The sequence below is a fragment of the Pseudomonas sp. ES1 genome (assembly GCF_050586605.1).
Taxonomy (GTDB): domain Bacteria; phylum Pseudomonadota; class Gammaproteobacteria; order Pseudomonadales; family Pseudomonadaceae; genus Aquipseudomonas; species Aquipseudomonas sichuanensis.
Window position 1 is genome coordinate 55445 of the sequence record NZ_JBOBDM010000011.1, and the last position, 52076, is coordinate 107520.

Genomic DNA, 52076 nt, shown 5'->3' on the forward strand with positions numbered 1-52076 from the left:
TCTCAATGACAACGACATGTCGATCTCGCGCAACGTCGGCGGGCTGTCCAACTACCTGGCCAAGATTCTCTCCAGCCGCACCTACGCCAGCATGCGCGAAGGCAGCAAGAAAGTGCTGTCACGCCTGCCTGGCGCCTGGGAAATCGCCCGCCGCACCGAGGAATACGCCAAGGGCATGCTGGTGCCCGGCACCCTGTTCGAAGAGCTGGGCTGGAACTACATCGGCCCGATCGACGGCCACGACCTGCCGACCATGATCGCCACCCTGCGCAACATGCGTGACCTCAAGGGCCCGCAGTTCCTGCACGTGGTGACCAAAAAGGGCAAGGGCTTCGCCCCGGCCGAGGTCGACCCGATCGGCTACCACGCCATCACCAAGCTGGAGCCGGCCAACAAGCCGGTCGCGCCGAAAAAGCCGAGCGGGCCGAAGTACTCCGCCGTGTTCGGCCAGTGGCTGTGCGACATGGCCGCCGCCGACAACCGCCTGGTGGGCATCACCCCGGCGATGAAGGAAGGCTCGGACCTGGTCGACTTCAGCGAACGCTTCCCCGAGCGCTACTTCGACGTGGCGATTGCCGAACAGCACGCGGTCACCCTGGCCGCCGGCATGGCCTGCGAAGGCGCAAAGCCAGTGGTGGCGATCTACTCCACCTTCCTGCAGCGCGGCTATGACCAGCTGATCCACGACGTGGCGGTGCAGGACCTCGACGTGCTGTTCGCCATCGACCGCGCCGGCCTGGTAGGCGAGGACGGCCCGACCCACGCCGGGGCCTACGACCTGTCGTACCTGCGTTGCATCCCCGGCATGCTGGTAATGACCCCGAGCGACGAGAACGAGCTGCGCAAGATGCTCAGCACCGGCCACCACTACAAGGGCCCGGCGGCCGTGCGCTACCCGCGTGGCACCGGCCCGAACGCGCCGATCAGCGGCGACCTCGAGCCACTGGAGATCGGCAAGGGCGTGGTCCGCCGCCGGGGCAGCAAGGTCGCCCTGCTGGTGTTCGGCGTGCAACTGAGCGAAGCCCTGCAGGTCGCCGAAGAGATCGACGCCACCGTGGTCGACATGCGCTTCGTCAAACCGCTGGACGAAGCCCTGGTGCTGGAAATGGCCGCTGGCCATGAGCTGCTGGTGACCGTCGAAGAAAACGCCATCATGGGCGGTGCCGGCGCTGCCGTGGGTGAGTTCCTCGCCCGCGAGGCGGTGGTCAAACCGCTGCTGCACCTGGGCCTGCCGGACATCTATGTCGAGCATGCCAAGCCGGCGCAAATGCTCGCCGAGTGCGGGCTGGATGCGGCGGGGATCGAGGCTGCGGTCAAGGCTCGAATAGCCAAGCTCGGCCTGTAATCCCTGGGGCCGCCTTGCGGCCCATCGCTGGCAAGCCAGCTCCCACAAGGATCGCCTGATTCCTGTGGGAGTTGGCTTGCCAGCGATTGTTTTTGGAAGCCCATGAAAATCTCAAGCTTTGCCACCCTGCTCTGCCTCCCTCTCCCGCTATTGGCCGCCGAACGCGACGACGCCCTCAAGCTCCCCGACGTACTGATCAGCGCCAGCCGCCAGGTCGAATCGCGCAGCGCCACCAGCGCCGCCAACACGGTGTTCACCCGCAGCGACATCGACCGCCTGCAACCCAGCAGCGTCAGCGACCTGCTCACCCGCGTGCCCGGCGTGCAAGTGGCGCCGACCGGCGGCCGTGGCAGCCTGCCCGGCATCTTCATCCGCGGCACCAAGGCCGCGCAGACGCTGGTGCTGGTCGATGGCGTGCGCATCGCCAATGCCACCTCCGGCGACAGCGGCCTGCAGTTTCTCGACGTCGAGCAGATCGAGCGGGTGGAAGTGCTGCGCGGCTCGCGTTCGGCGGTGTACGGCAGCGACGCCATCGGCGGGGTGATCCAGATCTTCACCCGCCGTGGCGACGGCCAGGGCCTGCAGCCCCGCCTGCGCCTGGCGGCCGGCAGCAACCAGGCCTGGCAACGCAGCCTGGGCCTGTCCGGCGGCGATGGCGACACCCGTTTCAACCTGGGCGCCAGCCTGGACGAGACCGCCGGGATCGATTCGACCGGCCCGTCATTCGCCAGCGACGGCGACCATGATGCCTACCGCGACCGCTCGCTGAACCTGAGCCTGAGCCACGTGTTCAACGAACGCTTCGAGGCCGGGCTGAACCTGCTCGACAGCCGTGGGCGCAGCGAATACGACAACCCGTTCGGCCTGTTCGGCCAGAAGCCCTATACCGACTTCACCGTCAGCAGCCTCGGCACCTACCTGGACGCCCAGCTCAACGACGCCTGGCATTCACGCCTGGAGCTGGGCCATAGCGAGAACCGTGACGACAAGCGCGACAAGCTCAGCGACCAACGCCAGGTGTTCAACACCTACCGCGACCAGGCCACCTGGCAGAACGATTTCACCCTGGATGCGCGCAACAACCTGCTGCTCGGCGGCGACTGGTACCAGGACCGGGTGCATGCCAGCACCGACTTCGACGAGGACAGCCGCTGGAACCGTGCGATCTTCGCCCAGCATCGCTTCGCCGGTGAGTGGTTCTCCACCGAGCTGGGGCTGCGCCGCGACCAGAACCAGCAGTTCGGCGGCCAGACCACCTGGAGCGCCAGCCTCACTCTGCCCGTCAACGCCAGCAACGACCTGCTGCTGTCCTACAGCGAGGGGTTCCGCGCGCCGACCTTCAACGACCTGTACTACCCGCAGTACAGCAACCCGAACCTGGACCCTGAGCGCTCGAAGAGCTACGAGCTGCAATGGCGTAGCCAGCTGACCGCCGACAGCCGCCTGGAAGCCTCGCTGTACCGCACCGACCTGCGCGACGCGATCATCTTCGGCGCCGACTCGATCCCACGCAACGTGGCCTCGGCGCGCATCAATGGCTTCGAGCTGGGGCTGCAGCAGCAATGGGGCGAATGGCACAGTCAGCTTGGCCTGGCACTGATCGACCCGCGCGACCGTGACAGCGGCCACACCCTGGCCCGCCGCGCCCGGCGCACGCTGAGCCTGGACCTTGATCGGCAGTTCGAGCGTTTCAGCCTGGGCGGCAGCTGGCAGGCCGTCAGCAGCAGCTACGACGATGAAGCCAACCGCAATAGCCTGGGTGGCTACGGCCTGCTCGGCTTGCGCGGCGGCTGGTCGGCGACGGATGAGGTGAAGCTGGAGCTCAAGCTCGACAATCTGCTGGACAAACAGTACAGCCGCGCCCTGTACAGCTTCGATGGCAGCCAGTACGGCTATCGCGAAGAGGGTCGCACCTGGCTGCTCAGCGTCACCTGGACACCGGCGCTGTAGCGTCGAGCAAGGCACACAGCCGCGCGGTGGCCTCGATCATCTGCCCGCTGGGCCGCTCCAGGCCCTTGTCCGGCACCACCAGCAGGTGGCCAGCGGCCACGGCGCTCAGCTTCGGCCAGCTACGCCAGCTGGCCAGTTGCGCCGGGTCGCCAGCGAGGATCACCTGCGGGTCACGCAGCAGCACCGACTCCACGCTGACCTGTGGCGCCGGTTGCGGCAGGTCATCGAACACATTGCGCGCCCCGCAGACCCGCAACGCATCGCTGACCACCTGCCGCCCGCCCAAGGTGTACAGGGGCTTGTCCCACACCTGGTAGAACACCCGCAGCGGCGTCTCGCGCCGGTAGCGCTCGCGCAGGCCGTGCAGCCGTTCACGCAGGCTGGCCGCATACACGCGCCCCTGCTCGTCACGCCCCAGGCGCTGGGCGATGGCTTCGATCTGGGTGATCAACTGGTCGAGGTCGCCGGGCTCGGCGCTGAAGGTGGCAATGCCCAGGCGCCGCAACTGGTCACGCTGCGCAGGCGCCACGCTGCCGGGCCAGAGCAGCAGCAGGTCGGGCTTGAGGCTGAGCAGCCGCTCCATGTCCAGTTGCCCATGGCGCCCCACCGAGGGCAGATCCTGCAGCGATGCCGGGCGCTCACCGCCATCGAGCAGGCCGACCAGCAGGTCCTGTGCCTGCAACTCGACGACGATCTCGGTCATGGACGGCGCCAGGCTGACCACCCGCGGCGCAGCCTCGGCCTGGGCGCCGAAGCTCAGCAGTGCACACAGAACGAGCAGCGCCCGCATCAGCCGAGCTGGCGCGGAATGCGGTAGAGGTACAACAGCACCACGGTGGAAATCGCCAGGAGAATCTGCGGCACCGCCTCCAGCCCGACCAGCACCGACAAGGCGGCGACCCAGGCCGGGAAACAGGCATACAGCATGGCCAGGCGCCGCACCCGCGCCAGCTCGATCCAGGCGGCCGGCTCCTCGGCACTGCCGAGGAGCTTGTCGGTGGCGATCAGCGTGCGCTTGTAGGCGCCAAAGCGCGGCAGGCTGAGGAACATGGTGGCTGCACCGGCGATGAACAGCGGCATGGCCAGCACCGGGATCAGCGGCTCGCCGCCACCGAAAGCCCAGGCCATCACCGGCAACGGCACCAGGCCGACCGCCAGGTACTGCCACCAGGCCAGCGCCAGGCGCCGCTTCACCTCGCCACGGGTCACGCCTGCGGCACCTCGCCCTGGTGCTTGTTGCCCATCATGTGGCCCAGCTTGTCGGCCTTGGTGGCCAGGTACAGGCGGTTGTGCGGGTTGTGGCCCGTGTGCAGCGGCACGCGCTCGGCGACCTTGATGTGCATGTCGGTCAGGGCTTTGACCTTGCGCGGGTTGTTGGTCATCAAGCGCAGCGCGCTGACGCCCAGATGCTCGAGCATCGGCAGGCACATGGCGTAGTCACGCTGGTCGGCGGCGAAGCCCAGGCGCTCGTTGGCCTCGACAGTGTCGGCGCCGCCGTCCTGCAGCTCGTAGGCGCGGATCTTGTTCAACAGGCCAATGCCACGGCCTTCCTGGCGCAGGTACAGCAGCACGCCACGGCCTTCGCGGGCGATGGCCTGCAGCGCGGCGTCCAGCTGTGAACCGCAGTCGCAACGCTGGCTGAACAGCGCATCGCCGGTCAGGCACTCGGAGTGCAGCCGCCCCAACACCGGCTCGCCGTCGGCGATATCACCCAGGCTGAGCACCACATGCTCACGGCCAGTGGCTTCGTCGAGGAAACCATGCATGGTGAAAATCGCGTAGGGGGTCGGGAGTTTGCAAGCGGCGACAAAGACGACGGGCACGTTGTGCTCCTGGGAAGTAGGAAATTTCAGTTGGGCCGATTGTATCAGCAGCCCGGCGCAGGTGCGCAGGCTGAATATCGCCGCTTAAGATCGAAAAGTTCGATGCTTATGGGGAGCGCGCGCTGCATGCACCTGGGAACAACTGCCCTGCTGATTATCAGGACGCTGGCGCGAACCCTGTGGGAGCGGCTTTAGCCGCGAAGCAGGCAACCCAGTGGATGGCACCGGCTTCGCCGGTGTTCGCGGCTAAAGCCGCTCCCACAGGGCCCGCGCCAACGGTGGAAACTACCAGCCGCCCTTAATGGGGCTGGCTGTCGGCGCTGAACGGATACGGCTGCTTCCAGCGCTCGAAGATCGGCCTCAACTCACCGCTGCGCACCAGCTCGGCCATGCGCTTGTCGAACAGCGCACTCAGGGCCTTGCCCTGCTCGCTACGGGTAAAGGCCAGGTACAGCGGCAGCTCGGCGACGTGGGTGCTGCGAAAACGCTCGGGGTGTGGCGACTGCCCAAGCACGTAGTCGACTTCGGTCTGCGCATCGATGTAGAAGTCCACCCGGTCATGCTCGAGCATCGGCAGGATGCCCTCGCGGCGCTGGACCTCACGGAAGTTGTGCACGTTGGGCAGGTAGCTGGCGTAGTCATAGCCGCGCACCCATGCCAGGCGATACTGGCCGACGTTTTCGGGCGTGGGCTGTGCCTTGCCGGCCAGGCCCAGGGCGTAGATGTGGTCCATGTCGAAGTGCCAGCGCGGGTAGAGGTTGTCGTCGTTCTCTTCCTTGTACGAGCCGACCCAGGCATCGGCCTCGCCACGCCTGACCAGGCCGACTGCACGGCTGTACGGCGCGCTTTGGGTGACGACCTTGACCCCTGCCGGCTCGAACACCTTGCGCAGCACGTCCCAGGCTACCCCGCTGCCGTCGGCGTTGGTGTAGTCGAGCCATTCCTCGCTGACCAGGCGCACCTGCGCGGGCGTCTCGCGGGCCATGGCGGCCGGGGCGACGAGCAGCATCAATGCCAGTACAACAGTCCTCACGCCCATCACAACACTCCTGTGTTTCAGGCCACCGCCCACACCAGAACCTGCATGCCCAGCCAGGCAAACACGCCGGCCAGGATATCGTCGAGCATGATCCCGAACCCGCCATGCACATGCCGGTCGACCCAGCGGATCGGCCACGGCTTGAGGATGTCGAAGAAGCGGAACATCAGGAACCCTGCGAGCAGCCACTGCCAGCCTTCCGGCACCAGCCACAGGGTGATCCACATGCCGACGATTTCGTCCCAGACAATGCCTTCATGATCGTGGACGCGCAAGTCATTGGCCACTTTGCCGCACAACCACACACCGAACAGCATGCTGATGCCCAGCAGCAGCCAGTAGCCCCAGTCGGGCAGCATCTGCCACAGCGGAATGAACGGCAGTGCCACCAGCGAGCCCCAGGTCCCGGGGGCCTTGGGCAAGGTGCCGGAGCCGAAGCCGAAGGCGATGAAGTGCCACGGGTTGCGCCAGACCGAAGGCGGAACGAACTCCGCAGGCACCTGGTTCGGGTGGTCGGTCACGGTGTCTCCCTGAAATGTTGATAGCCCCGCTGTTGCGGGGTGATGTCCCGGCCCTGCGGGTCGCGCAGCGTCACGCCCTGGCCTTGCAGCACATGGCCGATCACCTGCACGCCAGCGCCCAGGGTCGCCAGGGCCGCCTCGGGTACGGTGAACGCCAGCACGTAGTCGTCGCCACCGGTGAGCGCCGCGTGCAACGCCCCCTCATGGCCGAGCAAGGCCTGCAAAGCGCCAGACACTGGCACCTGCGCCAGGTTCACCTGCAATGCCACGCCGGACGCCTTGGCGATGTGCCCGCAATCGGCCAGCAGGCCGTCGGAGATATCCAGCGCCGCCGTGGCCAGGCCACGCAGCCGCTCGCCAAGCTGCAGTTGCGGCAGCGGCGACCAATAGTGCTCAAGCAGCGGCCCAGCCACCTCGTCGATGGCCTCGCGTTCGCCCAGCACCAACGGCAGCGCCCCGGCCGCATTGCCCAGATCACCGCCGACACACAGCAGGTCGCCCGGGCGGGCGCCACTGCGGCGCAGCGCCTGGCCGGCCGGCACCCGGCCGAACACGGTCACGGTGATGCTCAGCGGGCCACGGGTGGTGTCGCCGCCGATCAGGCTGATGCCGCAGCGCCGGGCCATGCGCCCGAGGCCGTCGGCGAAGCCTTCGAGCCAGTCGGGGCCGACCTGGGGCAAGGTGAGCGCGAGGGTGAAACCGATCGCCGTGGCGCCCATGGCCGCTAGGTCGCTGACCGCCACGGCCAGCGCACGCTGGCCGAGCAGCAAGGGGTCGCAGACTGCGGGGAAATGCACACCGGCCACGAGGGTGTCGGTGGAGATCGCCAACTGCTCGCCGGCGGGAATGTCCAGCAGGGCGCAATCGTCGCCGATGCCCAGGGCCACGCCTTCGCCGCCCTGCGCACAGGGCGCGGCGGCGAAGTAATGGCTGATCAGCTCGAACTCACCCATGGCTGGCAGGCGCGCACTCAGCGCTTGTTCGCCTTGACTTCCGCCTCACGCAGACGCGGAGCCAGCTTGTCCAGCACGCCGTTGACGAACTTGTGGCCGTCGGTGGCGCCGAACACTTTCGCCAGTTCCACGCCTTCGTTGATCACTACGCGGTACGGTACGTCGGCGCGCATGATCAGCTCCCAGGTGGACAGGCGCAGAACCGCCAGTTCGACCGGGTCGAGCTCTTCGAGCGGGGTGTCCAGGCAAGGCTTGAGTGCTTCGTCGATTTCGCTCTTCTTCGCCGGAACCCCGTGCAGGATCTCGCGGAAGTAGGCGCCGTCGATATCGGTGAAATCGTTGTCGACCCGGAACTGCGCTTCGACCTCGTTCAGCGAATGCTTGGCCATGTGCCACTGGTAGAGGGCCTGGGTGGCGAGCTTGCGGGCTTCGCGACGCTTGGCGCTCTTCGAGGGCTTGCCGGCATCCGCAGGTTTCGGATCGCGCGGGTTGAAACGATCGCTTTCGTCGCTAATCACTTGGCCTCCAACTGCGCCAGCAGGCTGACCATTTCCAGAGCGGACAGGGCAGCTTCAGCACCTTTGTTGCCGGCCTTGGTGCCGGAACGCTCGATGGCCTGTTCGATGGAGTCGACGGTCAGCACGCCGAAGGCCACCGGAACACCGAACTCCATGGACACCTGGGCCAGGCCCTTGGTGCACTCGCCCGCCACGTATTCGAAGTGCGGGGTACCGCCACGGATCACGGCGCCCAGGGCGATGATCGCGTCGTAGTTGCCTTGCTGGGCGACTTTCTGTGCCACCAGCGGGATTTCAAACGCGCCCGGGGCACGGATGATGGTGATGTCGCTTTCGCTGACGCCGTGGCGTACCAGGGCATCGACTGCACCGCTTACCAGGCTTTCGACGACGAAGCTGTTGAAGCGGCCAACCACCAAAGCATAGCGACCTTTGGGGGCGATGAAGGTACCTTCGATGGTCTTCAGGGTCATTCTTGAGTTCTCATCTTCAAGAGCGAGGCCGCGCTGTGGCGGCCTCGGGAGGGTTTTGACTCGAGTTGCAAGGCGATCAAGCCGCCTCAAGTCACTCGGAGGGCACGTATTCTACAACTTCCAGATCGAATCCGGATATCGCATTGAACTTCATTGGCGAACTCATCAGGCGCATCTTGCGCACACCGAGGTCGCGCAGGATCTGCGAGCCGGCGCCAACGGTGCTGTAGGTGGTCGGTGCCTTGGGTTGCGCATCGCCCGCGCTTTCGCGGATGTGCGCCAGCAGCACGTCGCCGTCCAGCGGGTGGCCCAGCAGCAGCACCACGCCGCTGCCGGCTTCGGCCACGGCAGCCATGGCCGCGCGCAGGCTCCAGCGGCCCGGCTGCTTGACCATCAGCAGGTCGCGCAGCGGGTCCATGTTGTGCACCCGCACCAGGGTCGGCTCTTCGGCGCAGATCTTGCCGAGGGTGAGGGCCATGTGCACGTCGCCTTCCACCGCGTCACGGTAGGTGACCAGGTTGAACTCACCCAGTTCGCTCTCGATCGGCTGCTCGGAAACCCGCTGAACGGTACGCTCGTGGATCATGCGGTAGTGGATCAGGTCGGCGATGGTGCCGATCTTCAGGCCGTGCTCGGCGGCGAACACTTCCAGCTCGGCGCGGCGCGACATGGTGCCGTCGTCGTTCATCACTTCGCAAATCACCCCGCTCGGCTCGAAACCGGCCATGCGCGCCAGGTCGCAGGCGGCTTCGGTGTGGCCGGCGCGGGCCAGGGTGCCACCGGGCTGGGCCATCAGCGGGAAGATGTGGCCAGGGCTGACGATGTCTTCGGCCTTGGCGTCCTTGGCAGCGGCGGCCTGCACGGTGCGCGCGCGGTCGGCGGCGGAGATGCCGGTGGTGACACCCTCGGCGGCCTCGATCGACACGGTGAACTTGGTGCCGAAACCGGAACCGTTGCGCGGCGCCATCAGCGGCAGCTTCAGGGTTTCGCAGCGCTCGCGGGTCATCGGCATGCAGATCAGGCCACGGGCGTGCTTGGCCATGAAGTTGATGTGCTCAGGCAGGCAGCATTCGGCCGCCATGATGATGTCGCCTTCGTTCTCGCGGTCTTCGTCATCCATGAGGATGACCATTTTGCCCTGGCGGATGTCTTCAACCAGTTCTTCGATGCTGTTGAGCGCCACGCGGCACCCCCTTCTCAATCAGGATTTCAAGAAGCCGTTGGCGGCCAGGAAGCTTTCGGTAATGCCACTGCCCTTGCTCGGCTCGGCGGCCTTGTCACCCAGCAGCAGACGCTCCAGGTAACGGGCCAGCAGGTCGACCTCAAGGTTCACCCGACGCCCTGCGCGGTAGTCGGCCATGATGGTTTCGGACAGGGTATGCGGGACGATGGTCAGCTCGAACTCGGCGCCATCGACTTCGTTGACCGTCAGGCTGGTGCCGTCGACGGTGATCGAGCCCTTGTGGGCGATGTACTTGGCCAGCTCTTTGGGTGCGCGTACGCGGAACTGGATGGCGCGGGCGTTATCGGCGCGCGAGACGATCTCGCCGACGCCGTCGACGTGGCCGCTGACCAGGTGGCCGCCCAGGCGGGTGGTGGGCGTGAGGGCCTTTTCCAGGTTGACCCGGCTGCCGGTTTTCAAGTCGACCATGGCGGTGCGCTTGAGGGTCTCGACGCTGACGTCGGCCCAGAAGCCGTCGCCGGGCAGTTCGACGGCGGTCAGGCACACGCCGTTGACGGCGATGCTGTCGCCAAGCTTGACGTCGCCCAGGTCGAGCTTGCCGGTTTCTACATAAACGCGCACGTCACCGCCCTTGGGGGTCATGCTGCGGATGGTGCCGATGGATTCGATGATGCCGGTGAACATGCTGTTCTCCTCAAAGACAGGCTGCGCGGGGCAAGCCCGGCATTATACGCCGGGGGCCGGCAGGGGGATGGCAGTGACTCGCCAGTCATCGCCGACTGCGCGCATTTCGGTGATCTTCAGCCGCGGCGCCTCGCTCATCTGCGCCAGTGGCCAGTCCAGCAGCGGGCGGGCAGCGGAGCCGAGGAAGGTGCCGGCGACGAACAGCTGGAACTCGTCGACCAGGCCCTGGCGGGCGAAGGCACCGACCAGGCCGGCACCGGCCTCCAGCAGGATTTCGTTGACGCCGCGCCCGGCCAGGGTGCGCAGCAGCGCCGGCAGGTCGATCTGGCCGTCGCTGCCGGGCAGGTTGATCAGTTCGTGGCCAGCGGCGGCATAGCGCGGATCTTCACCGGCGGCGGTGATCACCAGCGCCGGGCCGGCCTGGAAGAATGGCGCGTCCAGTGGCAGGCGCAGGCGGCCGTCGATCAACACCCGCAACGGCGGGCGCGACAAGGCCAGGGCCGTGAGCTCGGCGTCCAGGCCCAACTGCTCAGCGCGTACGGTCATCCGCGCCTGGTCCTGCAGCACACTGGCGGCGCTGGTCAGTACCACGCTGGAACGCGCGCGCAGGCGCTGCACCGCCGAGCGGGCGGCGGGGCCGGTGATCCACTGGCTTTCGCCGCTGGCCATGGCGGTGCGGCCGTCCAGGCTCATCGCCAGCTTGGCGCGAACGAACGGCAGGCCGTGCTCCATGCGTTTGAGGAAACCGGGGTTGAGGGCACGCGCTTCGGCTTCGAGCACGCCACTGGCCACTTCGATCCCGGCCTCCTGCAGGCGGCGCAGGCCATTGCCGGCCACTTGCGGGTTGGGGTCCTGCATGGCCGCCACCACCCGCGCCACGCCGGCCTTGACCAGCGCCTCGGCGCACGGCGGCGTGCGGCCATGGTGGCTGCAAGGCTCGAGGGTGACGTAGGCACAGGCGCCACGGGCGCGCTCGCCGGCCTGGCGCAGGGCGTGGACTTCGGCATGGGGCTCGCCAGCGCGCACGTGCCAGCCTTCGCCGACCACCTCGCCATCGCGCACGATCACGCAGCCTACGCGTGGGTTGGGGTGGGTGGTGTAGAGGCCCTTGCGGGCCAGTTCCACGGCCCGGGCCATGTAGTGGGCGTCGAGAATGGCGGCTTGGCTGGTCATGCTTACTCTTTGGCTGGCTCGCGGGCCAGGCGGTCGATTTCTTCGCGGAACTCGTCGAGGTCCTGGAAACGCCGGTAGACCGAGGCAAAACGGATATAGGCGACTTCGTCGAGCTTGCGCAGCTCGGCCATCACCAGCTCACCGACCACCAGTGACTTCACTTCACGCTCGCCGGTGGCGCGCAGGCGGCTCTTGATATGCGCCAGCGCCGCTTCCAGGCGCTCGACGCTGACCGGCCGCTTCTCCAGCGCGCGCTGCATGCCGGCGCGCAGCTTGTCTTCATCGAAGGGCTGGCGCGTGCCGTCCTGCTTGATCAGCCGTGGCAGGACCAGCTCGGCGGTTTCGAAGGTGGTGAAACGCTCGCCGCAGGCGACGCATTCGCGACGGCGACGAACCTGTTCGCCCTCGGCGACCAGGCGCGAGTCGATGACCTTGGTGTCGTTGGCACCGCAAAACGGACAGTGCATGGTGGCAGGCAACAAAAAAAGGGAGGGCCATGGTAGCGCATTGCACTGGCAAGACAAGCTACCATCCATGCAATTCTGCCCGCCAAGGACTACACCATGCACTATCGAGCGCTCGTCGTGCTGTGCGCCGCCGCCCTGCTCGCCGCTTGCGGCAGCGACCGACCAAAGCCTGAGCAGGCCCCCGCGCCCGTGCCGGCCAAGGTGGCGAAGAAAGCCCAGCCTCTCGGCCCGCTGCCGGCCTACCAGCGCGAGTTGAGCGGCACGCTGATGGAGATCCCCGCCGGCGCCAACGTCGAACTGGCACTGCTGGTCATCGACGAGCGGGGCCGCCCGCAACAGCTGCTGGCCAGCAGCACCCTGACCGGCACCGGCCAGGCCCTGCCCTACCAACTGCGCTTCAACCCCGAGGCCTTCCCCGCCGGGGCCCGCGTGGAGCTGCGTGGCCGTGCCAGCCAGTCCGGCCAGTTGATCATGCACCTGCCACCGGTGCGCATCGCCCAGGCCGAAACCCAGGCCACTGGCCCGCTGCGCTTCGAAAAGGCTCCGTAAATGGCACCGCACGCCCTGCAACAGGCCCTGAGCGGCCTGATCGGCGAAGCGCGCCTGGTGGTCAGCGAGCTGCCCGGGTGCGCACTGAAGCTCTGGCTGATCGACGACCAGAACATGGACCGTGAATTCAGCAGCGAGGAAACCCGGCGCATCCTCGAAGAACCGCCCTACTGGAGCTTCTGCTGGGCCAGCGGCCTGGCCATGGCGCGCTACCTGGCCGAGCGCCCGGAGTGGGTGCGCGGCAAGCGCGTGCTGGACTTCGGCGCCGGCTCCGGCATTGCCGGTATCGCTGCGGCCCGCGCGGGCGCGCTTGAGGTGGTGGCCTGCGACCTCGACCCGCTGGCCCTCGACGCCTGCCGCGCCAACGCCGCGCTCAATGGCGTGGCGCTGAACTACAGCAGCGACTTCTTCGCCGAGGCCGACCGCTTCGACCTGATCCTGGTCGCCGATGTGCTGTACGACCGCGCCAACCTGCCGTTGCTGGATGAATTTCTCAGCCGTGGCCGCCAGGCGCTGGTGGCGGATTCGCGCGTGCGCGACTTCAGCCACCCGCAATACCGCCCGCTGGGCGTGCTCGAGGCCCTGACCCTGCCGGACCTGGCCGAGCCGCACGAATTCCGCCGGGTCAGCCTGTACCACGCCAGCCGCGAGCCTTTATAGTGGGGCATTCACGTTTGCGAGAGTCACGATGAGCCAGGAAACGCAGTACATCTTCGATGCCACCGATGCCACCTTCCAGCAACTGGTCATCGAGAACTCCTTCCACAAACCCGTCCTGGTCGACTTCTGGGCCGAGTGGTGCGCGCCGTGCAAGGCGCTGATGCCGCTGCTGGCGAAGATCACCGAGGGCTACCAGGGCGAGCTGCTGCTGGCCAAGATCAACTGCGACGTCGAGCAGCAGGTGGTGGCCCAGTTCGGCATCCGCAGCCTGCCGACCGTGGTGCTGTTCAAGGACGGCCAGCCGGTCGACGGTTTTGCCGGTGCCCAGCCCGAGTCGGCCATCCGCACCATGCTCGAGCCCCATGTGCAGATGCCCGCGCCGCCAACCGCCGCGCCGCTGGAGCAGGCCAAGGCGCTGTTCGCCGAGAGCCGTTTCAGCGAGGCCGAAGCGCTGCTGCAGGTGCTGCTGGGTGAAGACAACAGCAACGCCGAGGCGCTGATCCTGTACGCCCGCTGCCTGGCCGAACGCGGAGAGCTGGGCGAGGCGCAAGTGGTGCTGGACGCAGTGAAGACCGATGAACACAAAGCAGCCCTGGCCGGCGCCAAGGCCCAGCTGACCTTCCTGCGCCAGGCCGCCAGCCTGCCGGAAGCCGCCGAGCTGAAAAGCCGCCTGGCGCAGAACCCGCAAGATGACGAGGCCAGCTACCAGCTGTGCATCCAGCAACTGGCGCGCCAGCAGTACGAAGCGGCGCTGGACGGGTTGCTCAAGCTGTTCCAGCGTAACCGTGGTTACGAGAACGGCTTGCCGCAGAAGGCGCTGCTGCAGGTGTTCGAGCTGCTGGGCAGCGATCATCCGCTGGTGGGGGTGTACCGCCGTAAACTGTCGGCGGCGATGTTCTGACCCAATAATTGGCGAGGGCTTCGACCTCGTTCGCGGGTAAACCCGCTCCCACAGGATTCAAGAACAGCGCGATCCCTGTGGGAGCGGGTTTACCCGCGAAAATGCCAGCACAGAACCTGCTGGTTCACCCCACCCAGTGATACACCGGCGCATCCACGCCGCTTTCCACCTTCACCTCACTGCTGTGCCGCAGCCGCACCAGCAGGCGCTTGCCCGCCGCCGTGCTGCCGGCGAGCCCTTCCAGGCGATCGAGCAACTCGGGCCCGCTCATCTGCCCGGCTTGGCGCAACACATCACGCGCGGCCATCCACTGCCCGTCATCCTGGCGCGGCACGGGGCTGGCACTCACCGGGGCGTTTTCGACCAGCGCAGGCTGCTCCAGCCGACGCCCCAACTGCGCCCACTCTTCCGGCGCCAGCTCGATGGTCAAATCCACCGGCCATTCACCGATCTGTCCACGAATTCTCACGCTGCCTTCCTCGTACCAGGGCTGAATGCCGTCATGCTCCCACGAACATGAAACCTGTGCCAGGCAGGCTGGCGAGGCGCAGAAAAATTGTTATAACATTACCAAATCATTCCAAACCGCCCCTGGAGCCGTTCATGCGTCGTCTGCTGCTCGCCCTGCCCTTTGCCCTGCTGCCCCTGGCCGTGGTCCATGCCCACGACGAGCATGATCATGATCACGGCACCCTCGCCGCCCACGAGCATGGCGTGGCCAAGCTCAACGTGGTGCTCGACGGCAACACCCTGGAGCTGGAACTGGACAGCCCGGCCATGAACCTGGTCGGCTTCGAGCACGCCGCCAGCACCGATGCCGACAAGGCCAAGGTCGCCGCCGCGCGCCAGCAGCTGGAACAACCGCTGAAGCTGTTCGGCCTGGCCCAGGCCGCCGGCTGCAAGGATGAAGCGCAAGAGCTGCAAAGCCCGCTGTTCGGCGACGCCGCCCATGCCGACGACGATGGCGACGCGCACGAACACGAGCACGGCCACCAGCACGCCGATGTCAACGCCCACTACCAGTTCACCTGCGCCACCCCGGCCAAGCTCGCCCAGCTCGACCTTGACCCGCTGTTCAAGACCTTCCCGCAAACCCAGAAGATCAACGTGCAACTGATCGGCCCCAACGGCCAGAAAGGCGTCGAGGCCACCGCGGCCAAGGCCGTGGTCGCGTTCTGAATGAGCCAGGCGCTGATCGAGCTGCATGACCTGGTGTTCGCCTGGCCCGGCCAGGCGCCGCTGCTGGATATCCGCGAGTTCCGCCTGGAAGCCGGCGAGGCGCTGTTCCTCAAGGGCCCCAGCGGCAGCGGCAAGACCACCCTGCTCGGCCTGCTGGGCGGGGTGAACCGCCCGGGCCAGGGGCGCATCCGGTTGCTGGGCCAGGACCTTGCCAGCTTGAGCCAGGGCGCCCGCGACCGTTTTCGGGTCGACCACACCGGGTACATCTTCCAGCAGTTCAACCTGCTGCCGTTCCTGTCGGTGCGCGAGAACGTCGAGTTGCCCTGCCGCTTCTCGAAGTCCCGTGCCGAACGCGCCAGCCAGCGCCATGGCAGCGTCGACCAGGCCGCCGCGCACCTGCTGGCGCACCTGGGTTTGCATGACGCCGGCCTGCTCGCCCGCCGTGCCGGCAGCCTGTCGATCGGCCAGCAGCAACGCGTCGCCGCCGCCCGGGCGCTGATCGGCCAGCCCGAACTGGTGATCGCCGACGAACCCACCTCGGCGCTCGATGCCGACACCCGTGAAGCCTTCATCCGCCTGCTGTTCGACGAATGCCGCGCGGCCGGCTCCAGCCTGCTGTTCGTCAGCCATGACCAGAGCCTGGCGCCGCTGTTCGACCGTCACCTGTCCCTGGCCGAACTCAACCGCGCCGCCACGCCCCGGGAGGCCTGATGTACCTGCTCCGCCTTGCCCTGGCCAGCCTGGCCAACCGCCGCTTCACCGCCCTGCTCACCGCCTTCGCCATCGCCCTGTCGGTGTGCCTGCTGCTGGCCGTCGAGCAGGTGCGCACCGAAGCCCGCGCCAGCTTCGCCAGCACCATCAGCGGTACCGACCTGATCGTCGGCGCCCGTTCGGGCTCGGTGAACCTGCTGCTGTATTCGGTGTTCCGCATCGGCAACGCCACCAACAACATTCGCTGGGACAGCTACCAGCAGTACGCCAAGGACCCACGGGTCAAGTGGGCCATCCCCATTTCCCTGGGTGACTCGCACCGCGGCTACCGGGTGATGGGCACCACCGGCGACTACTTCGCGCACTATCAGTACGGCCGCCGTCAGCACCTCGAGCTGAGCCAGGGCCGACCCTTCGCCGACGACCCCTTCGAAGTGGTGCTGGGGGCCGAAGTGGCCGACGCGCTGCATTACAAGCTCGGCGACAAACTGGTGCTGGCCCACGGTGTAGCCGCCATCAGCCTGGTCAAGCACGACGACAAGCCATTCACCGTGGTCGGCGTGCTAAAGCGTACCGGCACCCCGGTGGACCGCACCCTGCACATCAGCCTGGCCGGCATGGAGGCGATCCACATCGACTGGCACAACGGCGTGCCGGCGCGCGGTGCCGGGCGCATCAGCGCCGAGCAGGCCCGCGGCATGGACCTGCAACCGGCGGCGATCACCGCGTTCATGCTCGGCTTGAACAACAAGATCGCCACCTTCAGCCTGCAACGCGAGCTCAACGAGTACCGCAACGAGCCGCTGCTGGCGATCCTGCCCGGCGTGGCGCTGCAAGAGCTGTGGAGCCTGATGGGCACGGCCGAGCAGGCGCTGTTCGTGGTCTCGCTGTTCGTGGTGCTGACCGGGCTGATCGGCATGCTCACGGCGATCCTCACCAGCCTCAACGAACGCCGCCGGGAGATGGCCATCCTGCGTTCGGTGGGGGCCCGGCCGTGGCACATCGCCGGGTTGCTGGTACTCGAAGCACTGGCCCTGGCCGTGGCCGGGATCGCCGCCGGGCTGGGCTTGCTGTATGCCGGGATCGCCCTCGCCCAGGGCTATGTGCAGGCCAACTACGGGCTGTACCTGCCGCTGGATTGGCCGAGTGCGCATGAGTGGACGCTGCTGGGGATCATCCTCGGCGCAGCGCTGCTGATGGGCAGCGTGCCGGCCTGGCGCGCCTATCGGCAGTCGCTGGCCGATGGGCTGTCGATTCATCTTTGAGAATGACCATGCGCCTTTCAGCCAAGACCTTCGTTGCATTCAATCGCCGGCAAGCCGGCTCCCACATGAATAGCGCGACCTTCAAGGCCAACGCGATACCTGTGGGAGCCGGCTTGCCGGCGATGCAGGCAGCGCAGCCGGGCCTGCTCGCCACACTGGCCCTGGCGCTGCTGTTCATCTTGTCTCCAGCCTGGGCCGCCGAGCCCCGCGAACTGGACTGGCCCGCACTGATCCCCGAGGGCGCCCCGGTCATCCCGCCGCAACTGGCCCCGCTGCACGACCTGTCGCAGATCGGCAGTGCGCTTTCCGAATCCGCCCCTGCCGCGCGCCAGCAGGCACCCGACGCGCCGGTGGTCAAGGCGCTCAACGGCCAACAGGTGAAGCTGCCCGGCTACATCGTGCCGCTGGAGGTCAGCGAAGAGGGCCGCACCACCGAGTTCCTGCTGGTGCCCTACTACGGCGCCTGCATCCATGTGCCGCCACCGCCGTCGAACCAGATCGTGCATATCTTCAGCGAGATGGGCGTGCGCGTCGAAGACCTCTACCAGCCGTACTGGATCGAGGGGACGATGCAGGTCAAGGCCAGCAGCAGCGAGCTGGCCGATGCCGGTTACCAGATGGAAGCGGAGAAAATCTACGCCTATGAGCTGAAGTGAGCACTGACTGGGGCCAATGACACGGCTTCGTTGAGCTGGGTCAAACTTTCTGTTTAGTCAGCTTCGTACCATTGGACTACTCGATTACTCACGTCCTTTGGGAGCTTCCATGAACAAGTCCTTGCTCAGTGCCTCGCTCGTCGCGTTGGCGCTCGCAGCCCCTGTTGCCCACGCCCACCAGGCAGGTGATTTCATCATCCGCTCCGGCGCCATCACCACCGCGCCGAACGAGAACAGCGGCGACATCAAACTCGATGGCGCCAAGGTGTCGGGCACCAAGGCAACCCTGGACAGCGACACCCAACTGGGCCTGGCCTTCGCCTACATGCTGACCGACCACATCGGCCTGGAGCTGCTGGCCGCCACCCCGTTCAAGCACACCGTGGGCGTGAAGGGCCTGGGCGGCGGCCTGGACGGCAAGCTGGCCGACATCAAGCAACTGCCACCAACCCTGTCGCTGCAGTACTACCCGATGGAGGCCAGCTCCAAGTTCCAGCCTTACGCCGGCGTGGGCCTGAACTACACCCTGTTCTTCGATGAAGACCTGAGCAGCAACCGCAAGGCGCAAGGCTTCAGCAACATGAAGCTGAAGGACTCGGTGGGGCTCGCCGGCCAGCTGGGCATGGACTACATGCTCACCGAAAACCTGCTGTTCAACGCCGCGGTCTGGTACGTCGACATCGACACCAAGGCCACCATCGACGGCCCGAGCGCCCTGGGCGTGGGCAAGACCAAGGTCGACGTGGACGTCGACCCGTGGGTCTACATGGTGGGCCTGGGCTACAAGTTCTGACCCAGCACCGCCCGACAAGCCCGCTCGCCCGAGCGGGCTTTTTCATTCTGGCCCAGCCGCCACAGGTGCACCCAGTACCCCAGGGCCAGGCCACTGATGCCGGCCCCCAGCCCGCACACCGCGCCCCAGCCCCACTGCCCGTAGACCCAGGTCGCGGCCACCGCACCCAGCCCGCTGCCCAGCGAGTAACAGCACATGTAGGCGCCGATCAGGCGGCTGGCCATCTCGCCACGCCCGGCCAGCAGCAGGCTCTGGTTGGTCACATGCACCGCCTGTACGGCGAAGTCCAGCAGCAGCACGCCCAGCAGCAGCGCCAGCAACGAGTGCTCGAGCAGGGCAATCGGCAACCATGACAGCACCAGCAACCCCAGCGCCAGGCCGGTGGTCTGCTGCCCTTGCCCACGGTCGGCCAGGCGCCCGGCCCGTGCGGCCGCCAGGGCACCGGCAACCCCCGCCAGGCCGAACAGGCCGACCTGGGTATGGTCCAGCGCCAGCGGCGCGGCGCTCAGAGGCAGCACCATGGCACTCCACAGCACACTGAAGGCGGCAAAGATCAGCAGGGCGAAGATGCCCCGCTGACGCAACAGCCGGTCGTGGCGGTACAGCGCGAACACCGAACCCAGCAGGGCCAGATACCCCTGTCGCACGCCGCGCGAGGGCGCCTCGGGCAAACGCCAGCCGAGCAACAGCGCCATCAGCAAGGCAAGGCCCGCCGCCACGCAATAAACCGTACGCCAACCCGACAGGTCGGCCACCAACCCCGAGGCCAGGCGTGCCAGCAGGATACCCAGCACCACACCACTGGTGACCGTGCCCACCGCTTGCCCCTGCTGCGCGGGCGTGGCCAGTGTGGCGGCGTGGGCCACCATCACCTGCACCACCACCGCCATCAGCCCGACCATGCCCATGGCCGCCAGCAGCATTGCCCAGTCAAGGCTCGACGCCACCGCCAGCAGGGCAACAGCCGCCAGCACCAGTTGCGTGAGGATCAGCCGCTTGCGAGCGAACAGGTCACCCAGCGGCACGATCAACAGCAACCCCGCGGCATACCCGGCCTGGGTCGCGCCAACCACCAGGCCGACCTGCGCCTGGGCGATACCCAGGCTGCCGGCCATGGACTCCAGCAGCGGCTGGGACAGATACACGCTGGCCACCGCAAGGCCGCAGGCGAGCGCCAGCAGCAGCGTCAGGCCGCGGGTCAATGGCGGCGGTACAGATGAGGCAGATGGCATTGCACAGTCCTCGGCAGATTCCGGTTTCGTTTTGAAACCACAACTGGATTTCTAGCAAATGTGGTTTTAATCTGCAACCAACATTGATCAGGAATGGCCCATGCTCGACGACAACAACCAGCAATGCCCCGTGGCCCGCGCACTGGAAGTGCTCGGCGATCGCTGGGCGCTGATGATCCTGCGCGATGCCTTCGATGGCCTGCGCCGCTTCAGCGAATGGCAGAAGAACCTGGGGCTGGCGAAGAACATCCTTGCCACGCGCCTGAAGTTGCTGGTCGAGGCCGGCCTGCTGGCGCAACAGCCCGCCTCCGATGGCAGTGCTTACAAGGAATACGTGCTGACCGAGCAGGGGCGCGCGGTGTTTCCGATCGTGATCGGCTTGCGCCAGTGGGGGGAGCGGTATCTGTTCACGGAAGGGGAATCACGCTCGCAGCTGGTCGATGAGCGCGGCCAGGGGCTGGAGACGCTGCAGGTGCGGGCTGAGGATGGGCGAGTGGTGGAACCGGAGCGGTGCCAGCGGCAGTTGGTTCGGCATGGGTGATGGCCTGTGAGGCGATCCCCACGCAATGGACTTGAACGTCCGCTCTAGGAGCAACTGTCTTGTACTGCCTGCGTTTAACTCATCGCAGGCTGCACCCTCACAGTTACAACGCTTGCCGTCAAAGCGGCGCGTGTCCTGTGGGAGCGGGTTTACCCGCGAACACCGGCAGAGCCGGTGCCATCCACCGCGCCGCCTGCTTCGCGGGTAAACCCGCTCCCACAAGAATTACGCTGCCCCTGTTGCCGCCGGCCTCAGGCCTTGCCGAGCAACCGTGCCACGCCTTCAACGAAGGGCGTTGGCTCGGGGAAGTCGAAGCGCGCCAGCAGCCGCGCATTGTCCGCCCGCGAATGGCGGATATCCCCGGAACGCGCCGGGCCGTGGCTGATCGCCGGCAGGCTGCCGATCACCTGTTCCAGGGCCTTGAGCAACTGGTTCAGCGAAGTCGCCTGGTTAAGGCCGATGTTCACCGCGCCCTCTTCCACTGCTGGCTGCTCCAGCGCCTGGACCATCACCTGGACCAGGTCACCGACATACAGGAAATCACGGGTCTGCTCGCCATCGCCGAACACCATAATGGGTTTGCCGCTGGTGGCACGCTCGCAGAAGATGCTGATGACCCCGGAATACGGCGAGGACGGGTCCTGGCGCGGGCCGAAGATATTGAAGAAGCGGAATACCACCGGCTCCAGGCCGTGCTGGCGACGGTAGAAATCCAGGTATTGCTCGCTGGCCAGCTTGTCCACCGCGTACGGGGTCAGCGGTGCCTTGGGCGTGTCTTCGGCGATGGACTGGCCTTCGCCATTGTTGCCGTACACCGCCGCGCTGGAGGCAAACAGCACCCGGCGCACGCCATGCTGGCGCATCGCTTCACAGACGTTGAGCGTGCCGATGAAATTGCTTTGGTGGGTTTTTACCGGGTCCTCGACCGATGCCTGCACCGAGGCTACCGCAGCCAGGTGCACCACGGCCTGGCAACCGGCGGCCGCACGCGCGACCAGCGCCGCATCGGCGACATCGCCCTCGATCAGTTCCAACTGCGGGTGACCGAGTTGCAGGTTGCTGCGCTTGCCGGTGGACAGGTCATCGAGAATGCGTACCGCGTAGCCTTTTTCCAGCAGCGCTTCGCACAGGTGGGAGCCAATGAAGCCGGCACCGCCGGTGATCAGGATGGGGGCATCAGCCATGTCGGTAGAAACGGTCCAGTAGGGGCGGCAAGCCGGCACGCCAGGCGCGCGGCTTGATACCGAAGGTGTGAAGGATCTTCTTGCAGGCCAGCACCGCATGCTGCGGCTCTTCGCTGGCATCCGGGCGCGCGGCATGGGCCTGGGCGGTCGGTTGCTGCACGGCCAGCTTGTGCCACTGCGCGGCTTCGCCGAGGATCGCCTGGCCCAGCGCCAGCGGCGTGGTGGCCTCGTTGCCGGCGTAGTGGTAGGTGCCCCACAGCGGCGCCTTGCAGTCGAGCTGCTTGAGCACCGAGAGGATGACCCGCGCGGCGTCATCCACCGGCGTCGGGTTGCCGCGCCGGTCATCGGCCAGCAGCAGCTCCTGGGGTTGTTCGGCACGGGTCAGGAAACGCCCGAGCGCACCGTCGCGGCTTTCGTCGAGCAGCCAGCCGAAGCGCAGCAGCACATGCTGCGGGCAGGTGGCGCGCACGCTCTGCTCGATGCGCCACAGGGCCTGGCCGCGCAGGCCGAGCGGTACCGGCTCGTCCTTCTCGCTGTAGGCCGTGGCGCGCGAGCCATCGAACACCCGGTAGCTGGAAGGCTGCACCAGGACCATTTCGTGGTGCTGGCACAGTTCGGCGAGCCGCTCCACCGCACGCTCCTGCTGGGCCAGGCGCTGTTCGCTGACCGACTCGGCCTGGAACCAGTCGAAGTAATAGGCAAGGTTGACCACCGCGTCGGGGCGGTGCTCGTCGAGCAACAGGGTCAGGCTGGCCGGGGCCCAGCCGCTTTCCGGGGGGCGCGGTGCCAGGAAGGCGATGTCTTCCTCGGCGCCAAGACGAATCAATGCTTGCCCGAGGGCATTGCCTCCACCCAACAGCATCAGGCGCATACGCATAGGGTCAACAAGTCCGCTCAGATCGATGGAGGAAAGGGGCATTTTGCGGTTTCCGTGGGGCGAAGTCCAACCTGGGCCTGTCATACATGCGTTTTCCCTGCCTTGCTCAGCCCTACTGCCTTTACAAACCCAGGAAACGACTGACTAGCGAACGGGAACAGTCTGGCTTTTGAAAGGTGAGGAAAGTAGATCCAATAGCCGCCGTGCCTTATCGCCGGTACCGACGGGCAAAATGTTTCAGCACACCCTCAACAACATGGAACGTAGCTCATGAAAGACTTGGAAGTCGCCTACCTGCAATTCAACCCGGCTCAGGCGTTGGCATTGACCGGTTTCAGCCAGGAACTCGCAAACTCAGGGGGGCCGCAGGCCTGCGGCGTTGCCCAGAAGGCCAATGAATATGCCGAAGCGCTGAGGGCAACCCTTACGCCTGACCAGCGAACTACCCTTCAGCGCTTTACCGAAGGCCACTTGTCGGCCCTCCTGTTCTCACAGATGCATAGCCCTGACGATCCGCTGCCCGAATACCTGCCTTGTCAAAGTGAGCTGGAACAGGATCAGTGCACTCTGTATCTCGCGTCGCGCAACCAATTGCTGCTGGCGCTTGCACGCTATCGTGCATTCGCCTTCGATATCGACAACGATGGCAAGCACGTGCGTCTAGTTGCCAACTTCAAAGGTGGCGGAACTACACAACGTCCCGACGAGGACAGACGAAGGTCCGTCGAACTCAGCTCGCATTCTGGCCTACGGCTGGGTGCGCACACCGAAGCGCCCTATAACTGTTCGGTGATAGCCCACGGCGGGCACTCTCCCGCGCCATCAGCGCTGATTCTCACTGCACGGTGGAACCCTGCGCAGGAACCGACCCACATCATCCCCATGGCCGGCATTATCGAAAGACTAGGGGGGCTGCATGCCTTGGCCTTGACCTCCTGCTCCTTCGATTTCACCCGTAGCGAATGCTTCGTCAGTGGCCAAGGGCAGGCTGGCAAAGCCGTCCCCATCCTGCAATTCGATGCCAACGGCGGCTTCAGCCTGCGCTACAACGCCTACCGCTTTTCACTCAACGATCACGCCAGCCAAGCCGCCGAGCGAGCGCTCGATGCCTTCCAGGCATTGCTCATGCAAGCGCAGCCCCTCCCCTTCGTACTGCAAGCCGACAAGGCGCTGCTGATCAACAACTGTCGAGCCTTGCATGGCCGAGACACCGTCATGGACAACCGCCGCCTGCTGGTACGCCTGTTCGGCTACTCCCCTTTCGCGCGCCCGTTGATCATCAGCGACGACCCGTTGCTGGTACGCGGCTGAGCTGGAGCTTCCCCATGCTGGAAAATTTCACGCAGGCGATAAATATTGAAATGCTGCTTCTGCTGGCCGCTGTCGCATTGCTGGCCGGTTTTTTCGACGCGATTGCCGGTGGTGGCGGCCTGTTGACCTTACCTGTGTTGTTCATCGCCGGTATCGACCCCCTGGCGGCCATCGCAACCAATAAGTTCCAAGCCACTTCGGCGACCGTTTCTGCAACCGTAGCCTTTGCCCGCAAAGGCATGATCGACTGGCACGGCGGCCTGCCCATGGCGCTTATGGCATTCATTGGCGGCGCCCTGGGCGCGCTATCAATCAGCTTGATTCCCCACGACCTGCTGCAGGCCTGCGTCCCTGTTCTGCTGATCTTGGTCGCTGCCTGGTTTGCCTTCAGCCCCAAACCGCGAGAGCAGGAGCGCAAGGCGAAAGTGTCGCTGCGCCTGTTCTGCCTGGGCGTGGCGCCGTTGATTGGCTTCTATGACGGGGTATTCGGCCCTGGGGTTGGTTCGTTTTTCATGCTTGCTTGTGTGCTCCTGCTCGGGCAGCACTTGATGCGCGCGGTGTGCACCAGCAAACTGCTGAACGCTGCGTGTAATCTGGGTGCGTTATCAGTGTTCGCTCTTGGCGGCGCGATCATCTGGCCACTGGCACTGACGATGGCTATTGCAGCCTTTACCGGCGCACAACTGGGCGCCCGCTGCGCCGTGCGCTTTGGGCCCCGGCTGATCAGGCCGCTGCTGGTCAGCGTCTGCTGCATCATGGCGCTCAAACTACTGGCCAGTGCTGATAACCCGCTCGGCGAATGGGTAAGCAGTCAGTTTTCATAGGAGCAAGAGATGGACCTCGGGGTGACCACCGCGCAACGCGCCCTCTGGCAGTACGACGAACCCGCCCCCGGCGCCGAGCGCTTCATTGACGAAGCCTTCGACGGTTATCGCCAGCAGGCCCGCCTGCTGTTGCCGGACAGCGAACGAGCGCCACCGGTGTTCGTGGTCGGCGGCGCCCGTTCGGACTTCACTCGGCTCAACCCGCTGCTGTACCGCCTGCAGCAGCAGGGCATCGGCTCGCTGACCGGCAACCTGTCCGGCCACAGCCTGGCCAGCGAACCGGGGGCAAAGGATGCCTCGCTGGCCAGCAACCTGCAGGAAGCCTTGCGCTTCCACCAGCATCTGGACAGCCGCAGCGACACCCTGATCGGCCACAGCCTGGGCGGCGCCATCGCCCTCAAGCTGGCGGCGCAGCGCCCGAGTGTGCGAAAGCTGGTGTTGATCTGCCCGGCGGTATACCCCGACGCTGCCCACAACGCGCCCTTCGGTCCAGCGTTCAGCGCGGCGATCCGCCAGCCCTTCGCTTTTCTTGACTGCGACAGTTATGCCTTCCTGCGCCAGTTCCAAGGCCGCGTGCTGCTGGTGATCGGTGAATACGACGGGCTCAACTCACGGGTGCACGGCCAGGGGGCCGGGACGTCGGCGGGGTTGCGGCGGATGGCGGGTGTCGAGCGTTACAGCCCGATCCCCGAGGAAGTTACCCACAGCCTGCTGCGTTCTGTGCCGGCGCCGCACGTGGAGTGCCTGATGCTCACCGACTGCGACCATGGCATTGCCGCCCACCTGCGTGACCGACCGGAGGTGGCGGATCAGGTGGCGCAGGCGGTGGGGGCGTTCATTCTGGGGTGAATTCGCCTGACGCCTGCGGCCCTGTGGGAGCGGCGATTCGCCGCTGCGATTTACCCGCGAAGGCGCCGTTGGTTTTACCTCAGCATTCGCGGGTAAACCCGCTCCCACAGGGATCGTGCCGAACTCAAGACCTGCACTCTGCCTGTGGGAGCGGGTTTACCCGCGAACACCGGCAGAGCCGGTGCCATCCATCGCGCCGCCTGCTTCGTGGTGGTCCGGCACTCCGGTAAACCCGCTCCCACAACCTGTCACTCGATCTCGAACAGGCCGTTGCTGATCGAACCCGCGCTCAGCCGGTCGCGGATATCGTCGTCGATGCGCGGGTCATCCGGGCGATAAAGGCGTACCTGGCGGAAGGCGTTGATCCGGTTGATCTCCTCGCCCAGGTACTCCCAGACCACGCGGGTGCACGCCGGGTTGCGCCGGTCGCCGCTGGACACGCCGGTTTTCAGGCCATTGAGGCGGGTGATGCGGCTCTTGAAACTGGGAATGAGGATGGTCTGGCTCATCTCGTTCAAGGTCAGCGACTCGTAGTCGACCAGGAACAGGCGGTCCTGCAACTGGAACGCCGCCCCCAGGTAGCGGCAGCGCACCTCGGCATGGGGGTCGGTGGCGCTGCTGCGCTCCTGGCGCTCCTGGCGTTCGAACAGGTAGCGCTCACGCTCTTCGCGCAGGTGCACCAGCGACACCAGGATCAAGCCCGGCACCGACATGCAGTTGGAGTATTCGAAGTAGTAACCGCAGTAGCGCGTCAGGTTGACGACATGGTCGTTGAGCGGCTTGAACAGCTCACTGATCGGGTTGTTCTGCTGCGCGGCGGGGTTGCGCGCGCCGATCAGGCGGGCGAACTGCTCGGGCGGCAAACCCAGCTCGTAATCCTCTACGCCGAAGAAGTCACCGATCCGTTTGAGGTTGTACGGCGTCGGCCGGCTTTGCCCGCTCAGGTACTTGTTGAACTGCCCGCGGTTGATCGACAGCTGCCGGCAAACCTCCGAGATAGAGCGGTAGTGGCTGCAGGCCAATTTAAGGTTGTCAGCGAAGTGATCGCCCATGATGCCGGGGTCCAGATGATGCGAGTGATGCAATTCTAGCATCAAGTCGCACCAAAACAGAGCAACCCGCGAAATTGTAACCACAGTTGTCATGACCCACCCTGCGCCCCAATCAATCGCGGTGCGCCTGCCGTCCGCAGATTTTCCACACGAACAATAAGAATCGAGGTCATTTCAAAATGCTCGAAGCACTCAACGATTTCCTCTCGGGGAAGCTCCTCATCGTGCTGATCGTCGGTCTCGGCAGCTACTTCACCATCCGCTCGCGGTTCGTGCAGTTCCGCCACTTCGGCCACATGTTCGGTGTGTTCAAGGAATCCCTGCGTGGCCAGGCAGGCCAGCTGAGCTCGTTCCAGGCCCTGATGCTGAGCCTGGCCGGCCGCGTCGGCGCCGGTAACATCGCCGGTGTCGGTATCGCCGTGACCCTCGGCGGCCCAGGCGCCGTGTTCTGGATGTGGGTCACCGCACTGGTGGGCATGTCCAGCAGCTTCTTCGAATGCACCCTGGCCCAGGTCTACAAGCGCGCCGACGGCGACGGCCTGTACCGCGGCGGCCCGGCGTACTACATCCAGCACGGCCTGAAGCGCAAGAGCATGGCGATCGTGTTCTCGATCCTGCTGCTGGTCACCTACGGCTTCGCCTTCATCGGCCTGCAGTCGTACACCGTGACCCACTCGCTGCAGAACGCCTTTGCTTTCGACCCACGCCAGACCGGTATCGTCCTGGCCGTGCTGCTGGCCATCACCTTCATCGGCGGCATCAAGCGCATCGCCGCGGTGTCCGACCTGCTGGTACCGATCAAGACCCTGGCCTACATCGGTGTGACCCTGTACGTGATCGGCACCCAGATCGAACACGTGCCGGCCATGCTGGAAACCATCTTCAAGAGCGCCTTCGGCCTTGACCCTGCGTTCGCCGGCCTGCTCGGCAGCGCCATCGTCATGGGCGTGAAGCGTGGCGTGTTCGCCAACGAAGCGGGCCTGGGCAGTGCGCCGAACGTCGCCGCCGTGGCCGCGGTGAAACACCCTGGCGCCCAGGGCGTGGTCCAGGCCTTCAGCGTGTTCCTCGACACCTTCGTGATCTGCACCTGCACCGCGCTGCTGATCCTGCTGTCGGGCTTCTACACCCCAGGCTTCGAAGGTGACGGCATCGTCCTGACCCAGAACTCGCTGGCCGCCGTGGTGGGTGACTGGGGCCGCATCTTCGTCAGCGTCGCACTGTCGCTGTTCGTGTTCACCTGCATCCTCTACAACTACTACCTGGGCGAGAACAGCCTGCAGTTCCTGACCCGCAACCGCGCCGTGCTGATGGCGTTCCGCGGCCTGGTGCTGGCGCTGGTGGTCTGGGGTTCGATGCAGGACCTGTCGACCGTGTTCGCCTTCGCCGACATCACCATGACCTGCCTGGCGTTCGTCAACCTGGTGGCCCTGGCCCTGCTGTTCAAGGTCGGCCTGCGGGTGATGCGCGACTACGACGAGCAGCGCAAGGCTGGCATCAAGCAGCCGGTGTTCGACTCGAGCAAGTTCACCGACCTGGACCTGGACCGTGCCGCCTGGCCGGCCAATCCGCAGGCTGAAACAGCCGCTGACAATCGCGCTGCCCAAGCGCAAACCCAGCGCTGATATTCTCCCCTGCCCCAGCCGCCCCGTCCGTGGGCGGCTGACTCTTTCTTCGTCTTCGGGCCCCCTCGCCGGCAAGCCGGCTCCCACAGGGGATCGCGCTGCCTCGGGCATACGCTGCGACAGGGCCTGACATCGCTACGGAAAGTTCCAATGCGTGCAGTCAAGAATCTCCTCGTCCTCTACACCGGTGGCACCATCGGCATGTTGCAGTCCGCCGAAGGCCTGGCGCCAGCCGGCGGCTTCGACGCACGCATGCGCGAGCACTTTGCCGCTTGCGCCGATGCCCCCCAGTTGCCCTGGACCCTGCGTGAACTGAACCCGCTGATCGACAGCGCCAACATGCAACAGGCCAACTGGCTGGCAATGCGCGATGCCATCGTCGAGGCGGTCGAGCAGCAGGGCCACGACGGCGTGCTGGTGCTGCACGGCACCGACACCCTGGCCTATAGCGCCGCGGCCCTGTCGTTCCTGCTGCTGGGCCTGCCGGTGCCGGTCCTGCTGACCGGCTCGATGCTGCCGGCCGGCGCGCCGGACAGCGATGCCTGGGCCAACCTGATCGGCGCCCTGCGCCTGTTCGAAAGCGGCCTGGAAGACGGCGTGCAGCTGTACTTTCACGGCCAGCTGCTGCACGGCTGCCGTGCGTCGAAGCTGCGCAGCGAGGCGTTCGACGCCTTCACTGCGCTGCCCCGCCATCGCGAGGGCGAGCGAGCTGCGGCGATCCCGGCGGTGCTGGGTTATCGCCAGCCACGCCAACCGGTCAACCTGGCGGTGCTGCCGGTGTTCCCCGGCCTGGGCGCCGAGCACCTGCGCGGCCTGCTCGGCAGTGGTATCCAGGGTCTGGTGCTGGAGTGCTATGGCAGCGGTACCGGGCCGTCCGACGACCAGGCGCTGCTCGACGTGCTGCATGACGCCCGCCAGGGCGGCGTGATGATCGTCGCCATCAGCCAGTGCCCGGAAGGTTCGGTGGTGTTCGATACCTATGCCGCCGGTAGCCGCCTGCGCGATACCGGGCTGGTGAGTGGCGGTGGCATGACCCGTGAGGCGGCGCTGGGCAAGTTGTTTGCGCTGCTGGGGGCGGGGCTGGATGCCGATGCGGCCGAGCACTGGTTTGCACTGGACCTGTGCGGGGAGCGCGCGTAAACGCGTAGGCCGTCAGTACGTCATCGCGGGGCAAGCCCGCTCCCACGGTCACTGCTCGTGGGAGCGGGCTTGCCCCGCGATCGTTTGTACAGCTGGAAAAGTGGCGGAAGGCAGCGGGAGTCGAACCTGCCCGGGAACGGATGCCGTCCCCAACCGGGTTTGAAGCCCGGCCGCGCCACCGGGCGCGATTGCCTTCCTTGGATCGTTCAGTGCTCGGCCTGCTGTTGGGCCAGGGCACTGTCGGTACGGATGTGACGCTGGTCGCCGACCCTGCGGGTCAGGCCGATGCGGTCGAAGTATTCGAGTATCTGCACACTGCGCTTGCGACCGATGCCCAACCTGTCGCGAAACGCGGCGACCTGTACTATCGGCGATCCCGCCGCCAGCTGCAACAGCAGCTCTGCCATGCGCCTTAGCGTGTCCTGCGGGTAGAACAGGTCACGCACCACCTGGTGCACCATGCCCAGCCTTGCCAACTTGCGCAGCAACAGCCGCACTTCGGCCTCTTCGCGTTGCAGTTCCCCGGCCAGGGTCCTGACCCAGGGTGGATCGTACTCGCCCGCCAGCAGGCGCGGTTGCAAGCGCGCCCACAAGGCCGCATCGGCATCGCTCAACTGGACCTGGTGATCCGGCAAGTGCAGCCAGGGCCCACTGCTGCCGATCGCGCCGTCACCGAGCAGCTCATCCAGCAAGCTGACGAACGCCGGGCGCTCCAGCGGCAAGGCGCAGAAGCGGCGCAGCCGGTCACGGTCGGGGCCGAGCTGGTCGGGCTCCTGCTCGTGGAACTGCGCCAGGCGCGCCAGCAGCTGTTGCTTGAGTGCCTGCCATTGCGCACGGGCGAACAACAGCTGGCCCTGGCGCGTGGCGATCACCACTACGTGGTCTGGCAACTGCCAGGTTTCACGGCGGCGGTTGAACTGGCGCTCCAGGCGCTGCGGATCTAGCCCACCGGGGGCGGTTTCGAGCAGCGCGGGCAAGGCCTGCTCCAGCTCGATGGCATCACGCAGCACCTGCAACTGGCGCAAACGCACGTCACTGCGGCGTTGCCGGCTTGGGGCGAACGGGTCGAGCACCCGGCCGCCACCCAGCGTGCGTTGGGCGCGCTGGTCGCGCAGCACCAGGCGATCACCGTGCACCGCCTGCAAGGGGGCATTGAGCAGCAACTGGGCGAACATGCGCTCGCCAGCGCCCAGCTTTTCACCTTCCAGCAGCGCCACCCGGGCCGTCACGTCCTGGGTGCCGAGGTGCACGTGCACCGCACTGAAATGTTCGAAGGTGCGGGTTTCCGTGGGTAGCAGGGCCAGTTCGATATCGACCCGCACACTGGGCGCATGCAGCCACTCGGGCAGCAACCAATCGCCACGATGCACCTGCTCGATCGCCAGGCGTTCGCCGGTGATGTTCAGCGCCACCCGCTGCCCGGCTTCGGCTATCAGCGCAGCCTGGTTCTGTGCGTGCAATCCGCGCACCCGCACCGGTTTGCCGGCCTTGCCCAGCAGCAGTGTGTCACCGGCGCTGACCTGCCCGGCCAACGCCGTACCCGTGACCACGATGCCCGCGCCGGACACCGCGAAGACGCGGTCCACGGCCAGCCGAAAGCCCCCTCGCGCACTGCGCCGATGAACCTGTCGTTCAGCGACGAGCAATGCCTCGCGCAACGCCTCGACCCCTTCGCCGCTCAAGCTCGAAACCGGGAACTGCAACGCCCCCGCATAGGGCCCGGGCGCCAGCAGTTCGGCAACCTGCGCCTGCACCTCGAGCAGCCGCGCCGGCTCGACCCGGTCGCACTTGCTGATCACCACCAGCGCCTGGGCAATGCCCAGCAACTCGATGATCGCCAGGTGCTCGCGGGTCTGCGGCATGACGCCGTCGTCGGCGGCCACCACCAGCAGCACCAGGTCGATGCCGTGGGCGCCGGCCAGCATGTTGTGGATAAAGCGCTCATGCCCGGGCACATCGATGAAGCCGGTCAGCGGCGCACCCTCGGCCAGCGCCGCGTAGCGGTAGCCGAGGTCGATGGTCATGCCCCGCGCTCGCTCCTCCTGGCGGGTGTCGCCGGCCTGGCCGGTCAGGGCTTGCAGCAGCGCGGTCTTGCCATGGTCGATATGCCCGGCGGTGCCGACGATCACTGTACCGGCCCCAGTTGCAGCGCCGGCAGTTGCGCCAGCCACTGAGGCTCGTCATCGAGCTGCCGCAGGTCGAGCCACAGGGCATCGTCGTCGATGCGGCCGAGCACCGGCACCGGCAAATCGCGCAGGGCCCGCTCCAGCACGTGCAGGCTGCGGCCACGCAGCTTCTTCGACACCTGCGGGCGCAGGCACAGGGCGGCACTGGGCAGGCGCGCCACGGGCTGGCTGCCGCTGCCGATCATGCCCAGGGCCGGCTCCACGGTAACGGCCCATTGCTCACCCAGGTGGGCCCTGAGGTCGGGGGCCAGGCGCAGTGCCTGGGCCTGGATTTCAGCCTGGCTGCGGGTCAGCAGGCGCAAGCTGGGCAGGCGTTCAGCCAGGCGGTCGGGGTTGCGGTACAGCGCCAGCACCGCTTCCAGCGCGGCGAGGGTGATCTTGTCCACACGCAGGGCGCGCTTGAGCGGGTTCTTCTTGATCTTCGCGATCAGGTCCTTGCGCCCGACGATGATCCCCGCCTGTGGGCCACCGAGCAGCTTGTCGCCGCTGAAGGTGACGATATCGGCGCCGTCGGCCAGGGCCTGGCGCACCGTCGGTTCGGCCGGCAGGCCCCAGCGGGTGAGGTCGAGCAGGCTGCCGCTGCCCAGGTCTTCGAGCAACGGCAACTGGTGTGCGTGGGCAATGCTTGCCAGCTCGGCGGTAGGCACCTGGGTGGTGAAACCCTGAATGCTGTAGTTGCTGCAGTGCACGCGCATCAGCAGCCCGGTGCGCGGGTTGATCGCGCCTTCGTAGTCGCGGGCATGGGTGCGGTTGGTGGTGCCGATCTCGTGCAGCTTCACGCCGGCGCGGGCCATGATGTCGGGGATGCGGAAGGCGCCGCCGATCTCGATCAGCTCGCCGCGGGAGATGATGCCCTCCTTGCGCGCGCCCAGGCTGTTGAGCGCCAACAGCACGGCGGCGGCATTGTTGTTGACCACGGTGACGGCTTCGGCGCCGGTCAGCTCGCGGATCAGGCCTTCGATCAGGTCGTCGCGGTCGCCGCGCTTGCCGGTGGCCAGGTCGAATTCCAGGTTAAGCGGGTAACGGGCGGCGGTCTGCATGGCCTCGACGGCTTCTTCGGGCAGTAATGCCCGGCCCAGGTTGGTGTGCAGTACCGTGCCGGTGAGGTTGAACACCCGACGAACCTGGCTGCGTTGCTGGATGGCCAGGCGTTCGCCGGCGCGGCCCAGGAGGACTTCGGCGGTCAGTTCGGTGGCATTCAGTTGGCCGAGACGAGCAGGCTCGCGCAGGTCGTCGAGCAGTTGGCGCAGGGTGGCCAGCGTGGCGTCACGGCCGTGGCGGTCGATCAGTGGGGCGCAGGCAGGGTGGCGCAGCAGGGTGTCGATGGAGGGCAGACGTGGGGTGGAGCTGGCGAGGGTTGAAGACATTCAGGTACTACCTTGAACTGATCCGTTGTCCTTTCTGGCCCATTCGCGGGTAAACCCGCTCCCACAGGTACAGCACCGGCCATGATGCCAGCGCAACTCCTGTGGGAGCGGGTTTACCCGCGAAAAGGGCGGCTCGGTACTGCAGTGTAGACACTCACTCCCCACCCGGCGCCAGCAGCAGGTTCGGCGCCAGGCGATGGAACCCCTCCTCGTCCAGGCGGATGTCCAGCGCCAGGCTCGCCAGGTCGTCGGCCAGCGCTTCGGCGGCGGCGTCGTTCTCCAGGTAGCTCTGCTTCAAATAGCTCTGGCACCCCGGGCAACATTCGGCGCGCAGCGGCGCCTTGCCGGCGGCGTAGCGGTCGTCTTCGAAGTGGCTGTAGTGCAAGTCCTTGCTCGACTCGCAATACACGCACTTGACCCGCACCACATGCCATTCACAGGCACACAGCGAACAGGCCAGGTAGCGCAGGCCGTTGTGCTTGCCGCGGTTGCGCACCACCCCGGCCATGGCCGGCGAACCGCAGGCCGGGCATTGCGCCAGGCTGCCAGCGGGCTTGAGCTCGGGTTCGGGCAGCGCCAGCAACCAGCTCGACCAGGCCGCCTGCAACGCGGCGCCGATGAAGGGCACCAGCGCCGCCGGCAGCCCATCGTACTGGCCACCCAGCAAGGCGATGCCCCAGCCTTTGCGCTGGCTGTCGTCAGCCTCGCGCAGGGTTTGCAGCGCATCGGCCAAGGGGCCCTCGGCGTCGACCTTGAAATGCTCGAGCAGTGCCTGCAACCACGGCAGCCACGGCCCTTCGCGCACCAGGCTGTCAGCCGCCAGCGGCGGCAAGCCATGGCTTATGCACAGGCGCTGACGCTCTGCCGCCACCGGCAAGGCGCCGGGCGGGTTATCCACAAGCAACTGCTGGATCCGACAAAGCTGCGCAACCCATTGCAGGTACTCACCCAGGGCGTTGCCCTCGGCCAGGTACTGCAACCGCGCGGCCCGCAGTTCGAACAGGTTGGCGGGGGGCAGGTGCAGAAACGGCGGCATCACTGCCGACGCTTCGATCTGCCCGGGTTCGAGAATCGTGCTCAAACGGTCATCCTTCCTTACGGCCGTGATTGCTCGGCGTCTTGTCGCCGGTCACATCGCGGTACCAGAGTTCATGGTGCTTGCGTGCCCAGGCGCGGCTGACCCAGCCATGCAGCATGGCGCCGATCGAGCCCTTGATCCAGATCCCGGCATAGATATGCACGATGATGCTGAGGATCAGCACGAACGCCGCCAGGGCATGCAGCAGGGCCGACAGGCGTATGACGTCGATGCCGAACCAGTGGCTGAAGTACGCCCGCCAGATCACCACGCCGCTGATCAACAGCACCAGCATGCAGGCCAGCAGGGTCCAGAACAGCAGCTTCTGCCCGGCGTTGTACTTGCCCACCGGCGGTACGCCCTCTTCCTGGTTGAGCATCACCCGGTCGACGCGGCGCAGCCACAGGCGGTCGTTGGCGGTGATGAAGTTGGCGCGCCAGAAGCGCAGCACCAGCCCGATGAAGAACACGAACATCGCCACGCCGATGAACGGGTGCAGGATCCGCGTCCACGGCCCGCCGCCGAACAGGTGGCTGAGCCAGAACAGCGCCGGGTGGAACAGCGCCAGCCCCGACAGGCCGGCCAGCACGAACAGGATCGCCACCACCCAGTGGTTGCTGCGTTCGTTGGCGTTGTAGCGCAGGATCGGTTTGTCGTCGTTCATGGCCGCTGCTCCCCTTGGCCGCCGGGGCGGTTCGGATCATAGACATGCACCGCCGGATCCACCTGATGGACCGTGTTATCCACAGGCGCCGGGTGTTCGTCCTCCTCGACTCGCTGCGGCCCGACGCGCACGTAGTGGAAGAACCCGGCCAGCACCGCTGCGCCCATGGCCAGCAGCGCCAGGGGTTTGCTGAAGCCCTTCCACAGCCCCACCAGCGGGCTGATCACCGGCTGGTCCGGCAGGCCGGCGTAGATCCGTGGCGTGTCGGCATGGTGCAGCACATACATCACGTGGGTGCCGCCGACGCCATCCGGGTCGTACAGCCCGGCGTTCTCAAAGCCGCGCGACTTCAGGTCGACGATGCGCTCGTCGGCATGCACCTTCATCTCTTCCTTGCTGCCGAAGACGATCGCCCCGGTGGGGCAGGTCTTCACGCAGGCTGGCTCCAGGCCCACGCTGACGCGGTCTGAACACAGGGTGCACTTGTACGCCTTGTGGTCCTTCTGCGAGATGCGCGGGATGTTGAACGGGCAGCCGGTGATGCAGTAGCCGCAGCCGATGCAGTGGTCCTGGTTGAAGTCGACGATGCCGTTGGCGTGCTTGATGATCGCCCCCGGGCTCGGGCAGGCCTTCAGGCAACCGGGGTCGGCGCAGTGCATGCAGCCGTCCTTGCGGATCAGCCACTCCAGGTTGCCATCGTCGCGCTCGTGCTCGGTGAAGCGCATCAGGGTCCAGGTTTCGGCGGACAGGTCCTGTGGGTTGTCGTAGGTGCCGTGGTTGTGGCCCACCTCGTCACGCAGTTCGTTCCACTCCGAGCACGCCACCTGGCAGGCCTTGCAGCCGATGCACTTGGTGGTGTCGATCAGCTTGGCGACTTCCTGCTGCTGGCGTACCGAGGGCGGCACGGTGGTGGTGGCGGAGCGGGCAATGATGTCTTGGCTGGCCATCAGAGTTTCTCCACTTTGACGAGGAACGACTTGGACTCCGGCGTCTGGGTGTTGCCATCACCGAGGAACGGCACCAGGGTGTTGGTCAGGTAGCCGTGCCGCGTGCTGCCGGTGAAGCCCCAGTGCAGCGGGATGCCGATCTGGTGCACGGTCTGGTTGTTGACCTGCAGCGGGCGGATCCGCTTGGTCACCACCGCCACCGCGTCGATATGCCCGCGCTTGCTCGACACCCGCACCCGGTCGCCGGCCTTGATGCCCTTCTCGTTGGCCAGTACTTCGCCGATTTCGACGAACTGCTCGGGCTGGGCGATGGCGTTGAGCCGGCAATGCTTGCTCCAGAAGTGGAAGTGCTCGGTCAGCCGGTAGGTGGTCGCCGCATAAGGGAACTCATCGTGGGTGCCGAGGGTGTCCCACACCGAATCGAAGATGCGCCCGGCCGGGTTGCTGGTGGCCTTCTTGTTCTGCGGGTGCAGCGGGTTGATCCCGATCGGCGTCTCGAACGGCTCGTAGTGCTCGGGGAACGGCCCCTCGGCCATCTTGTCGATGGCGAAGAACCGGGCCACGCCCTCGGGGTTCATGATGAACGGGTTCATCCCCGCTTCCGGTGGCGAATCGACCTTGAAGTCCGGCACGTCGGTGCCGGTCCAGGCCTTGCCGTTCCACCACACCAGGCGTTTTTTCTCCGGGTCCCACGGCTTGCCTTGCGGGTCGCTGGAGGCGCGGTTGTAGAGGATGCGCCGGTTGGCCGGCCAGGCCCAGGCCCAGTTCTGCACCTGGTGCATGCCGTACGGGTCGCTGTTGTCGCGGCGGGCCATCTGGTTGCCCTGCTCGGTCCAGCTGCCGGCGAAGATCCAGCACCCGGAGGCGGTGCTGCCGTCGTCCTTCATCTGGGCGAAGCCGGCCAGCTGTTGCCCGGCCTTGAGCGTGGCGCCGCTGGCGTCGGTAAGGTCGCTGACCGCCCAGCCGTTCATCTCCTTGGCCAGTTCCTCGGGGGATGGCTCCTCAGGGACCTTGTAGGGCCAACTGATGTTGAGCATCGCGTCGGGGTAAGCGCCGCCCTCGGCCTGGTAACGCTTGCGCAGGCGCAGGAACAGTTCGCTCATGATGTGCACGTCGGTGCGGGTTTCGCCCGGGCCGTCGGCGCCCTTCCAGTGCCATTGCAGCCAGCGGCTGCTGTTGACCAGCGAGCCATCTTCCTCGGCGAAGCAGGTGGTGGGCAGGCGGATCACCTCGGTCTGGATGTTGGCCGTGTCGACGTCGTTAAACGGGCCGGCGTTGCGCCAGAACTCGGAGGTTTCGGTGGCCAGCGGGTCCATGATCACCAGCCACTTGAGCTTGGCCAGTGCGGCGGTGACGCGGTTCTTGTCCGGCAGCGCGGCAATCGGGTTGAAGCCCTGGCACATGTAGCCGTTGACCTTGCCCTGGCCCATCATCTCGAACATGCGCAGCACGTCATAAGCCGGTACGTCGAGCTTGGGCAGCCAGTCGTAGCCCCAGTTGTTTTCGGCGGTGGCATTGGCGCCGTACCAGGCCTTCATCAGGCTGACGTGGAACTTGCCGTAGTTCTGCCAGTACGACAGCTGCCCGGGGCGCAGCGGTTTGGAGGCGCGCTTGTCGATGTAGCTGGCGTAGTCCTGCTCGGCGTCGCCGGCCAGGGTGAGGTAGCCCGGCAGCGAGTTCGACAGCAGGCCCAGGTCGGTCAGGCCCTGGATGTTGGAGTGCCCGCGCAGGGCGTTGACCCCGCCACCCGGCATGCCGACGTTGCCCAGCAGCAACTGCACCATGGCCGCACTGCGGATGATCTGCGCACCGATGGAGTGCTGGGTCCAGCCCAGGGCGTAGAGGATCGTCATGGTCTTGCCCGGCACCGAGCAGGTGGCGATCTCTTCCCAGACTTTCATCATCTGGTCCTGGGGCATGCCGCAGGTCATGCTCGCCAGCTCCGGCGTGTAGCGGCTGTAGTGCTGCTTCATCAGCTGGTAGACGCAACGCGGATGCTGCAGGGTCGGGTCGACCTTGGCAAAGCCATCCTCGCCCAGCTCGTAGCCCCAGCCGGACTTGTCGGCGTACACGCGCTTGGCCGCGTCGTAGCCGCTGAACAGCCCGTCCTCGAAGCCATAGTTCTCTTTGACGATGAACGACACGTCGGTGTAGTTGCGCACGTACTCGTGCTGGATCTTGTCGTTGCTCAGCAGGTAGTTGATCAGCCCGCCCATGAAGGCGATGTCGCTGCCGGTGCGAATCGGCGCGTAGTAATCGGCTACCGAAGCGGTACGGGTAAACCGCGGGTCGACCACGATCAGCCGCGCCTTGTTGTGCGCCTTGGCCTCGGTCACCCACTTGAAGCCGCACGGGTGCGCTTCAGCGGCGTTGCCGCCCATCACCAGGACCAGGTTTGCGTTGGCGATGTCAGACCAGTGATTGGTCATCGCGCCACGGCCGTACGTCGGGGCAAGACTTGCCACCGTCGGGCCGTGTCAGACACGCGCCTGGTTATCGAACCCCAGCATGCCGGTCGAACGGATCACCTTGTGCGTCAGGTAGCCCGCTTCGCTGGAAGCGGCGGACGCAGCGAGGAAGCCCGTGGTGAGCCAACGGTTGACCGTCTGGCCCTGGGCGTTCTTCTCGATGAAGTTGGCATCGCGGTCCTTTTTCATCAGGTCGGCGATGCGGTCGAGGGCTTCGTCCCACTCGATGCGGGTCCATTCCTTGCTGCCCGGCTTGCGGATCTCGGGGTACTTGAGGCGGCTCGGGCTGTGGATAAAGTCCAGCAGGCCCGCGCCTTTGGGGCACAGGGTGCCGCGGTTGACCGGGTGGTCCGCGTCGCCCTCGATGTGGATGATGCTTTGTTTGACGTTTTTGCCCGCATCGCCCTGGCTGTACATGATCAGGCCGCAGCCGACCGAGCAGTAGGGGCAGGTGTTACGGGTTTCTTTGGTGTGCGCCAGCTTGAAGTGGCGTATCTGCTCGGCAAATGCGGGGGTTGGGGCCATGCCCAACGCCGCAAGGCTCGAGCCTCCAAGGCCGACGGCGGCGACCTTGAAGAATTGCCGACGGTTGAGGTCCATCGTGCACTCCTGATCAGGTTCTCGGGCGCGCGGGACATGGCCGGCGCCTCAGGGACTTCACGGTGGCGGCACACAGAGGCCGCCAACGGTTAAGACTAGCCAAGAATCAGGGAAGTGCGCTGACCTGGGTCAATACCCCGTAGGAAACAGCGTGCGGTCCTGTGGGAACCTGTTGGTCTCAGCTGGCGACACCGCTTTTCGGGCCGCTGGCGATCAGCGCCGCGCCGCAGGCGGTCTTGTGGCCATCGAGGGCGACCGGGGTGCCGTCGACGTTGTAGGTGGCGCTGCCTTCGACGATGGGGAACACGCCCTTGCACAGCGGGCAGCTGACCATGTGCCCGACACCGGCGATGGGCTTGCCGTTGACGTTGGTGTTGCCGAAGGAGCCGAGTACCTTGCCACCGTGGGTGGTGGAATCGCCGAGGCGGATGATGTCTTTCATGGGGAGAACTCCGTGTCAGTAAGGTGGCGTCGATGCCGGTGGCGTAAGCCTAACATGGTGGGGCGGTTGTAATGCAGGCCGGTCTCATGATCGTGGCACTGCACCCGGAAGCGGATCGGGCTGTTGCGCAGCGATTGGGCGACGGGCACAAAACTACCCGGTTCATAAAGGTACTGCTGCGGCGAGCTTTCCCAGGCGAGGATATCGCCGTCTCAACCGTACAGGGTGTAGCCGCAGCCCAGTTTCAGACTGGCACACGGGGTAACCTAATGGGGCGCAGCGCAGCTCAGAACTTCGTAGCTATAGCCGACTAGAACAGTGTCAAAAAATATTCAAGCAACTCCGAGCCTCTCCTTGGCCTGAGTAACGACACCTCTAAGTACATTGGTATCGCCGCTAGACATGTTTAAACCTTTTATACCAGCCATCAGATCAACCGAGCGATTTAATCCATCAAGCATAAACCCAATCTTCCCAGCATCATCTACCTCCTTAAACTCATAAAACGGCAAGCGCACGCGCACCTCAATAACACTTCGCTGCTTATGGTAGCGACTGACTTCGGGATAGCCATCCATAGCATCATCCGGCATCATTATAGAAATATAACTCCAAGTTCCCGCACCGCACTCAAGAGAAATATCACTTAGGAGATCAGACATAACAGCCGCAACCTTTCTCCGAGCGACCTGCGCACCCGACCCAACTAAAATATCCTGTTCACTCGAAGAATGGAAAATCATGAAAACCCCTAATAATAATTCCTGTTAAGCGGCATTCTTTACTGCCATGCGCTGCTTTGGTTCCAGTGACTGCCGACACGCGGATCATCCTGATGATGCGCAGTGGAGTGTTTGTGCAGACGGCGACCCAGGGCCCAAGCTCCGAACCCATCCCTCATAGATGTTATTCAAACCGCACCAAGCATGGAAATTTCCTTGTTGGCAATAAACACCTCATCACTCAGCAAGCTCAGGGCAATACAAAACCTGTGCGTAGACTGGATGTAAATCAAGTCACCCTGCCGCTTTATATCCACAAACGGATTAGATGTCGTCGAGAACAAAAACCACTCTATATTATTGTCTTTATCCGTTCGCGCAATAAACCCCTCATTGCCCATCTCGCCCTCACCGCAAAAAATTACTCGCCCATCTTCCAGCAAGAACTTATTGTACACCTGCACTTCTGACCAAACATCGTCATCGCCAAGCATCTCATCAAGCTCGGCCTCACCCTCATATGAGATTCTATATTCTTTGCCAAAAGCGTGCGCAAGACCATCATTTTCAATAGAGTCAATATCTATATGTTTAACAGCGGCAGCCCCGCAATATAAAACGTCCAGACCTATTAGCTGGCCGGCCGCCCATCTGTCTTGTAGCTCTTTCATGCCACCCACATGAGCTCCCTGTTTTTTTGACCTACTATTTTATACCTGCCCGGCGCCTCACCTCAGATAATTTAAAAAAGAGAACAGATTTATTTTCTCCACCATAGCTTCTGTCTAGCCTGCTTATTTTTACCGGCGACTCGCGTAGGCCCGTCCACGAACCGACTATTGTCCGTCAGTTCTGCTCATTGGAAACCAATCGAATCAAGGAAAATTTTCCAGCCGAAACTTCCTGAGTTCTGTGGCCCCTTGGCCCCAAGCCGGCAGAAATTAGAATAAAAAACAAATCTCTCCCCTTTAATTTTTAGAAATCACTCCGCCCTCCAAAAACGTTTCCTTTTAAGCTTTTTACGGAGCACATCCAACTCCTCTCTACCACAGCACGCCTCAAACCTATCCGAAAGCTTACCTTTAATCTTCTCCAGCCTAGAAATCATTTGAGAGTCACATATAAACCTTGCAGTTTCCACGCGATAGTCCCTTTCATCATTCGCGGTAACTTCCTCACGCATATAGTAATGCAGCCCGATATTCCTTAACGAAATCAGGAGGTACTCCAACTCCCAAAGAATATCTACAGCCTCTTCACCAGAGATTGTTACATCTTGCTCTTCACGCAACTACTACCCCTCCCCACCGAGTTAAATTTTAATCCACTCTGAACCGCCGAAGCTATGCATCCCCCGGCCGCTCCCAAAACTCAATTTTATCCAACACCCTCTCCAGATCATCCATATCATCATCGCCTAGCGTATCATCGAATTTTGAAGAAATTATCATTCTCATTTTTGCCAGTCTGTCAGTCACCCGCTCGGAATCAACAAATTTCGTGATCGCCGCACAGTAATCTTCACAATCCGCGAGATCCGCAATTGAGCCACTTTCATAGTGCCGATTCAATCTTCCAAGCGACACCAAAATAAACTCTACCTCCCTCAATAAGGCGTCCACATCTTTTTTGCTCAGGGAAATTTCTTCATTTTCACTTCTCATAATCACTTCCTTTGCACCACTGTATGATTTTTCAGTTCAAGATCACCTTTGACCGTCAACTCTTTATATGACGGTGGGGATTGCCCACCCACTCCAGCCTACTATGTTCAACATCAGCTTCTATATAATCCCGAACTTTATTTCCCTTGAACTGATATTTTTCTGCACCTCAATTTTTGACAACGGCTTTTTACTGGCAGTCTCCAGATACACTCTATTATTGCCCTTCGCACGAATCCCCCTCCTCACATGCGCGGCCTGGCCACTTTTCGTCAGTTGCAGGTCGCTGCCGGCCAGGGCCTTGGACCTGCACTCAATGATCGAGCCAAGACGTAGGGAGTTAATTGTTTTAAATGGCACCCATAACTTATTTCCCCTGCGAAAAGCAATACCTCAACGAGTCAATTCAACACCTGACCAATCGATTTGTTTTTTGGCAAACGCACGATCAGCGCTTAACATTGATAGTTCACCAGCAAATACCGGATCCTCCTTCACCGCCGTTTCTTGAGCGGCGCTGAACACTACCGCCCCTGCACCACCAATGTTCTCCAAATGCATCTGAGCCACGTAGAAGTCATAAAAATCAATAACAGCCGCCTCCACACACTCCAAGCTCTCAAATCCACCCTCCTTGAAATACTGAGCAAGATCTGACAGAGCGTACAAGTACATATTTAGGAGAATGCTCTCGGCTTTAGCATCTTGCTCCTCAACAACCGTGCTTCGCATGGTTTTCTCTACCCCTTTGAGAGTGACTTTTTTGCCTTCCGCAAGCCACCTCCACGCCTGATCGAGCAAACCAGTAAATACGGTCGGAATTACGATACCTTTACCAACCAACAGCACCGTAAGGCGATCAAGTGATTTCAGCACAACATAAAGCCCAACCCGCTCATCATCACTCATATTCTCAACCTCTATCCCGCCTCAATGGCGACACAGGCTTGGCTCCATGCCCAATAATTGTTTCCTCGCAGTTCACGCATATTGGCCTGATGGCCGCAGTTTCCTGAACCGTCATATTATTTTGCTCTGCGGGCCTATTGATAATGCTGGCCTCCGCATGTCTGCCCGGCCCAGATTCATTGGCCATTGTAAGTGGCGTGATACAAAGCGATTCAGCCTTGGCTAGTTGGCGGTGATGACCTGGGTGATGCCGCTGGCGTTGTAGGTGGTGGTGGCGCTGCCTTGCAGCACCAACTCGGTCTTGGCGGTGAGCACAATGCGGTCTGCATTGGCGGTCACGTCGAGCTTGGCCAGCAGGTTGATTTTGTCCTTCAAAGCGCGGACGTCGATGTCGCCAGAGGCCGACACCAGCTTCCAGCCCAGGCTCTGCACGAAGAGGCGCATGCCTTGACTGGCGCTGGCCAACAGGCGCTTGCCGGCGGTCAGTGCCCGGTGCTGCTCAGGGCCAGGTGCGGCCAAGTGAAGCTCGGCTCAAGCAGAACTCAATTGCACTCTTGCTTTTCCAATCGCCTCCGTTAGCACATGAGAATCAGCGGCTGTTAGTTTCAGGCTTCTTATCTCACCAATCATAGCCACCGCACGATCTAACGCATCCAGCAACATATCCATCTGTCGAGTGCAGCTTGCATCCTTAAACTCATAAAATGGAATCTGCACGCGCGCCTCTACAGTTTTTCTAGCCTTGTGATAACGCTTAACTTCAGGATAATAAGCAATCAATTCATCAGGCATCAAAACTGCAATGAAAGTTAGTTTTTCGGCGCCACACTCAAGAACAACACCTTCCAGCGACTGCACCATAATCGGTTTTATTTTATTACGCGCAACATGCTCCGCATCACCCACAAGCGCATGTAACTCACTGGTCATCCCTAGCAACATACCCACCTCAATAGTCGCTCTCTGGTAGCAGAGGATCGCATCGATTGGTTACGGTTTGATCTCTTGTTGCCACAGCGGATTCTGATCGAAGTCGTACTCACGATCGCTCCAGTCGGGCTGGCGCAGCAAACGGATCGGGCTCCTGCGCAACGCCTGGGCGACCGGCACGAAACTCCCCGGCTTATACAGGTATACCCCGTGCGCCCGGCCTCGCCTTCCTCCTGCGGCGACGAGCTTTCCCAGGCGAAGGTATCTCGTGCCTACCGGAAAGGGTGAAGCCACAGCCCAGTTTCACACTGGCACGAGGGGGCGACCTAATGGGGCGCAGTGCAGTTCAGAGCTTCGTAGCTATAGCCGACCAAGCAGCACTGCCAAAGTACGCGATCGATAACACTAACACTCGGGTAAGTTACACCAATCAGGATTTGCCAATTAGGACAATAGCTCTGCTCGTGCTTTCTCAACTGCCTCTTTAAGCACACAGGTATCACCATGCGTAATTTTTAAACTTTTCAGCCCCTCCATCATATCTACAGAGCGAGACAATGCATCTAGCATCATACTTACCTGCCCCGGAACATCGGCCTCATTAAAATCATTAAGGGGAAGCTGCACACGAACTTCGATTACTTTTTTTGATTTATGGTATCGCCTGACCTCAGGATAGTCATCCACTCTATCATCAGGCATCAGTATTGAAATGAAGCTCCACCTATCAACCTCGCAATCAAGATTGACCTGCTCCAACAGACGCTCGATAACTGGCTCTATTTTATTTCTAGCAATAAATTCCGCATCCCCCACTAGGGCATGCTGCTCACTAGACATCCAAAAATTCATACCAACTCCTAGTAATCACTTTTGTTCAATGGTGGCCGTTTCCCTTCTGGGTGCGCCGCCTTGTAGGCCAGAATCTTCTGGTGTTGCCAAGCATGCATTTCCCTCTTTGTTCCCTTGGCCTCTTCCCGCATATAGACATTGTTATCTCGGAGGTATTCTTCGGTGTAACGGCGCTTACCCATAGTGGTCTCGCCATACTTCATGATTTCATTAGTATTTCTGTCACGCAACGTGTACCCAATTGCAGGCTTAGTCGAATTGAGACTATTCCCATGGGTACCATCCGATTCACACGGGCATGGCTTGGACGGATCTTTCCCCGCCGCAAACTTACCACCCGCCTGACGCGGTTGCCCTTTCCACAACCCTAATGGATCAATCCACTCAACAGGGTTCGGCGCATACGCAAACAGGTTCAAGCCACCGGTGTAACTGATCGGGTCCTGGTTGATGAACCGCCCAGCCCTCGGATCATAGTACCGATAGCGGTTGTAGTGCAGCCCCGTCTCATGGTCGTGGTACTGCCCCTGGAAGCGGATCGGGTTGCTCAGGCCAATCTGCTTGGCCCACTCCGAACGGGCTTCCTTGATCTCACCCCAGGCCTTGTACTGCGCCGTCCACGCCACTTCGCCAGTGTGGTCGGTCAGCTCCATCGGCGTGCCCAGGTGGTCGCACTGGTACCAGAGGATCGCATCGATCGGTTGCGGTTTGATCTCTTGTTGCCACAGCGGATCCTGATCGAAGTCGTACTCGCGATCGCTCCAGTTGGGCTCGCGCAGCAAGCGGATCGGGCTGTTGCGCAGTGCCTGGGCGACCGGCACGAAACTCCCCGGCTCATACAGGTAATGCACCGTGCGCCCGGTCTCGCCTTCGTCCTGCGGCGGCGAGCTTTCCCAGGCCAGGTTGTCGCCATCCCAACCGTACAGGGTGTAGCCGCAGCCCAGTTCACGCTGGCGCTTGGCGCGCTGCATCTGGTTCCAACCGCTGCCGGCACGTGGATCATCCTGATGGTGCGCGGTGGAGTGTTTGTGCAGGCGCCGGCCCAGGGCGTCGTAGCTGTACACCACGCTGAGCTTGCTGTCATCGAAGCGGCTCAGGCGGTCGAACAGGTCCCAACCGAGTCGGGCGTGTTCACCGTTGTGCAGCCGATGGACCAGGTTGCCGCGTTCGTCGTACTGGTAATGGGTCCCGGCGTATTCACGCAGCAGGTTGTCCATCAGCTTGTTACGGCGCGGATCGCTTTCCAGCGGACGGTTGAGCTCCTGGGTCTTGTCGTCCAGCACGTTGCCGGCCGGGTCGAAGGCGAAGGTCTCGACACCGAGGCGGCTGGTGGCTTGCAGCAGGCGCCCGACCGGGTCGTACCGATAGGCCAGGTGACCACGACGGGTATCGTGGATATCGGTCAGTTGACCCACGGCGTCGTACTGATACTGACGCTTGAGCAAGGTGGCCTAGCCGTCATGGCTACCCAGCAACTGCTCCTGCAGACGCCCCACTGGATCCCACGCCTGTGTCTGCATCAGTTGGTTGCCCTGATGGCGGACCACTTCACGGTGCAGGTCATCACGCTCGTAGGCCAGCAGTTCATGCTGGTCGAGGGTCATGCCCAGCACGTGACCGCTGCCGTAGGTGAGCACGCTGACCTTGTGCCCGTCCGGGCGGATGGTCGCGACGCGGTTGTTGAGCACGTCGTACTCGTGCTGCCACACCGCGACCATCGGTACCTCTGTACCGAGGTAGTACTGGGCTCGGGGAACACGTTGACGCTCTGGTTACCCGGGCTGGCGTCATGACCGAATTTGGTAGATGTCTTTAGGTCTATAACCTGGCTTTAGATTCAAGGGTTTTCTGACGCCGCTACCAAAGAACCTTAACCAGTTTTTCCCTGATTCCAAGGCCCTATCTGTCCAATAGTACCTATCAGTTATATAACTGACCCTACCGGCAACGTCTACTGCCCCCTTATGCGCTTTCTTTTTCAGTAATTTAGTCAAAATACGATCAATCTTACCTTCAGATCCAGACTTATCACCACTAAACGTAGAAAGCCCAATCGCATGCTCGTCATCGCGCCCATAAATAGCACTAACAAAACCAATCTTTTCGCAGCGTCCTACTGAGCCCTGAGGCCTACCTTCAAAGGCGAAATCTTTTCCATCACCGATAATTACATCCAATTGCCGAAAATTCTCATAATGCATGCTAGTTATTGAGGAAATGTTTTCAACAAGCAAATAAGGATTTTCGTACCCACATGAGATGTAGACATCAAGGCCCGACTCCTTTCTTAGTGCATCAAGCACACTCAGATACTCATCAAAAATCATGAAAATATTTTTTTCCACAGCTCACCTCAAGGGTAGGGCTTATTGCAATCACGAAACCGCACCTCATCAGGAAAATCTTTATCGGCCGTCTTCGCCCTTAGGTCTTCCATTGCCTCTTGCTCTTGCTTGATGGGTGTCACACCGTCCGTCTTCACTTTGCCCACGCCCCATGTATCAACTTACCACTCGCATCTCTAATGGTAAGATCGGGGCGACGCCCATCTTTATTTCCACCATGGGTGCGGATTAGTGTTTCACGTTCCAAATCACCACCCGCGATTACCGTACTGTCAACAGCCTCAGCTTCTAGCTCCCACGCCGCGTCAACTTAATTATGCAGCCTCTCACCGTTATCAGGCCCTGATCAATGCCATACGCCGGTTCACTCTAGCCCGGTTGGCGCAGCAGACCTTTCCCACAACCAAGCACCAAAGCTTACTCATTACAATAACTGCACTCACCCCTAATTGCGCACAATTCGTAATTTTCTGAAAATGCGCTCCTGATCGCAAGTAAGCTATCTTATCACCGGTCGCAGAGTGCACTCACTAAAAAATCTTAGCTAGCATTTTTAGGGCGGTATCCAGGATTCGCATTCCGGGATTTCCTTACCCCTGTATTGAAGAACAAATGCCAGTTTTTTCCAGATTTCAATGCCCCATCCGTCCAGTAATATCTATCATTTACATGTACCCCATCCCCCGCAGAGTTCACAACACCTTTATGCGCTATTTTCTTTAGCAACTTGGTTGTGATTCTACTAATTCTCTGTTCCGCCTCGGATTTATCGCCAGCGACTACTGATACCCCTATAGCATGCTCATCCTCACCGCCATAAACAACCCTGACAAAACCCACCTTATCTTGGCGACTCACTTCACCTTGCCGCACCCCTGCAAAGCCAAAATCTTTTTTGTCCCCAATCAGTACCATCATCTGAATAGAGTCTTCAAAATTCTTCTTGGTTATCGAGGAAATATCTTCAATCAGGGTAAATGGTTCAGAATAACTGCTTGATACGAACACATCATAGCCGGACTCATTCTTTAATTGCTCAAGCAGAACCAAGTACTCATCAAAATCCATGAAGACATTTTTTTCCACAACTCACCTCAAGGGCAGGGCTTATTATATGCACGGAACTGCATTTCATCAGGAGCATCCTCTTGGGACGTCTTAGTTTTTAGGTCTTCCATGGCCTTCTGTTCACGCGTTATAGGTGTTTCACCATCAGCTTTTACCTTACCAACGTTTCCGTATACCCGCTTACCATTTTCGTCGACATAAATAATATCGGGGCGCCGTCCATTTTTGTGACCACCTGGCGTATCGATTTTTCGTTCACTCAACACCCCTCCACCCGCAATTACCGTACCACCAGAAGCCTGCACCTCTTGCCCCCATGCTGCAATAACCTGGTTGTGCGGCCCTTCACCATTAGTTTTCGGCCCCCGCTTCGCCAACCCAAGCGGATCTATCCAGTCAACAGGGTTCGGCGTATACGCAAAGAGGTTCAACCCGCCAAAGTAGCTGATCGGATCTTGGTTGATGAACCGTCCAGCCTTCGGATCATAGTATCGATAGCGGTTGTAATGCAGCCCCGTCTCATGGTCGTGGTACTGCCCCTGGAAGCGGATCGGGTTGGTCATTCCAACTTGCCTGGCCCAGTCAGAGCGCGCCTCGCGCACTTCACCCCAGGCCTTGTACTGGCCGGCCCATGCGACTTCGCCGTTGTGGTCGGTAAGCTCCATCGGTGTGCCGAGGCGGTCACACTGGTACCAGGCGATTGCATCAATCGGATGCGGCTTCACCTCGTGCTGCCATAGCGGATCCTGATCGATGTCGTACTCGCGACCGTGCCAGTCTGGCTGGCGTAGCAGGCGAATCGGTGCCTTGCGCAGGGCTTGGGCGACTGGCACGAAACTGCCCGGCTCGTACAGGTAATGCACGGTCCGCCCGGTCTCGCCTTCATCCTGCGGCGGCGAGCTTTCCCAGGCGAGAGTGTCGCCTTCCCAACCATAGAGGGTGAAACCACAACCCAGCTCACGCTGACGCTTGGCCCGCTGCATTTGGTTCCAGCCACTGCCCGCATGCGGATCGTCTTGATGGTACGCGGTGGAGTTCTTGTGTAGTCGACGACCCAAGGCGTCGTAGCTGTACACCACGCTGAGCTTGCCATCGTCGAAGCGCGCCAAGCGATCGAACAGGTCCCAACTGAGCCGGGCCTGTTCGCCGTTGTGCAGGCGATGGATCAGGTTGCCACGTTCGTCGTACTGGTAATGGGTCCCGGCGTATTCACGCAGCAAGTTGTCCATCAGCTTGTTGCGAAGCGGGTCGCTTTCCAATGGACGGTTCAGTTCCTGTGTCTTGTCGTCCAGCAGGTTGCCTGCCGGGTCGAAGGCGAACGTCTCCACGCCCAGGCGGCTGGTGGCTTGCAGTAGGCGGCCAACCGGATCGTACTGATAGACCAGATGGCCACGGCGACTGTCCTGGATATCGGTCAGCTGGCCAACCGCATCGTACTGATACTGGCGCTTGAGCAGCGTGGACTTGCCGTCATGGCTGCCCAACAGTTGCTCCTGCAGGCGACCCGCAGGGTCCCACGTCTGCGTCTGCGCCAGCTGGTTACCCTGATGCCGGACCACTTCACGGTGCAGATCATCGCGCTCGTAGGCCAGCAGTTCATGCTGGTCAATGGTCATGCCCAGCAAATGGCCGCTGCCGTAGGTGAGCACACTGACCTTGTGCCCGTCGGGGCGAATAGTCGCAATGTGCTGGTTCAGCACGTCGTACTCGTACTTCCACACCGCAACCATCGGCACATCGGTCTTGAGGTAGTACTGATGTTCGCGGATCAGGTTACCGGCTTCATCACGGAACCATTGCAGCTTGCTGTCGGCGTTGATGGCCTGGATCAGGTTGCCATTGCCGTCATAGGCGAAGCTCTCTTCCTGGCATTGGCTGCCCTGAGTGGCTGTACGTGAAGCCAAACGGCCTGCTGCATCATAGGTGTGGTCAACCCGCCGTTGGCCGACGTGGGAACTGGTCAGACGGCCGCTGTCCGGGTCGTATTGATAACGCGACACCAGGCCGTCGAAGCCCTTCTCCTCCAACAGGCGGCCTACCGGGTCATAAAGGAAGGTGGCCTTGCTTTCGTTCTCGTTCTCCAGCCCGATCAAGCGGCCCAGCTTGTCCCAGCGATAACGCAGCGTGTGTTCGTTGGCATCCACACGCTCGGCCAGTTTGCCCACTGTGTTGTAGGACCAGGTGGTGCAGCGGTCCAGCGCATCCGCGTGGGCCAGCAGGCGGCCTTCGGCATCGCGCTCGAAGCGCTCTTCGGTGTTGTCCGGATGAATGACTCTCGCCAGCTGGCCGGCTTTGTATTCATAGGCGGTCTTGCTGCCGGCAGCATCGGTGAACAGCACCAGACGGCCGAGATCGTCGTATTCCCACTGGCTGGTCTTGCCTGAGCAGTCGGTGTACTCGACCAACTGATCGGCTGCGTTGTACGCCAGCTTCTTTTCGTTGCCAGCTGCATCCTTGATCGCCTTGACCAGACCAGAAGGCGTGTAGGCGTACTCGGTCTTGTTGCCCAGCGGATCGGTGGCTTCGATCAGATTGCCCTTGAGATCGTAATCGCTCAGCCATAGACCGCCTTCAGCATCGCGGATCTTGATCGGGCGCCGCTTGGCATCCCGGGCAATATGGACCTGGCTGTGATCGGCGCGGATATGGCGCACGACACTGCCCTGTTCGTCATAGTCGTAGCGGTCCTCACTGCCGTCAGCATGTACATGGCGTACCACGTTCTTGCGCTCGTCACGGAAAATCCACTCCGAGCGCTCGTCAGGATGCCGCACACGGTACAGGTGGCCGAGAATGTCGTAGTAGTACCAAGTCTCCTGGCCGTGGGCGTCGGTGACATAGGTCAGGCGAATGTTTTCGTCCCACTCGAGACGCGTGTCGTAGCTGCCATCGTCGGCCCACTCGCGGATGGCCTTGGCGTGGGCGCTGCTACCGTTCCACTCCAGATTCATGCCACGACCAGTGCGGTCGGTGTAACGGGTTACCAAGTGATTCTGGTACTGGTAGTGCCAGGCGGCACCGTTTTCATCCTGGGCGGCGATCAGATCGCCTTGTTCGTCGTAGTGGTAGGCGCACAGCTGGCGCAGCGGCTGGCCGTCACGCATTTCCCACAGACCAGTGATGTGGCCGTGGTCGTCGATCTGGGTGCCGAGGTGGCGCAGCACATCCTTCACGTCACCCTGGAAGGTGATGATGTCGGACAGCACCGGGCGGCCATCATGGCGATGCTCGTAATGCAGCATGCAGCCGGCATCGTTCTGCAGCATGATCTTGTGCAGGTAATAGTGATCCCCGACCCGTAGGTAGTACTCCTTGCGATCAAATCCGCGGCAGATCACCAGCTCGTTATCACGGCTGCGCACCAGCAACAGATCTTCGATGGCGTTGTACAACGCCTTCTCTACCTTGGGTGTTTCAAACGAGTGGCTGCGCCCATCGTAGTCGTGGAACAGCAACCCCGTGCCCACGACATCAATTCGCGTGCTAAACGGGGTGACCCAACGCGCCCCCAGGCAACTTTGGTCGTATTCGGCCAGACGCGAGTGGTAGATGCGCTGCCACTCGATGGGGAAGGCTCCAGGCAAGCTGAAGTCAGTGTGGATGATAAATTCCGACCCAAGAGCAAAGCTGATGCTGCGGCCCGTGGTGGGCTTGGGGGTTGGCCTCGGTATTGGGCAACTTCCCTGGACAGGACTCGGCGTCTGCTCAGCCGGCGCCTGCTTGCCACTGACCGCCAACTCCCCCTTACCCTTCTCCCGCTCCACCTGCGTGGTGGTCCCCGGCTTGCTCACCCCCGGCTGCCCATTCTTGTTGCGCTTGCGGAACCCCTTCACCGCCCCGCCCAGCACGTTGAGCATCCAACCGATGCTCATCTGCGTGCCCGGGTCGGCCAGCTTGTTCAACTGCCGGGCCATCTCTGGGCCCAAGGCACGCAGCTGGCCGGTGTTGGCCAGCACCTTGGTCTTGATTTCGTCCGGAAGCAGCTTGCTGGTGGCACTGTTGGCCAGGCCCTTGCCGGCAGCCTTGTAGGCGCTGTGCACCGCGCCGAAGAAGTTGCTGAACGCCTCCTTCGGATCGTTGAGCAGCTTGTCGGCGGCAGCCGACGCCTGCTTGCTCGCCTTCGACATGTCGCCCTTGGCGTCCAGCTGGCCCAGGGTGACCTTCTCCAGCCCCGTGGCGATCTCGCCGGTCATCTTGGTGCCGAACGCACCGGCGTCGGCGAGGATCTCGGCAATTTTCGGCTGGGCCTGCTTGACGAAGTCATCGATGGTCCCGGCGATGTTCGCATTGAGATGCCCGATCAACACCGTGATCAGCGAGTCGCCCAGCAGCATCTTGGCGCTGTTGCGCAGCTCCTGA

General features: G+C 63.2%; 50 protein-coding genes, 1 tRNA gene and 3 pseudogenes (1 of these 54 cut by a window edge). 16 read left to right on the forward strand and 38 right to left on the reverse strand.

The genetic code is table 11. From position 1 onward, the window contains the following. Positions 1-1345: the 3' portion of a 1-deoxy-D-xylulose-5-phosphate synthase gene (gene dxs, locus ACQ4N9_RS06760; protein WP_347150058.1), read on the forward strand. The gene continues 551 nt to the left of window position 1, outside the view; 1345 of the gene's 1896 nt are visible here — the last part of the coding sequence; its start codon lies beyond the left edge, outside the window; it ends in the stop codon at positions 1343-1345. 102 nt (positions 1346-1447) lie between these two features. Further along, a complete protein-coding gene (locus tag ACQ4N9_RS06765) occupies positions 1448-3295 on the forward strand; it encodes a TonB-dependent receptor domain-containing protein (RefSeq protein WP_390966630.1) in 1848 nt (615 codons plus the stop codon). Here the strand turns inward: ACQ4N9_RS06765 and ACQ4N9_RS06770 are convergent. From ACQ4N9_RS06770 to nrdR, 12 genes are all read right to left on the reverse strand, one after another. Further along, positions 3273-4085: a cobalamin-binding protein gene (locus tag ACQ4N9_RS06770; protein ID WP_390966628.1), complete on the reverse strand. Its 813-nt coding sequence runs from the start codon at positions 4083-4085 to the stop codon at positions 3273-3275. The two genes, ACQ4N9_RS06765 and ACQ4N9_RS06770, sit on opposite strands and share 23 nt — an antisense overlap. Then, a complete protein-coding gene (locus ACQ4N9_RS06775) occupies positions 4085-4504 on the reverse strand; it encodes an MFS transporter (protein ID WP_258644375.1) in 420 nt (139 codons plus the stop codon). The genes ACQ4N9_RS06770 and ACQ4N9_RS06775 overlap by 1 nt, the downstream gene beginning before the upstream one ends. Next, the gene (gene ribA / locus ACQ4N9_RS06780; RefSeq protein ID WP_125462436.1) at positions 4501-5118 is read right to left on the reverse strand and encodes a GTP cyclohydrolase II; all 618 of its coding nucleotides are present in this window, start codon (positions 5116-5118) and stop codon (positions 4501-4503) included. The genes ACQ4N9_RS06775 and ribA overlap by 4 nt, the downstream gene beginning before the upstream one ends. Before the next feature lie 298 nt (positions 5119-5416). After that, positions 5417-6157 (reverse strand): substrate-binding periplasmic protein, encoded by a 741-nt coding sequence (locus tag ACQ4N9_RS06785; protein ID WP_390966625.1) that lies wholly within the window; start codon positions 6155-6157, stop codon positions 5417-5419. 17 nt (positions 6158-6174) lie between these two features. Next, positions 6175-6678, reverse strand: a complete 504-nt coding sequence (locus ACQ4N9_RS06790; RefSeq protein WP_023632630.1) for a phosphatidylglycerophosphatase A family protein — start codon at positions 6676-6678, stop codon at positions 6175-6177. Further along, positions 6675-7631: a thiamine-phosphate kinase gene (thiL, locus tag ACQ4N9_RS06795; protein ID WP_390966623.1), complete on the reverse strand. Its 957-nt coding sequence runs from the start codon at positions 7629-7631 to the stop codon at positions 6675-6677. Before thiL ends, ACQ4N9_RS06790 begins: the two co-directional genes overlap by 4 nt. Positions 7632-7648: 17 nt before the next feature. After that, entirely contained in the window at positions 7649-8149 is a 501-nt protein-coding gene (gene nusB / locus ACQ4N9_RS06800; RefSeq protein ID WP_110993353.1) for a transcription antitermination factor NusB, read from the reverse strand. Next, a complete protein-coding gene (gene ribH / locus ACQ4N9_RS06805; RefSeq protein ID WP_110993352.1) occupies positions 8146-8622 on the reverse strand; it encodes a 6,7-dimethyl-8-ribityllumazine synthase in 477 nt (158 codons plus the stop codon). Before ribH ends, nusB begins: the two co-directional genes overlap by 4 nt. Before the next feature lie 91 nt (positions 8623-8713). Continuing rightward, positions 8714-9805: a bifunctional 3,4-dihydroxy-2-butanone-4-phosphate synthase/GTP cyclohydrolase II gene (ribBA, locus tag ACQ4N9_RS06810; RefSeq protein WP_110993351.1), complete on the reverse strand. Its 1092-nt coding sequence runs from the start codon at positions 9803-9805 to the stop codon at positions 8714-8716. A gap of 18 nt (positions 9806-9823) precedes the next feature. After that, positions 9824-10489, reverse strand: coding sequence for a riboflavin synthase (locus ACQ4N9_RS06815; protein ID WP_110993350.1), 666 nt, complete (start codon positions 10487-10489; stop codon positions 9824-9826). 42 nt (positions 10490-10531) lie between these two features. Next, positions 10532-11662: a bifunctional diaminohydroxyphosphoribosylaminopyrimidine deaminase/5-amino-6-(5-phosphoribosylamino)uracil reductase RibD gene (gene ribD, locus ACQ4N9_RS06820; RefSeq protein WP_390966621.1), complete on the reverse strand. Its 1131-nt coding sequence runs from the start codon at positions 11660-11662 to the stop codon at positions 10532-10534. A 2-nt stretch (positions 11663-11664) separates the two neighbouring features. Next, a complete protein-coding gene (gene nrdR, locus ACQ4N9_RS06825; RefSeq protein ID WP_016393425.1) occupies positions 11665-12129 on the reverse strand; it encodes a transcriptional regulator NrdR in 465 nt (154 codons plus the stop codon). Positions 12130-12225: 96 nt separating this feature from the next. Between nrdR and ACQ4N9_RS06830 the strand changes: the two genes are divergently transcribed. Genes ACQ4N9_RS06830 through trxA form a run of 3 tightly spaced genes read left to right on the forward strand, consistent with a single transcriptional unit; the run spans position 12226 to position 14239 of the window. Next, complete coding sequence (locus ACQ4N9_RS06830; RefSeq protein ID WP_390966619.1) at positions 12226-12678, forward strand: YbaY family lipoprotein; 453 nt, start codon at positions 12226-12228, stop codon at positions 12676-12678. Continuing rightward, a complete protein-coding gene (locus tag ACQ4N9_RS06835) occupies positions 12679-13338 on the forward strand; it encodes a class I SAM-dependent methyltransferase (protein WP_125857273.1) in 660 nt (219 codons plus the stop codon). A gap of 28 nt (positions 13339-13366) precedes the next feature. Then, positions 13367-14239, forward strand: a complete 873-nt coding sequence (gene trxA / locus ACQ4N9_RS06840) for a thioredoxin (RefSeq protein WP_258644358.1) — start codon at positions 13367-13369, stop codon at positions 14237-14239. 124 nt (positions 14240-14363) lie between these two features. Here the strand turns inward: trxA and ACQ4N9_RS06845 are convergent, their stop codons facing one another. Next, on the reverse strand, positions 14364-14708 hold the full coding sequence (locus tag ACQ4N9_RS06845) for a hypothetical protein (RefSeq protein ID WP_258644348.1): 345 nt from the start codon (positions 14706-14708) through the stop codon (positions 14364-14366). Positions 14709-14842: 134 nt separating this feature from the next. On the opposite strand from ACQ4N9_RS06845, the gene ACQ4N9_RS06850 reads away from it, so the two are divergent. The 5 genes from ACQ4N9_RS06850 (at position 14843) to ACQ4N9_RS06870 (ending at position 18843) form a co-directional block, all read left to right on the forward strand. Then, positions 14843-15418, forward strand: coding sequence for a DUF2796 domain-containing protein (locus ACQ4N9_RS06850; protein WP_390966616.1), 576 nt, complete (start codon positions 14843-14845; stop codon positions 15416-15418). Continuing rightward, on the forward strand, positions 15419-16129 hold the full coding sequence (locus ACQ4N9_RS06855; RefSeq protein WP_390966614.1) for an ABC transporter ATP-binding protein: 711 nt from the start codon (positions 15419-15421) through the stop codon (positions 16127-16129). Next, positions 16129-17394 (forward strand): ABC transporter permease, encoded by a 1266-nt coding sequence (locus ACQ4N9_RS06860; RefSeq protein WP_390966612.1) that lies wholly within the window; start codon positions 16129-16131, stop codon positions 17392-17394. The genes ACQ4N9_RS06855 and ACQ4N9_RS06860 overlap by 1 nt, the downstream gene beginning before the upstream one ends. A gap of 122 nt (positions 17395-17516) precedes the next feature. Then, on the forward strand, positions 17517-18050 hold the full coding sequence (locus tag ACQ4N9_RS06865; RefSeq protein ID WP_390966854.1) for a DUF3299 domain-containing protein: 534 nt from the start codon (positions 17517-17519) through the stop codon (positions 18048-18050). A gap of 109 nt (positions 18051-18159) precedes the next feature. Continuing rightward, positions 18160-18843, forward strand: coding sequence for an OmpW/AlkL family protein (locus tag ACQ4N9_RS06870; protein WP_347150047.1), 684 nt, complete (start codon positions 18160-18162; stop codon positions 18841-18843). On the opposite strand, the gene ACQ4N9_RS06875 is transcribed toward ACQ4N9_RS06870, so the two are convergent. Further along, positions 18831-20075: an MFS transporter gene (locus tag ACQ4N9_RS06875; RefSeq protein ID WP_390966609.1), complete on the reverse strand. Its 1245-nt coding sequence runs from the start codon at positions 20073-20075 to the stop codon at positions 18831-18833. The two genes, ACQ4N9_RS06870 and ACQ4N9_RS06875, sit on opposite strands and share 13 nt — an antisense overlap. Positions 20076-20175: 100 nt before the next feature. On the opposite strand from ACQ4N9_RS06875, the gene ACQ4N9_RS06880 reads away from it, so the two are divergent. Then, positions 20176-20616 carry a winged helix-turn-helix transcriptional regulator gene (locus ACQ4N9_RS06880; protein WP_390966607.1) on the forward strand — a complete coding sequence of 147 codons (441 nt, stop codon included), beginning with the start codon at positions 20176-20178 and terminating at the stop codon, positions 20614-20616. Positions 20617-20867: 251 nt separating this feature from the next. Here ACQ4N9_RS06880 and ACQ4N9_RS06885 read toward each other — a convergent pair whose 3' ends face one another. Both ACQ4N9_RS06885 and ACQ4N9_RS06890 read right to left on the reverse strand, forming a co-directional pair. Continuing rightward, positions 20868-21800 carry an NAD-dependent epimerase/dehydratase family protein gene (locus tag ACQ4N9_RS06885; protein ID WP_390966605.1) on the reverse strand — a complete coding sequence of 311 codons (933 nt, stop codon included), beginning with the start codon at positions 21798-21800 and terminating at the stop codon, positions 20868-20870. Continuing rightward, positions 21793-22677: a sugar nucleotide-binding protein gene (locus tag ACQ4N9_RS06890; protein ID WP_110993336.1), complete on the reverse strand. Its 885-nt coding sequence runs from the start codon at positions 22675-22677 to the stop codon at positions 21793-21795. Before ACQ4N9_RS06890 ends, ACQ4N9_RS06885 begins: the two co-directional genes overlap by 8 nt. A 270-nt stretch (positions 22678-22947) precedes the next feature. Here ACQ4N9_RS06890 and ACQ4N9_RS06895 point away from each other — a divergent pair, with 270 nt between their 5' ends. The 3 genes from ACQ4N9_RS06895 to ACQ4N9_RS06905 are packed head-to-tail and all read left to right on the forward strand — an operon-like array spanning position 22948 to position 25661. Next, on the forward strand, positions 22948-23988 hold the full coding sequence (locus ACQ4N9_RS06895; RefSeq protein WP_390966603.1) for a hypothetical protein: 1041 nt from the start codon (positions 22948-22950) through the stop codon (positions 23986-23988). 14 nt (positions 23989-24002) lie between these two features. Continuing rightward, positions 24003-24812: a TSUP family transporter gene (locus tag ACQ4N9_RS06900; RefSeq protein WP_390966601.1), complete on the forward strand. Its 810-nt coding sequence runs from the start codon at positions 24003-24005 to the stop codon at positions 24810-24812. Positions 24813-24821: 9 nt separating this feature from the next. Further along, positions 24822-25661, forward strand: a complete 840-nt coding sequence (locus ACQ4N9_RS06905) for an alpha/beta hydrolase (RefSeq protein WP_390966599.1) — start codon at positions 24822-24824, stop codon at positions 25659-25661. 248 nt (positions 25662-25909) lie between these two features. On the opposite strand, the gene ACQ4N9_RS06910 is transcribed toward ACQ4N9_RS06905, so the two are convergent. Continuing rightward, positions 25910-26713: a helix-turn-helix domain-containing protein gene (locus tag ACQ4N9_RS06910; RefSeq protein ID WP_390966852.1), complete on the reverse strand. Its 804-nt coding sequence runs from the start codon at positions 26711-26713 to the stop codon at positions 25910-25912. Positions 26714-26892: 179 nt separating this feature from the next. Here ACQ4N9_RS06910 and ACQ4N9_RS06915 point away from each other — a divergent pair, with 179 nt between their 5' ends. Then, a complete protein-coding gene (locus ACQ4N9_RS06915) occupies positions 26893-28335 on the forward strand; it encodes an alanine/glycine:cation symporter family protein (RefSeq protein ID WP_390966597.1) in 1443 nt (480 codons plus the stop codon). 150 nt (positions 28336-28485) lie between these two features. Beyond that, on the forward strand, positions 28486-29475 hold the full coding sequence (locus tag ACQ4N9_RS06920; protein WP_390966595.1) for an asparaginase: 990 nt from the start codon (positions 28486-28488) through the stop codon (positions 29473-29475). 101 nt (positions 29476-29576) lie between these two features. Here the strand turns inward: ACQ4N9_RS06920 and ACQ4N9_RS06925 are convergent. The 21 genes and pseudogenes from ACQ4N9_RS06925 to ACQ4N9_RS07025 all read right to left on the reverse strand — a co-directional run. Further along, positions 29577-29672, reverse strand: a tRNA-Sec gene (locus ACQ4N9_RS06925). A gap of 9 nt (positions 29673-29681) precedes the next feature. Beyond that, the gene (gene selB, locus ACQ4N9_RS06930) at positions 29682-31604 is read right to left on the reverse strand and encodes a selenocysteine-specific translation elongation factor (RefSeq protein ID WP_390966850.1); all 1923 of its coding nucleotides are present in this window, start codon (positions 31602-31604) and stop codon (positions 29682-29684) included. Next, entirely contained in the window at positions 31601-33028 is a 1428-nt protein-coding gene (selA, locus tag ACQ4N9_RS06935; protein WP_390966593.1) for an L-seryl-tRNA(Sec) selenium transferase, read from the reverse strand. The genes selB and selA overlap by 4 nt, the downstream gene beginning before the upstream one ends. A 154-nt stretch (positions 33029-33182) precedes the next feature. Then, positions 33183-34109, reverse strand: a complete 927-nt coding sequence (fdhE, locus tag ACQ4N9_RS06940) for a formate dehydrogenase accessory protein FdhE (RefSeq protein ID WP_390966591.1) — start codon at positions 34107-34109, stop codon at positions 33183-33185. Positions 34110-34113: 4 nt separating this feature from the next. Next, the gene (locus tag ACQ4N9_RS06945; RefSeq protein ID WP_390966589.1) at positions 34114-34770 is read right to left on the reverse strand and encodes a formate dehydrogenase subunit gamma; all 657 of its coding nucleotides are present in this window, start codon (positions 34768-34770) and stop codon (positions 34114-34116) included. Further along, the gene (fdxH, locus tag ACQ4N9_RS06950) at positions 34767-35717 is read right to left on the reverse strand and encodes a formate dehydrogenase subunit beta (protein WP_322359858.1); all 951 of its coding nucleotides are present in this window, start codon (positions 35715-35717) and stop codon (positions 34767-34769) included. Before fdxH ends, ACQ4N9_RS06945 begins: the two co-directional genes overlap by 4 nt. Next, on the reverse strand, positions 35717-38785 hold the full coding sequence (gene fdnG, locus ACQ4N9_RS06955) for a formate dehydrogenase-N subunit alpha (protein WP_145964609.1): 3069 nt from the start codon (positions 38783-38785) through the stop codon (positions 35717-35719). Before fdnG ends, fdxH begins: the two co-directional genes overlap by 1 nt. A gap of 178 nt (positions 38786-38963) precedes the next feature. Beyond that, a complete protein-coding gene (locus ACQ4N9_RS06960; protein ID WP_011531938.1) occupies positions 38964-39227 on the reverse strand; it encodes a PAAR domain-containing protein in 264 nt (87 codons plus the stop codon). Positions 39228-39559: 332 nt separating this feature from the next. Beyond that, positions 39560-39970, reverse strand: coding sequence for a hypothetical protein (locus ACQ4N9_RS06965; RefSeq protein WP_390966586.1), 411 nt, complete (start codon positions 39968-39970; stop codon positions 39560-39562). A 167-nt stretch (positions 39971-40137) separates the two neighbouring features. Then, positions 40138-40620: a hypothetical protein gene (locus ACQ4N9_RS06970; RefSeq protein WP_390966585.1), complete on the reverse strand. Its 483-nt coding sequence runs from the start codon at positions 40618-40620 to the stop codon at positions 40138-40140. 311 nt (positions 40621-40931) lie between these two features. Further along, positions 40932-41240, reverse strand: a complete 309-nt coding sequence (locus ACQ4N9_RS06975; protein ID WP_390966583.1) for a hypothetical protein — start codon at positions 41238-41240, stop codon at positions 40932-40934. Positions 41241-41292: 52 nt separating this feature from the next. After that, positions 41293-41613: a hypothetical protein gene (locus ACQ4N9_RS06980; protein ID WP_390966581.1), complete on the reverse strand. Its 321-nt coding sequence runs from the start codon at positions 41611-41613 to the stop codon at positions 41293-41295. 393 nt (positions 41614-42006) lie between these two features. Next, the gene (locus tag ACQ4N9_RS06985; protein WP_390966579.1) at positions 42007-42522 is read right to left on the reverse strand and encodes a hypothetical protein; all 516 of its coding nucleotides are present in this window, start codon (positions 42520-42522) and stop codon (positions 42007-42009) included. 225 nt (positions 42523-42747) lie between these two features. Then, positions 42748-43043, reverse strand: a pseudogene (locus ACQ4N9_RS06990) (DUF2345 domain-containing protein); the annotation flags it as partial. Positions 43044-43053: 10 nt separating this feature from the next. Further along, entirely contained in the window at positions 43054-43464 is a 411-nt protein-coding gene (locus ACQ4N9_RS06995; protein ID WP_390966577.1) for a hypothetical protein, read from the reverse strand. A gap of 51 nt (positions 43465-43515) precedes the next feature. Then, positions 43516-43756 (reverse strand): annotated as a pseudogene (locus tag ACQ4N9_RS07000) (hypothetical protein); the annotation flags it as partial. Positions 43757-43896: 140 nt separating this feature from the next. After that, positions 43897-44304, reverse strand: coding sequence for a hypothetical protein (locus ACQ4N9_RS07005; protein ID WP_390966575.1), 408 nt, complete (start codon positions 44302-44304; stop codon positions 43897-43899). A 362-nt stretch (positions 44305-44666) separates the two neighbouring features. Continuing rightward, positions 44667-46049, reverse strand: a pseudogene (locus tag ACQ4N9_RS07010) (RHS repeat-associated core domain-containing protein); the annotation flags it as partial. A 42-nt stretch (positions 46050-46091) separates the two neighbouring features. Further along, on the reverse strand, positions 46092-46649 hold the full coding sequence (locus ACQ4N9_RS07015) for a hypothetical protein (RefSeq protein WP_390966573.1): 558 nt from the start codon (positions 46647-46649) through the stop codon (positions 46092-46094). 540 nt (positions 46650-47189) lie between these two features. Continuing rightward, positions 47190-47735 (reverse strand): hypothetical protein, encoded by a 546-nt coding sequence (locus ACQ4N9_RS07020; RefSeq protein WP_430932498.1) that lies wholly within the window; start codon positions 47733-47735, stop codon positions 47190-47192. Between the two features lie 8 nt (positions 47736-47743). Further along, the coding region (locus ACQ4N9_RS07025) for an RHS repeat-associated core domain-containing protein (protein ID WP_430932500.1) at positions 47744-52076 on the reverse strand (4333 nt) is incomplete at its 5' end.

Bases quoted from the DNA above. Each gene is read 5' to 3' on its own strand.
- ACQ4N9_RS06765 (WP_390966630.1), top strand. From the start codon at position 1,448: ATGAAAATCTCAAGCTTTGCCACCCTGCTCTGCCTCCCTCTCCCGCTA.
- ACQ4N9_RS06770 (WP_390966628.1), bottom strand. From the start codon at position 4,085: ATGCGGGCGCTGCTCGTTCTGTGTGCACTGCTGAGCTTCGGCGCCCAG.
- ACQ4N9_RS06785 (WP_390966625.1), bottom strand. From the start codon at position 6,157: ATGGGCGTGAGGACTGTTGTACTGGCATTGATGCTGCTCGTCGCCCCG.
- thiL (WP_390966623.1), bottom strand. From the start codon at position 7,631: ATGGGTGAGTTCGAGCTGATCAGCCATTACTTCGCCGCCGCGCCCTGT.
- ribH (WP_110993352.1), bottom strand. From the start codon at position 8,622: ATGACCCTGAAGACCATCGAAGGTACCTTCATCGCCCCCAAAGGTCGC.
- ACQ4N9_RS06815 (WP_110993350.1), bottom strand. From the start codon at position 10,489: ATGTTCACCGGCATCATCGAATCCATCGGCACCATCCGCAGCATGACC.
- ribD (WP_390966621.1), bottom strand. From the start codon at position 11,662: ATGACCAGCCAAGCCGCCATTCTCGACGCCCACTACATGGCCCGGGCC.
- nrdR (WP_016393425.1), bottom strand. From the start codon at position 12,129: ATGCACTGTCCGTTTTGCGGTGCCAACGACACCAAGGTCATCGACTCG.
- ACQ4N9_RS06830 (WP_390966619.1), top strand. From the start codon at position 12,226: ATGCACTATCGAGCGCTCGTCGTGCTGTGCGCCGCCGCCCTGCTCGCC.
- ACQ4N9_RS06835 (WP_125857273.1), top strand. From the start codon at position 12,679: ATGGCACCGCACGCCCTGCAACAGGCCCTGAGCGGCCTGATCGGCGAA.
- trxA (WP_258644358.1), top strand. From the start codon at position 13,367: ATGAGCCAGGAAACGCAGTACATCTTCGATGCCACCGATGCCACCTTC.
- ACQ4N9_RS06850 (WP_390966616.1), top strand. From the start codon at position 14,843: ATGCGTCGTCTGCTGCTCGCCCTGCCCTTTGCCCTGCTGCCCCTGGCC.
- ACQ4N9_RS06855 (WP_390966614.1), top strand. From the start codon at position 15,419: ATGAGCCAGGCGCTGATCGAGCTGCATGACCTGGTGTTCGCCTGGCCC.
- ACQ4N9_RS06860 (WP_390966612.1), top strand. From the start codon at position 16,129: ATGTACCTGCTCCGCCTTGCCCTGGCCAGCCTGGCCAACCGCCGCTTC.
- ACQ4N9_RS06865 (WP_390966854.1), top strand. From the start codon at position 17,517: ATGCAGGCAGCGCAGCCGGGCCTGCTCGCCACACTGGCCCTGGCGCTG.
- ACQ4N9_RS06870 (WP_347150047.1), top strand. From the start codon at position 18,160: ATGAACAAGTCCTTGCTCAGTGCCTCGCTCGTCGCGTTGGCGCTCGCA.
- ACQ4N9_RS06875 (WP_390966609.1), bottom strand. From the start codon at position 20,075: ATGCCATCTGCCTCATCTGTACCGCCGCCATTGACCCGCGGCCTGACG.
- ACQ4N9_RS06880 (WP_390966607.1), top strand. From the start codon at position 20,176: ATGCTCGACGACAACAACCAGCAATGCCCCGTGGCCCGCGCACTGGAA.
- ACQ4N9_RS06885 (WP_390966605.1), bottom strand. From the start codon at position 21,800: ATGGCTGATGCCCCCATCCTGATCACCGGCGGTGCCGGCTTCATTGGC.
- ACQ4N9_RS06890 (WP_110993336.1), bottom strand. From the start codon at position 22,677: ATGCGTATGCGCCTGATGCTGTTGGGTGGAGGCAATGCCCTCGGGCAA.
- ACQ4N9_RS06895 (WP_390966603.1), top strand. From the start codon at position 22,948: ATGAAAGACTTGGAAGTCGCCTACCTGCAATTCAACCCGGCTCAGGCG.
- ACQ4N9_RS06900 (WP_390966601.1), top strand. From the start codon at position 24,003: ATGCTGGAAAATTTCACGCAGGCGATAAATATTGAAATGCTGCTTCTG.
- ACQ4N9_RS06905 (WP_390966599.1), top strand. From the start codon at position 24,822: ATGGACCTCGGGGTGACCACCGCGCAACGCGCCCTCTGGCAGTACGAC.
- ACQ4N9_RS06910 (WP_390966852.1), bottom strand. From the start codon at position 26,713: ATGGGCGATCACTTCGCTGACAACCTTAAATTGGCCTGCAGCCACTAC.
- ACQ4N9_RS06915 (WP_390966597.1), top strand. From the start codon at position 26,893: ATGCTCGAAGCACTCAACGATTTCCTCTCGGGGAAGCTCCTCATCGTG.
- ACQ4N9_RS06920 (WP_390966595.1), top strand. From the start codon at position 28,486: ATGCGTGCAGTCAAGAATCTCCTCGTCCTCTACACCGGTGGCACCATC.
- selA (WP_390966593.1), bottom strand. From the start codon at position 33,028: ATGTCTTCAACCCTCGCCAGCTCCACCCCACGTCTGCCCTCCATCGAC.
- ACQ4N9_RS06945 (WP_390966589.1), bottom strand. From the start codon at position 34,770: ATGAACGACGACAAACCGATCCTGCGCTACAACGCCAACGAACGCAGC.
- fdxH (WP_322359858.1), bottom strand. From the start codon at position 35,717: ATGGCCAGCCAAGACATCATTGCCCGCTCCGCCACCACCACCGTGCCG.
- ACQ4N9_RS06960 (WP_011531938.1), bottom strand. From the start codon at position 39,227: ATGAAAGACATCATCCGCCTCGGCGATTCCACCACCCACGGTGGCAAG.
- ACQ4N9_RS06965 (WP_390966586.1), bottom strand. From the start codon at position 39,970: ATGATTTTCCATTCTTCGAGTGAACAGGATATTTTAGTTGGGTCGGGT.
- ACQ4N9_RS06970 (WP_390966585.1), bottom strand. From the start codon at position 40,620: ATGAAAGAGCTACAAGACAGATGGGCGGCCGGCCAGCTAATAGGTCTG.
- ACQ4N9_RS06980 (WP_390966581.1), bottom strand. From the start codon at position 41,613: ATGAGAAGTGAAAATGAAGAAATTTCCCTGAGCAAAAAAGATGTGGAC.
- ACQ4N9_RS06985 (WP_390966579.1), bottom strand. From the start codon at position 42,522: ATGAGTGATGATGAGCGGGTTGGGCTTTATGTTGTGCTGAAATCACTT.
- ACQ4N9_RS06995 (WP_390966577.1), bottom strand. From the start codon at position 43,464: ATGTTGCTAGGGATGACCAGTGAGTTACATGCGCTTGTGGGTGATGCG.
- ACQ4N9_RS07005 (WP_390966575.1), bottom strand. From the start codon at position 44,304: ATGAATTTTTGGATGTCTAGTGAGCAGCATGCCCTAGTGGGGGATGCG.